A 56,233-nucleotide genomic window follows, 5' to 3' on the forward strand; every position below is an offset into this window, starting at 1 on the left:
ACAGCCGCGTGCCGTCCTTCACCCGGATGCCGTCCGCGCCCGGCGCCCAGCCCGCCTGATCGAGGATGCGCCGCGCGGCGTCGGCGTCGTATCCGAGCTGTGCGGAAAGGTCCACGTAGGCAGGGGTTTTCGAGGCCAGTGAGCTGGTCGCGGGCCGGAACTGCGGGCCGAGTACGGTATCGACGAGTTCCTTGCGGTCGATGGCCGGGAGCAGCGCCGCGCGCACCGCCGCGTCGCGCAGCGGGCCGCGCGTCAGATTCGGCTGAATGCCGAACGGCACACCGGGATTCGAGGTGACCTGGACCCGGCCCCCGGCCGCCTCGATCTGCGGGGCGTCCTGCGGCAGCGCGTCGCTCACCGCGTCCAGCTGACCCGACGCCAGACTGCCCGACCGCACGCCCGACTCGGGCACCACCCGGAACTCGATCCGATCCAGATACGCCTCACCCTGATGCGCGAAAACGGCCGAGCCCCAGGCGTATCCGGTCCGCTTGGTGACGGTGGCGGACGCGCCCTGGCGGTATTCGGTGTACACGAACGGGCCGCTGCCGATCACCTCGCCCTGGCAGCGCTGCTCGGGTGACTTCTCGGTGGTCGCGTCGGACACGATGCCCAGTTGCGGGGTGGAGACCGCTTGCAGGAACTGGGCATTCGGCCGGTCGAAGTCCACGCGGGCGGTGGTGGGATCCACGACCGTGGTGCCGGTGTATCCGGCGAGGTAGCTGGCGGGCAGGGGCGCCTTCGCGCCGGTGATGGTCCGCAGGACGGCGTCGAAGTTCTTCTGCACCGAGGTCGCGGTCAGCGGCGTGCCGTCGCTGAACGTCACGCCCGGGCGCAGGTGGAAGGTGAAACTCTTCGCGTCCGGCGTCACCTCCCAGCTCTGCGCGAGCCACGGCCGGATCTCACCGGTCGCCGGATCCTGATCGGTCAGCGAATCCACGATCTGCCGGGTGACGTACAGGGTCTGATTGGTCTGCGACTGAGCGGGATCGGCGCAGGTCGGGGCGAGCGACAAGCCGTAGCGCAGCACCCCGCCGGGGCGTGGCGGGCCCGCCGTGTCACCGCCGGGGGTTTCGCCGCCGCAGGCCGCGGCGAGCAGCGCGAGGGTGGCGACGAGGCCGCCCGATACACCCCGCCGAACTCGGCGGGCGCGGGACGGTGCGAATTGTCTCTGATTTCTCCAGGGCCGGAACACCTTCGGTGACGGTAGGCGACCGGCACGGCACTGTCTGCCGTCCCGCTCGGCCTGAGTTCAATCCTTGAACACGCAGAACTCGTTGCCCTCCGGATCGGCCAGCACATCCCAGCGGATATCACCGCCGCGAGCGCGCAGCAGGGTCGCGCCCGCCGCGAGGAGTTCGTTCGTATCGCCCCACACGTCGAAATGCATCCGGTTCTTCACCGTCTTGGGCTCGGGCACCGGATTGATCCAGATGAGCGGACCCGTGCCGGTCGGATCGGCGATGGCGATCGGGTCGGCGGGGTCGCGCTCCGGCTCGCGGCGCACATACCCCAGCGCCGCGCACCACCAGTCGGCCAGGCGTTGATGGTCGGTGGCGTCGAGACACAGATCCTTGAACACGGCGGGCATGTCCCCATCTTGGCCGATCGGCGGAGGCGACTTTTCGTCGTGTCGGGCAACCTGGTGGTTAATCTCGGTCTAGGGTGCGGTTTGTGGACTTAGCGCTCGAATGGGACAGGCACCCGGGCACCGGGTTGCGACTGGCCTGCGAGCTCGCCGGCATGGCCGGGGAGCCCGAGCTCGAGGACATCGCACCGGCCGACGGGGACTCCGAACTGGTGGGGATCGTCGCCGCCCGGCGGGGCGGCGAGCTGGCCGGATGGGCCGAGATCCGGCACGACCGGGCGGGCCGGGCGCGCGCCGAGGTGGTGTACGCCGCCCGCTACGTGCGCCGAATTCGCTTGGGCCACCACGACTTCGAGGCCGCCACCGGCGAGGAGGAGGCGGTCGTGCGCACGCTGATCGCCGGGGCCGCCCAGCAGTCCCGGGTCGCGGGCCTGTGCCAACTCAGCTGGGAGGGCCCCGACGTCGGCCCCGAGGGCCTGGCCGCCGTCGCCCTCGGCGCCCGCATGACCGGCGAATACGCCCGCCTGTGGACCGCCGAACCCCGCAGCTGGACCGTCCCGCCCGCCCTGCACTCCGCCTGCCCCCTCGACTGCGTCCTCCAGGCTCTCGCCGAATCCGCCGACCCCCTCGGCCAGGTCATGGTCGTCGCCCTCCCCAGCACCGACACCCTCAACCCCGTCGCCACCCTCGCCACCACCATCGTCGGCAGTGAGGCCTACGTCGACGTCCGCCAAGGACTCTCCTACCGCATCGGCGACATCCGCATGCTCGCCTCCCTCATCGGCGCCCTGATCGGCGAACTCCACGACGAACTCCCGCACGTCCTGGTCCTGCGCGTCTTCGAACCCGACGACACCCTCGCCCGCTCCGCGCTCACCCTCGCGGGCCTCGACATAGCCGCCCGCTTCCACCGCTACGTCCTGCCCCTCGGTTGAATCCGGCCGAGTTCCGGCACCCGGCGCTCAGGGTCGCAGCGGATTTCGGCCATCGAGGTGGGTTGCCGAGGCTTCGGCGGGACGGCTACCGCTCGGTGCGTTGCGAAAGGTATTGGCGCAGTTGGGCGGAGCCGTCGAGCATGGCCAGGGAGCGGGCGGTGAGTTCGGTGCGGCGGCGGGTGAGGGCGGTGTGGAGGGCGGCGCTGCTGCCGGTGCGGCGGAGGCCGTCGAGGACCGCGCGGATGCGGTCGAAGGGGTGGGCGCCGCGGCGGAGGACCGCGACCACATGGGCGTCGCGGATGTCGGCGGCGTCGAAAGTCCGGTAGCCCGTGCCCGATTCGCGCGCCGGGGTGAGCAGGCCCTCGGCCTCCCAGACGCGCAGGGCGGAGGTGCGGACCCCGACGCGGGCGGCGACCTCGCCGATGCGCAGACCGGATCGAGGCGGGGCGGTGTGGGCTTCGGAGTGGTGTGGCCCCTGGGCGGCGACTTCCTCGAGGGCCTCGGCGGTGGCGGTCAGGGCTCGGCGTTGTTCGTGGAGGGCGGCGTGGGCGGCGTCGATGAGGTCCAGGGCCGCGGCCACGTCGTCGCGGTGCACCTCCTGCATGATCCGGCGCGCGATCACCGGACCGAAGCCGGCGGCCAGCGCGCGGTAGGTGCGCAGCGCGGCGGCGTGTGGGGGCCCGAAACGCCGGTAGCCGTTGGCCGTTCGGGCCACCGGTGGCAGGATCTCGGCGTCGACGTAGTTGCGGATCTGCTGGGTCGAGACGCCCGCGAGGCGCGCGAGGTCGATCGGGCGCCACTCCTCGGCGTGGCGACTCACCGAGGGCCCCGGGGAGCGGCCTGGCGAACCCCTGTGATGTCTGTCACAATTCGGTAGCTTCCGCGAACATCTTACTGCAAACGCTTTCCATGATCTTTGCTCATTCTTTACGATTGTGAACGGCCCCCGCTCGGCGGGCCTTTCGGAAGCTTCACCGCAGTACCCGCCCTGTTCGATGCCAGTACATGTTCCACCGATGAACCGAACCGCGTCCCGGTTCGGCGAAGGAGAAATATGTCCACCGACACCGACCCGGCCCGACGGACCTCGCTTCCCGGTCTCGCCGTCGTGCTTCGTCACGATCTTCCCGCCTCCGTGGTGGTCTTCCTCGTCGCCCTACCGCTATCCATCGGCGTCGCCGTGGCGGCGGGCGCGCCCGTGCCCGCGGGCCTGATAGCGGCGGTGGTGGGCGGCCTCGTGGCCGGACTGCTCGGCGGCTCGTCGCTCCAGGTCAGCGGCCCCACCGCGAGCCTGACCGTGGTGGTCGCCGAGAGCATCCACCAATTCGGCTGGCAGGCAACCTGTTTCATCACCCTCGGCGCGGGGGTGTTGCAGATCCTGTTCGGCCTCGGACGGCTGGGTCGCGGCGCGCTGGCCATCGCCCCCGTGGTCGTGCACGGCATGCTCGCCGGAATCGGCGTGGTCATCGCGCTGCAACAACTGCACGTCCTGCTGGGCGGCCAGTCGCTGAGCTCCTCGTGGCAGAGCATCGTGCAACTGCCGCATCAGCTGATGTCGGTCAAGAGCGGCGACGCCGCGATCGGCGTGCTGGTCATCGCCCTCATGCTCGGCTGGCGCTACGCGCCCACGAAACTCCGGCAGGTGCCCGCGCCCCTCGTCGCCGTGGTGGCCGCGACCGGGCTCGCGATGGTCGTCCCCGTCAGCGTGCAGCGAATCACCTTGCACGGCAGCCTGTTCAGCGACTTCGCCCTGCCGAGCCTCCCGCACGGCGGCTGGGGCGCGATCGGCCTGACCATGATCACCATCGCTTTGATCGCCAGCGTCGAGACCCTCCTGTCGGCCGTCGCGGTCGACCGCATGCGCCCCGACCGCCGCACCAACCTCGACCGCGAACTCATGGGCCAGGGCGTCGCCAACATGACCTGCGGCCTGCTCGGCGGTATGCCGATCGCGGCGGTCATCGTCCGCAGCGTCACCAACGCCAAGGCCGGGGCCCGCACCAAGGCGTCGACCATGCTGCACGGCGTGTGGATGCTGCTGTTCGCGGTGATCCTGGTCGGCATCGTGCAGCAGATCCCCAAGGCCGCGCTGGCCGGACTGCTCATCGTCATCGGCATGGGCCTGGTCAAACTCGCCCACATCCGCCTCGCGCGGCGCACGGGCGACCTGTTCGTCTACGCCGCAACGGTTCTCGTCGTGATCTTCGGAAACCTGTTGCTGGGCATGCTCGTCGGCCTGGTGCTGGCCTTCGCCCTGCTGCTGTGGCGGGTCGTGCGCGTGGTGATCGCGGCCGAACCGGTCGACGAGAACCGCTGGCTGGTCACCATCGACGGCACCTGCACCTTCCTCGCCGTCCCGCGCCTGAGCGCCGCACTGGCCGAGGTGCCCGCCACCGCCTCGGTGGTGGTCGAGATGACGGTGGACTTCATCGACCACGCCGCCTCCGACATCCTCCACGAATGGGCCGACCAACACCGAAACGGCGGCGGCACAGTCGAATTCGTGGAAATGGGCGCGGTCCGCATCGCCGACCTCGCCGCCGGACCGCCCGCCCGCGGCCACGCCCGCCGCATGCTCAACGACACGCTCGCCCCCTGGCGGCGCACCCACGGCGATTCGGTCGCCGCCGGAGTCGCCCTGTACCACCGCGGCCACGCGCACGTAGTACGCCCGCACCTCGGTGAGCTACGGGACGGGCAGAACCCGGATGCGTTCTTCCTGACCTGCTCGGATTCCCGCATCGTGCCGAATGTGATCACGAGTAGTGGGCCGGGTGACCTGTTCACGGTGCGCAATATCGGGAATCTCATCCCGGCCGACGGACGGGACACGTCGGTGGAGGCGGCGTTGGTGTACGCGCTGGACAAGTTGGATGTGCGGACGGTGGTGGTGTGCGGGCACTCCGGGTGTGGGGCGATGGGAGCGCTGTACCACGGTGACGAGACCGGCTCCGGTTTGGCCGAGTGGCTCGCCCACGGCACGCCCGCGCTGGATCGGTTCCGGCAAGGGCATCCGGTGGCCAGGGCGGCGGCGGAGGCGGGGTTCGGGGAGGTGGATCAGCTGGGGATGGTGAATGTGGCGGTCCAATTGGAAACGCTCGCAGGGCATCCGGTGGCTGGTCCGGCGATCGTGGAACGGGGGGTGGTGTTGTCGGGGTTGTTCTTCGATATCGCCACCGCGCGGGTGATCGAGATTCGAGTGGATGGGATCGGTGAAATCGACGGTCGGGGAACGGGTTCGGGGGAGGTGGGGAGGGTGGTCCCGGCGTTGCCGGTTTAGGGGAGGGGATGGGGAGAGCGGGCGCGCTTCGGGAAGATCCGGAGCGCGCCCGCTTTCGTGGCACCGAGCCTGCGTACTCGAGAATCGCCCACGTGAACAGGCCATGTGACGGACACTCATCGAAGCGGGTCGAATACGGTCGGACTCGAGGCGTATCCGTAACCTCGTGGTCGAGCACAGCGACCCTGACCGCGATGAGGAGTGATCGACTTGGGAGACCTTCGACGCTACACAGAGACGGAACTCGAACAGTTCGAACGCGACCAGCGCGACTCGAAATGGCTGGAATGGGTTGCGCCCGAACAGATGCAGTCCCAGCTCCGGAAGTTCTTCGCTGAGACCGTTCCGAACATGCCGGAAGATCCGTGGTCGCCTGAGGGATTGGACCGGGCGGAACACGCCGCACTGTCCATATTTCCCACCGTCCAAGCGGTAACGGCCCCGGAGAGCCGCGATGTCGCCGACCGGTTCCACCGGTTCATCGGCGAAGTATTTCGACGGAATTTCGAAGGCATCTGGTGCAACGTCCCGTCCTACGATGACCCGGAGCGACGCCGAGGGTTCGGGCCGGTGATCGCCAGGCCGTTTGCGGAGTTCTATCTCGCTGTGATTCCGGCGTTGACGACTGCGATCGACCGCCAGCAGGGCACGATTTGGTCCCAGAGCTTCCGATACAGCAAAGAAGATCACGAGGCGTGGATCAATGGTGGCCGCCTTCCACTGGCGGAGTGGATTGAAGTACAAAACCGTTAGCGATCCATCAGCTCAATAAGCCCAAACGGGGGGCGACGTGGTCGAATGGAACGACCGGCTGGAGGAGCAATACCGGCGGTACGGTGGCGAGAAGTGGATGCGAGGGCTACCGGCGCGCGGGCGACAGAACTGGTATCGAGCGCGGACTCAGTGGCAGCGCGTACAGCAGAAGGGAAACCGCTTCCGGGACGGCATGGCGCTCCTACGAGGGCAGACGCCTGCGCGTGGGTACCAAAAGGAAGTACGACTGGAGACCTCCCTCGGTCTTCGAATCGCCGACGTCGCGAACGTTACTACTTCCCGATCTTCGGAATATAAGGCGGGAGGAGCGCAGAAGGATACGACGCTTCAGCAACTCGCGAAAGACGAACGCTATATACGCGAGACGCCGGGTGCCTCGGTGGACTGGACGATCGTGCAGGGTGCGCGTATCGACAAAGAAGTCCATGCCAAGCTCAGAGAACTCGAGGCAAAGTACCCCGGTCAGTTCAAGGTTCAGGAGATTTCGCGCGAGCAACTGCGGCTAGCGCTCACCGTGGGGAAAAACCTCGAAAAGAGGCGGCTGGCGAAAGAGAAGGAAGTCAGGGAATTAGAAAAGGCGAAGGAAGAGAAGCGTCGACAGGACGAGAAAACGAAAGCGTTGGAAAAGCGAAAAGAAGCTCTTGCCCGGACGGTCAAGGAGAAAACCCGGCAACTTGCCATCGCGGAGGAAAAGTCCCTGGCGATCGACGCTGGTGATGTGACCCGAACACATAAGTCGGTGACCAAGGAAATTCGGTCCATTCGCAAGGCTGAGCGCTCTCACGCGAAAGCCGTGCTGCGAGACATGGGCTTGAACGGCGAACAAGCGAAGGCGATGGAGGAGGTCCTTGCGCGCGGACGCGAGAATCAGCGCCGGGAACTCACTCGAGGTATCGAGGCGATGAGGAAGACCGCCGAGCGTGAAGCGCGAGCCCAAGCGGCGCGGGAGGCCGCGTCGCGGTGGCAGCGGCAGCAATTGGAGCTTGCGAAGCAACGTGGCTACGCGCCCGAACTGCGCACCATCATGGAGTTGATGAACCAGGGCAGGCCCGCGCCCGGGATACCGTTGCCCGGCGCGCCGGTTCAGGCTCCGGAGGTTGTACGCGACGGCCGCGCGAAGCAGCATGCCTTGGAACTCGAGCGGAGACGTGGGCTCGAGCCGCGAGCGTTGTAAGGGATCAGCGAAATGAGCTATGCCGCAGAAAGTTTCGCGTCAGACTCGAAGGCCCGAGAGATTCCGGCCTTGCCGCTGTAACCATCGCGCTCTCCCAACCGATGCGTTCAGCAGAACATTCGGCGGGGAGGGCAATTGCAGACGCTCGGGGAAGACGTAACCGAGGTGGCGTCGGCGGTATTCGATCAGCCGGAGTTCCGGCATTACGCGAGTCATCGGGACCTGCTCACGAAGCGGCTGCTGGAGTCGCAGACGGACATCTCCCGCGGAGTCTGGGTGCCTCGGTCCCAACTGGGGATCGCGGAAGAACAGGCTGAGGAGCTATCCCTTGTCGTGCGGCGCAGGGACCGGGCGCGCGATCTTCGTCATTCTCGGTGTCGGCACCGGGTTCCTGGCAGTCCTGATGTTGCTCCCGAGAGCGACTCTCGCGCAGTGGATTCACCTCGACGCGGGCAGTTGGTTTCTCCGGAACCTCGCCGCTTTGGGGACAGTGTCGGGAGCGACGGCCACGATCGTGAATGCCGTGCTGTTATGGCTGATGAGTCGGTGGATCCCGAGAATCAGACAGCTGACGGAGGACCTGCCGCTCGCCCGAAGTACTTACCATCGCGCATTGGAAACGGCTGTCCAAGAACATATTTCGAGAGCGATCAACACCGAACTCGGCCCGAGCGGAATCGTCCTGTTCCCCACCCACGCCCCCCGGCTGGTCGAACTCGACAGCTCCCAGATCACCCCCTCGCGCACCACCGACTACGTCCGCGAGTTCATCACCGAACACGAGTCCTCCGCGATCGGGCTGGCGGGCACACGTGGTTCCGGCAAATCGACCGTCATGCGAGCGCTGCGCGCCGACCGCAAACTCGGCCTGGTCCCCATCATTCCGAGTCCGGTGCGCTACGACACGGGCGAGTTCGTGCGTCTGCTGCTCACCGAGATCGCCGCCGAAATCGGTGGCATACAATCGTTTTCCGCGCTGCGTCGCTGGACCAGGGGAGCGGTCGCCGCACCGTCGTCCGCGCTGCTGGTTCTGTTCGTCACGGGACTGATACTGGTCGTGTTCAGCCCCTTGCGCAGCGACTGGGCGCGGGACTTCGGGTTCCTTCCCGACCCGCTCACCTTGTTCGGCATCGCCATGTGGGCGGTGGTGGCCCTCATCGGTCTGCTCAAACTCGCCGACGCCTCCGACCGTCGCACGATCGACCCCGATGTACGTCTCGCCCGCGAACTCCTGCAAGACCTCCAATGGGAGACCGAGCGCGGAACAACCGCCAAGGGAACGGTCAAACTCCGCGCCGCGCTGGAGGCCGGGGCCGAACGCACCCTCAAACTCAAACGCCGCGCCCTCACCCGCGCCGACCTGGTCACGAACCTGCGCAAACTCCTGACCCTGTTCGGCGACAACGACCGCAGCCAACGCCTGATCGTCTGCATCGACGAACTCGACAAGATCGACAGCGTCGAGCACCTCGTCGAGATCGTCAACGAACTCAAAGACCTGTTCCACATGCGCCGAGTGCATTTCGTCGTCGCGGTCTCGACCGACGCCCTCGCCTCGTTCGAGAAACGTGGCCTCGACCGTCGCGACGCCTTCGATTCGGCGCTCGACACCATCGTGCACACCGAACCGCTCACCCTGCCGGAGTCCGTCGCCGTGATCGCCTCTCGCGCACCGGGTTTCGCGCCCGTGATCGCGATGTTCTGTCATGCCTGGTCGGGCGGCCTGGCACGCGACCTGCTGCGCGCTGCCCGGGCGGTGGTCGAACGGCAGCGCCGCAGTTCCGACGGGCCGCTGAGCCTGGTCCAGTTCGTGACCGACCTGGTGTGCTCGGACCTGGACGCGGCGATCCGCGCTTCCATGCGTTCCTTGGAACCCACTGACCCCCAATTGGTTTCGCTGTGGTTGCTGCACGAGTGTGTCGAACGAGAACGCGTCGGCGGAGATGCCGCCCGGATCGCGTTCGACCCGGGCGGAACACCGACCTTCGGCACCCCGATTCTCCAAGCGCTGCACGCGAAGACATTGCTGGGCCTGTCGCTGCTGGGACTCGCGCGGTCGGCCCAGACCCTGCCGTTCTGGGACGATACGAGCGCGGAGATCGCCGTCCTGAAGCAGCGTCTGACGGACCACGCCACGGCGATGGGTGCCATCGACGCGCCCCGGCCCGCCCGTGCGGCGGCCCTCGCCACCGCTTTGACGGATCCGTTACCGATCGTGGTCCCGTGACGGTCCTGATCAGATCGCCGAAATCAGTGCGCTGGAATCACTTTCGCTCAACGCCGTGCGCCGCAGCTCGGTGAGGACAGCCTTGTAGCGATCGACCTCCGCGGAGCGTTCCAGGTAGAGGGTGCCGGTGAATTCCTCGATACAGACGATCGGGGGTTCGTTCATCCGGCAGTGGGGGAGGATCGGGAATTCCAGCAGGGAGAAGGACCCGACGAGCGCACCGATGCGGCTACGGGCATCGAAGGGGACGACTCGCAGGGAGACGTTCGGGCGCTGCCCGATCTCGGCGAGATGCTGGCGCTGCTCGTCCATCACCGCCGGGCCGCCCCACACCTCGCGCAGCGCGGCCTCGGAAAGGATGATTTCCGCGGTGAAGGACGGATCATCCAGCGACCGTTGCTGTTTCGCGGCACGTTCGAGGCGCTCCTCGATCAATTCCTTGGGCGAATTGGGGTTTTCGGTCCAGGCGACGGCACGGCGGTAGTCGGCCGTCCGGACGATCGGGGGCAGCACCATGGCCTGCCAGGTGGTGAGGCGTTGCGCGGCATCGAGAAGCATGGTGTCCGGGGTGAATTCGTCGACGGTGTGGTCCATATCGGCCCGCCACCAGCCGCCGCCCTGCTTGGCGGTGATGCGAACCTCCCGTGCCATGGCGAGAATCGTCCGGCGATCGTCATCGGACACGCCGTAGTGGTCGCACAGGGCGTTCATGTACAGGTCGCTCGCGGACCGGACCGAGAGCCCGTCCTCGAGCCGCCCCATGGTCTGCGGCGAGATGCCGAGTATCCGGGCCGCCTGAAATTGGCTGAGCTCGGCGGCTTTCCGCAATTTCTGCAATTCTCGGCCGAGGGCGCGGCGCGCCAATGTCGAACCTTCTGCGGGCATTTCGTTGCTCCTCACTTTTCGATGGGGGATCCGACGCAGGTCCAGAAGTCGTGCCGTACCGCGTCCCACAGGCGGGTCAGGTGGGGGTAGCGGTCGCGGGCTTTGGAGAGGTCAGGGCGGGTTTCTGTGAAACGGATGGGGGATTCGTCGGGCGATGGGCGCACGGAGAGGATTCCTATTGTGCGGTGGGCGAATTGCCATTCGGCCTCCGCCCCTGCGCATTTCGTGCGATGAATTCCTCCGATGCCGTCCACTGATTCACCCCTGCCGTCCGGAATTGGTCTGGTTAGTAATCGGCTGTGCTGGAACCCCTTGGCCTCCAGCAGGATTGGTGTGTCGCCTTGAGCTGCTGGTGCTCCAAGTAGACATCAAATCAGGCCGTAAGGGCCATCCGAATCAGCCTTTTCGACGAAGATACTTCGGAGGCAGTTATCCACCGGTCCAGAACAAGTAGGTCCACTAAAAGCGGTCCGTAGTGGACCGCTCCAAAAAGAGAGGCAGTGTAATGACGAGTGGCTCAGCACTTCCGCGACGTGCGCTCGGCCGGAAACTCCGTGCCCTGAGACAGAAGGCGGACAAGAGTCGGTTGGCCGCGGCTCTTGCCATCGAGGTTTCGAAGCAGACCATCGGGCGTTTGGAGGATGGGGACCCCGTCCGCGTCAGCACCTCGCAGTACCGAGATCTGCTCACCTTCTACGAAGCCGACGATGAGGCCCGCAGCGAGGCCATGGTGTTGGTCGAGGAGGTGAAGGCCGAGAAGGGCAACTCCGGGGTGTACTGGCGGCACTACGCCCACGGCGAATACCCTCGCTTCCTGCACTTTTGGAGCCTCGAGCAGGCGGCCGAGCAAGTGACCGCTTTCAAGTTGACATTGTTGCCGGGCGTGCTCCAAGCGCCCGACTACCGCCGATGGATCATGCGGACCGCCGCCCCTGACTTGCCCGAATCCCATGCCGAACAGCAACTCGAACTCATCGCCACGCGACGGCGACGACTGATCGAAAACCCCGACTCCCACTTGAGAGTGATTCTGTCAGAGGCTGTCTTGCAGCATCAGATCGGAAACCGAGCTGTCATGGCGGATCAGGCGCGCCTACTCCTGGCACTCGGCGAACTTCCCAACGTGAGCATCCAAGTCTTGCCGTTCGGCGCAGGACCGCATTCAGGATTGTTGGTTCAGTCGTTCACGCTCTACGAGTTCCCCACACTGCGTGAGAACCATCCTCCTGAGCCAGCGGTTCTCTACATCGAAGGCTTCAAATACGAACTCTTCTTGGAGGACGAACCAACCACTCGCGGCCTGATCGATTACCACCGATCGGCCCTCGAGGACATGGGTCGGGCAGCTCTGGACGAAGCCGCCACCAGGCGACTCGTGGAGGAGATCGCACAGAAATACTCTGCGTGACCAGCGAATTCGGCTACGTGTCGAGGTCTCCCATCTACGCGCGGGCTCGGTGGCCGTCCGGGACTCCAAGAACCCGGACGGCCCCGCGCTGATCTTCGCGCCCGCCGAGTGGGACGCCTTCACGTCACAAGTCCGCGCGGGCGAGTTCGACCGCGCGTAGTTCACTCTCTTCATCGTCCCGACCCGCCCCGGCGGCAAAAGGCCTGGCGGCCAAGTTGATCCGCTCAACCAGGCGTGAGCAATCGACCGTGCCGGAGGTATCGACGGCCACGACGGGTGTGAGTTCGAGTGGTGCGGCCCGCGCGGCCCAAGTGTTCCAATCGTCGGCGAGCCTCTGCTCGTCCTCATAGAAGAATGGACGGCTCCTGCTCGCATAACGCGCCCTGGCGATTCCGGCCGGGACGTCACACCAGACCTCGACCGCGCGCGAGGCTCCGCTGTTCCGGATTCCGGCGCGAGCGAACCGCGGATCCCGCGGCTTGAACCACCACGAGTCGATGACAACGTTGCCCGAGATCGCCTGCGCCAGAGCCCATACCGCGTCCATTGCGATCCCACCGATCGCGCGAGGATCACGGTTCGGGGGTGCAATTCCTTACCGCAGTAGCGGATGCACCCGGGTTCCGAGGTCGCGTACTCGGCGCTTGCTGCTGGGCTCACCTGAACGCGACGGATCCGATGAGCATCGGACGGTCGAGGAGTTCCGGGGTGAACCGCACTCGGGTGAGCTTCGCGGCCAGGGCGAAGGCTTTCGGCACGACAATGGTGTAGTCGGTTGCCTCCTCGCTCTCCCAGTAGTCCTCGTCGAAGTAATCGGGCTCGTCGTCCTGCACGTCCACCGTCATGCCGACTTCTCGCATGAACTCGTTGAGCCGGTCGGGCTCGGAGCCGTGTCGAAGGTGGGTGCACGCCAGGTTGTAGCCCGTGACGAGCGTGCCGTCGATCGCGTATGCGAGGCTGTCATCGGCGTATTCGTGGTGCGTGATGCCCAGTACCTCACAACCAGGGGACAATTCGGTCAGGACATGGGTGAGTGTGGCCATCCACCCGAGGAGCTCGATGGCCACGCTCCACTCACCGACCTGCACGACGCCCACGGTGACTCCTCCGGATCCTCGGCCGGTTTTCTCGTAGGACTCCATGGTCTGCTTCCAGAGCTCGTCGAAGTCCCCTTCCCGGCCGCGGTCCTCGCCGCGGCTGAAGCGGCGCACCACCTCCGACGGGTCGAGCCCGCGGAAGAAGGACACGGTGAAGATATCGCCCAGCCAGCGGCCGCCGCTGTTGTGATCGTTGTGGACCCACTGGAATGGGGCCCACGGGTCGGAAGTCGTCATAGCGCGCATGATGGCAGGTGCCACCGACAACCGGGGTCGGCGCGAAAGACGCTGCGGCGCAGTCTATGTGACCGTTCACAACATAAGCCGACGGTGCTTTAGCAGACTCGGCGACGGTAATCAAGTGAGGAGCGTCACGCCACACCTGAGAGTGCCTAACAAAGAATTTACTTTCCTCAGCCTTTGCTAGGTCTTTACCATTACAGTGACCCTCACCTTCCGGGTGCTCGGCGGGACGGCGCTGTCCCGCCAGCTGATCTCGATGCCTGGAGAACATGTTCGAAACACCGAAGTGCTTGTGCCGCTTCGGCGAAGGAGAAATATGTCCACCGACACCGATACGCCGCCGGGTTCCGGCGCGTCCCTCTCCGACCGGCTGTCCTCGATCATGCGCCATGACTTCCCGGCGTCGATCGTGGTTTTCCTTGTCGCCCTGCCCCTTTCGCTGGGTATCGCCATCGCCTCCGACGCGCCGATCGCGGCGGGCCTCATCGCGGCCGCCGTCGGCGGCATCGTGGTGGGGATCTTCGGCGGCGCTCCGTTGCAGGTCAGCGGGCCCGCGGCGGGGCTGACCGTGGTCGTCGCCGAGACCATCCATCAATTCGGTTGGAAGACAACCTGTTTCATCACCGTCGCGGCCGGGCTGTTGCAATTGGTCTTCGGCCTGAGTCGAATCGCGCGGGCCGCCTTGGCGATCGCGCCGGTGGTGGTGCACGCCATGCTCGCCGGTATCGGCATCACCATCGCGCTGCAGCAGGTCCACGTGCTGCTCGGCGGGTCGTCGCGCAGCTCGGCGTGGGCGAATCTCACCGGGCTGCCCGATCAGCTGCTGCATCTGAGCGGGAGCGACGTCCTCATCGGGGTGGTGGTCATCGGCATCATTCTCGCGTGGCGCTATGTGCCCCAACGGATTCGGCTGATTCCCGGGCCACTGGTCGCGGTTCTGGTGGGTACCGTGCTGTCACTGGTGTGGCCGGGTGACGTCGAGCGCATCGCGCTGTCCGGCTCGCTGTTCGACGCCATCGGTCTGCCCGAGATCCCCAGCGGCGGTTGGGGTCCCGTGGCGCTCGCCGTGCTGACCATCGCGCTGATCGCGAGCGTGGAGAGTTTGCTGTCGGCGGTCGCGGTCGACAAACTGCACACCGGGGCGCGCACCAACTTCGATCGCGAGCTCATGGCGCAGGGCGCGGCCAACATGACCTCCGGCCTGCTCGGCGGCCTGCCGGTCACCGGCGTCATCGTGCGCAGCTCCACCAATGTGGCGGCGGGCGCGAAGTCCAAGGCGTCGGCGTTCCTGCACGGCGTGTGGCTGCTGGTGTTCTCCATCGCGCTTGTCGGTGTGGTGCAACAGATTCCGAAGTCCGCGCTCGCCGGTCTGCTGATCGTGGTCGGTGTGCAGCTGGTGAAGCTCGCGCACATCCGGCTCGCGCATCGGACGGGTGATCTGGCCGTGTACGCGGTGACCATCACGGCCGTGGTGTTCCTGAACCTGCTCGAGGGTGTGCTCATCGGTCTCGCGCTGGCGTTCGTGCTGCTGCTGTGGCGCGTGGTGCGGGTGTCGGTCGTCGCGAGCCCGGTCGCCGGGACCGATCGGTGGTTCGTGAGCATCGACGGGACCTGCACGTTCCTGGCGCTGCCCAAGCTGTCGACCCAGTTCGCCAAGGTACCCGCGGGGACCGAGGTGCTGGTCGAACTGACCGTCGACTTCCTCGACCACGCCGCCTACGAGGCCATCCACGATTGGGCCCGCCAGCACGAGAACACCGGCGGCCGTGTGGAATTCGTGGAGATCGGCACCGCCCGCATGGAACACGCCACGGCCGGACCGCCCCAGCGCGGCGCCGCCCGCGGCCTCCTCGACGACGTACTGGGCCCGTGGCGGGAACGTACGGAGAACGCCCTCGCCGCCGGTGTGACCGCCTACCATCGCCGTCACGCTCACGTGGTCCGCCCGCACCTGGACGAACTACGGGACCGCCAGGACCCGCACTCGCTGTTCCTGACCTGCGCCGACTCCCGCATCGTGCCCAACGTGATCACCAACAGCGGCCCCGGCGACCTGTTCACCATCCGCAATGTCGGCAACCTCGTCCCCGCGAACGGCGCCGACGCCTCGGTGGAGGCCGCGCTCTCCTTCTCCCTGGAGAAGCTGAACGTCCGCGATGTGGTCGTCTGCGGCCACTCCGGCTGCGGCGCGATGCAAGCCCTCCTGGCGGGTAAGCCCCTCGGCCCCGGCCTGGACAACTGGCTCGCCCACGCCCACCCGAGCGTCGACCGCTACCACGCGGGCCACCCCGTAGCCCGAGCCGCCGCCGCGGCAGGCTACGACGAGGTCGCCCAACTCGCCATGGTCAACGTCGCCGTCCAACTCGAAGCCCTCCACGCCCACCCCGTAGTCCGCCGAGCCATCCGCGACCGCGGCGTCACGGTCTCGGGCCTGTACTTCGACATCGGCACCGCCCGAGTCCTGGAGGTCACCACCGACGGCATCGCCGAAATCGATGAGGCCGCTGAACCCGCGGTGGCAGTCCACGCCTGACCACTGTGCGGGGCGCGAGTTCGGCTGTCAGAGAGCCGAACTCGCGCCTTTCGGCGTCATCGGTCGTCCGACGGAGTGTCTGCGCTGGCACGGCGCCCGCTTGATGTACATAATGTACATAGTGTTCAAGCCGAGGCGGGGGGAGACTCGAGGTAGTGATGACTATTGCGGACCGCATCACGTCGGTCACCCGGTACGACTCGATGGCGAGTGCTCGGGAGCACTTCAGTCAGATGCTCACCGCCGCGGAACAGGGCAATCTCGTCGTCGTTTCCCGTCGAGGGCAGGACTCGGCTCTGGTGCAGGTCGGTCGGCTGCGCTGGCTGCTCGCCCAAAGCCTGCGCCCCCATGAACCCCAGGTGGTACGGGAGAACGGCAACTGGGTGGCCTACCTCCCGGGTCTGCCGCTCGCGGTGGAGGAACCCGACTTCGACACCGCGATCGCCGCTTTGATCGAGGCGATGCGCGAATACGCCGCTGATTGGCAGGACCATCTGCACGCGGCGCTGAACCATCGCGACAACGTCGATTTCGTGCAATTCGTGGAACTATCGACCGACGAGCAGTTGAAGGAGTGGTTGACGGCGGCAGAGCAATGATCCGCTACCCGCCGGGCAACAAGAAGGCCCACGAAGCCTTCTGTCAGAACGACAAATGGACTCTCGTGCGGAACGCCACGGGCGGCGTGGTCGGCCATCACCGCACGTGGGAACTGCACCTCGCGGACGGTCGAATCCTGCGGACCCGCATTTCCCGCCCGGTGGACAACGCCGATTACGGCGCCCGAATGTGGTGCCAGATCCTCAAAGAGCAACTCGAGGTCACCGCGGAACAGTTCTGGGCTTGTGTCAATGACAGAACACGCCCGGCTCGAGTGTCGGGCAACGTCACGATCCCCGACAAGGAACCGATTCCGCTGGGCGTGGTCGAGAAGCTCATTCGATTGGTAGGTCTCACGCCCGACGAGATCGAGCGCATGACCAAGGCCCAGGCTGTCGCTCGGCTCGACGAGTTCTGGGCCGAGCAAGACTGAATCAGCCTCTGCCGGTTGCGTTTCCAGGAGCCTGAGCCACAGGTAGCATGTTGGTCATACGGTTCTGGAAGGGGACATCATGGCGTCGGACCGAGAGCAGGTTGCCGATCCGCGCGCCCGCTGGCGTCACCTGCCTCCTGAACCGGCCTATTACGTCGAGGGGGCCGACGTCGAGGGGAAGTCGTCGAGCTATACGGTGCCCGCGGTAGATCCGGTCCAGGACTTCATTCGGCTCTACGGGGGTTAGGCGCCGGGGGAATCGGGGCGCCCGATGTGTACATCTGCACGTCCCGATCCACCGCCAACGGCATCACCCGCCCCAACCCGATCTCCCGGAAATGCGCCGACTCCCGATGCGCCGTGAAAGCCGCTGAGTCGGCGTACTTTTCGATGCTCACAAACCGCTCCGGACGGTCGGTCGAGCGGAACACGTTGTAGGACAGGCACCCCGGCTCGTCCCGGCAGGCCCCGGCGAGCGCTTCCAGCGCCTGTCCGAATTCCTCGGCGTCCTCCGGGCGGGAGGAGACGTCGGCGATGACGAGGACATAGGAGGACCCCACCTCGGTGAGTCTAGCGGCGGGGCGCATTTTGCTCGCGGCCGACAACTGTGACCGAGGAAGATCGAGGTGGAGGGGAGTTTGCTGATAGTCGGTCTGCTTCGGGTGACGGCGAGAAGCGCACGTCTGTAGCGGCAAAGCGCGCACGGTAGAGGCGGCAAAACGCGCACTGGGTGCCCGGCAGATCGCGCACATGATGTGCGATACTACTGCCGTGACATCGTCTTTCTCGTCCTCGCCGATTGGTCGTATCCTTCCTCGACATGCTCATTCGGCAGTGCATGAAGCACTGGCGGACACCCGTGTCGTTCTGGTCAATGGGGCGCGCCAATGCGGTAAGAGCACGCTGGTCGCCCGGATCGGCAGGGAGATCGGTGCCACTTGGCGCAGCCTCGACAAGCCGGAGACTCGGCAGGCGGCTGTCTACGACCCCACGCAGTTCGTGCTCGACGATTCCCTTCTGATCATCGACGAGGTGCAGCGAGTGCCGGAGTTGCTGCTGGCCATCAAGGAGACCGTCGATGCCGATGGGCGGCCCGGACGGTTCCTGCTGACCGGTTCGGCTCACGTCATGGCGCTCCGAAGCGTTCCCGACGCTCTCCCCGGACGCATGGAGACGATCGAACTCTGGCCGCTGTCCCAAGGTGAAATCGACGGCGCGCCGGACAAATTCATCGATTGCGCCTTCGAACACGGCCCACAGCTGCGGCACGTCGGGACCGAGAACCGCGACGACTACATCGAACGGATCGCGCGCGGTGGCTTTCCCGAAGCCGTTGCGCGAGTGGGCAAACGGCGTTCCCGATTCTTCTCCTCTTACATCGCCGATCTGATCAACCGCGACGTGATGCAGCTGTCCGAGATCGAGCGCACCGCCGAGATGTTCACCCTGGTCAACCTCGTCGCGGCCAGGTCGGGTCAACTCCTGGTGCCCGGCGCCCTCGGCAATGAACTCGGCCTGCCCAAGGACACCGTCGCTCGTTACCTCCGCCTCCTGGAAGAAGTCTTTCTGATCAAGCGCATCCCCGCTTGGTCGCGAAACCTGACGACGCGCGCCGTCGCAACCTCCAAGGTGTTCATGGTCGATTCCGGCATCGCGACATATTTGTCCGGTGCCGACCCACGATCATTGCGCACGGTGAACGGACCCTTCGGGCTTCTGTTGGAGGGCTTCGTAGCCGCCGAACTCGCGCGCCAGCTCACCTGGTCCGACCAGGAGGCCCGCATGTTCCATTACCGCACCCGCGACAACGTCGAAGTCGACATCGTTCTCGAGAACAACCGACGAGAGGTGATCGCCATCGAGGTGAAGGCCGCTGCCACGGTCAGAGGCGAGGACTTTCGCGGTCTCCGTCATCTCGCGGACCGGTTGGGCGACGACCTCCTCGCCGGTTACGTGCTTTACACCGGCACGGAAACTCTCCCATTCGGGCCGAGGTTTCGCGCTGTGCCGATCAGCGCGCTGTGGAACGCACGACCATGAACCCGGACTCCACGCGGCGAGTCCAAGCCTGGGCGGTGACGGTCACCGCCTAGGCTCACTCCCGGGGAGCATCAATAATGCCTGGCCGGACGCCCCTCTCCGTGCCAGGCTGGTAATCGGGACCATTCGAGATCGGAGTCGGATGAATGTGGTTGCGGCGGTGACGGGCACCCTCGTGCCGGGCGTCATGTTGACCCGGCCGCGGTGGCTGGCCGAGCGGATCTCCGATATGGGGATCTCCTGGGGAACCGGGGACCCGCGGGTGTCGGGGACGTTGTGGTGGTGCATGGCCGCGTCGTCGTTGGTCGACCCGATCGTGACCGCGCTGGCGGCGGGGGAGGCCGCGCCGGAGGTGGAGCTCGAGCGCATCGAATGCGAGATCCGGCCGGACGGCGGTGTCGAGCGCATTCTGCCCGCGGATCCGAGAAGTGCTGTGTCGCAGGGTGATTCGCGATTGGGCGCAGCCCTCCACGAGACCCTCGACCGGATCATCCCCCATGTGGCCGAGGTCAGCACCGCCGGAACCCCCTCCCTCTGGGCCGTCGTCGCCGACGCGATCGGCAACCGGGCCATCGATGCGGGCAATCCGGACGCGGGGACGGCTCTCGCCAGGGAAGTGGCCGGACGGTTGCCCATCCCGCGCTTCACCGACGTCGCCACCCGAACGTTCGTGCGCCGCATCTCCTGCTGTCTGGTCTTCGAGGTCCCCGGCTGCCAGATGTGCACGAGCTGTCCCAAACGGCCCCCGGCCGAACGGGAGGCCCTGCTGGCGGAGTTCGCGGCCCGCGGTTGAGCCGGTCTGTCGGCGCACGCGCGGTACGGTCCCGATAGCATGGTCGCGCCGGGCCGGAAGGGTGACCCGGCCTGGACTCACGTCCGGATAGCGGGAGCATCCCGCACCCGAGAATCGCGGGCGCACGCCCGCCCCAGCAAGCCAAGGAGAGCGCAGCCGTGACCACCTCAGCCCGCAGCAACCCCGCCGCCCTCGTTCGGGTGCCGGCCGGGACGACGGCGGGCGCCGCGCTGCGCGAGGCGGGCCTGCCGAACAAGGGACCCGACGCGGTGATCGTCGTGCGCGACCCGCAGGGCGACCTCAAGGATCTGTCCTGGGCGCCGGAGCGCGACGTCGAGGTCGAACCGGTCCCGGCCGATTCGCCGGACGGCCGCAACGTGATCCGGCACTCGGCCGCGCACGTGCTGGCCCAGGCCGTGCAGCAGGAGTTCCCCGAGGCCAGACTGGGCATCGGCCCGTACATCAAGGACGGCTTCTACTACGACTTCCAGGTCGACCGCCCCTTCACCCCGGAGGATCTGGCCAAGCTGGAATCGCGGATGAAGAAGATCATCAAAGGGGCGCAGCGGTTCTCGCGCCGGGTGGTCGACGTCGAGGAGGCCCGGGTCGAACTGGCCAAGGAGCCGTTCAAACTCGAGCTCATCTCCGACAAGTCGGGCATCGACGATCCGGAGGTCATGGAGGTCGGCGGCAACGAGCTGACCATCTACGACAACCTGGACCCGCGCTCGGGCGAGAAGGTCTGGGGCGATCTGTGCCGCGGCCCGCACTGCCCGACCACCAAATACATCCCGGCCTTCAAGCTGACCCGCAGCTCGGCCGCGTACTGGCGGGGCGATCAGAACCGCGAGGACCTGCAACGCATCTACGGCACCGCGTGGGAGTCGCAGGAGGCGCTCGACACCTACCTGCACCTGTTGGCCGAGGCCGAGAAGCGCGACCACCGCAAGCTCGGCCTGGAACTGGACCTGTTCTCCTTCCCCGACGAGCTCGGCTCGGGGCTGCCGGTGTTCCACCCCAAGGGCGGCATCATCCGCAAGGAACTCGAGGAGTACTCGCGCCGCCGCCACATCGACGCGGGCTACGAATTCGTCAACACCCCGCACATCACCAAGGGACACCTGTTCGAGGTCTCCGGTCACCTGGACTGGTACCGCGACGGCATGTTTCCCGCGATGCATCTGGACGCGGAGTACAACGAGGACGGCAGCGTCCGCAAGCCCGGCCAGGACTACTACGTCAAGCCGATGAACTGCCCGATGCACAACCTGATCTTCCGCGCCCGCGGCCGGTCGTATCGGGAACTGCCGCTGCGGCTGTTCGAATTCGGTTCGGTGTACCGCTACGAGAAGTCCGGCGTCATCCACGGGCTCACCCGGGTGCGCGGCATGACCCAGGACGACGCGCACATCTACTGCACCAAAGAACAGATGCACGCGGAGCTGACCAACACGCTCAACTTCGTGCTGTCGCTGTTGCAGGACTACGGTCTCGAGGACTTCTACCTCGAACTGTCGACCAAGGACGAGAAGAAGTTCGTCGGGTCCGACGAGATCTGGGAGGAGGCCACTGCCACCCTCGAAAAGGTCGCGCACGCTTCGGGTTTGGAGCTGGTGCCCGATCCCGGCGGCGCCGCCTTCTACGGGCCGAAGATCTCGGTGCAGGCCAAGGACGCGCTCGGGCGCACCTGGCAGATGTCGACCATCCAGCTCGACTTCAACCTGCCCGAGCGCTTCGAACTCGAGTACACCGCGTCCGACGGCACCAAACAGCGTCCGGTCATGATCCACCGCGCCCTGTTCGGTTCGATCGAGCGGTTCTTCGGGGTGCTCACCGAGCATTACGCGGGCGCGTTCCCGGTGTGGTTGTCGCCGGTGCAGGTGGTGGGCATTCCGGTGGCCGACGCCTTCGCCCCGCATCTGGACGAGGTGATCGAGCGGTTGCGCGAGCACGGCGTGCGCGCCGAGGTCGACCGCAGCGACGACCGCATGCAGAAGAAGATCTTCAATCACACCGCGCAGAAGGTGCCGTTCATGCTGCTGGCCGGGGAGCGCGACGCGAGCGCGGGCGCGGTGAGCTTCCGGTTCCGCGACGGCACCCAGCTCAACACAGTCCCGGTCGCCGACGCGGTGGCCACCATCGTGGACTGGATCCGTCGCCGCGAGAACGCCTCGCCCAGCGCGGACGGAGTCCGCATCCGGACCGGTGGAGCATGAGCATCATGGATGAGGCCGTGTCCCAAGACAATTCGAACGAGCAGATCGTCGACACCGGTGCGGGCGACCCCGATCGCCTGCAACGGCTGTGGACGCCGTACCGGATGTCCTACATCACCGGCGCGGCCGCCGACCGCGACGCGCGCAAACCGGGCAGCACCGAGCAGCCCAAGAGCGGGCACCCGTTCACCGACATCCCCACCATGTCCGACGAGGACGGCCTGGTCATCGCGCGCGGGCAGTGGGTGTACGCGGTGCTCAACCTCTACCCGTACAACCCGGGGCACATGATGGTGGTGCCGTACCGGCGGGTGGCCAACCTCGAGGATCTCACCGTCGAGGAGAGCACCGAGCTGATGGCCTTCACCCAGCAGGCGATCCGGGTGATGAAGCGGGTGTCGCGGCCGGAGGGGTTCAACGTCGGCCTGAATCTCGGTGGCGTGGCGGGCGGTTCGCTCGCCGACCACCTGCATCAGCACATCGTTCCGCGCTGGGCGGGGGACGCGAACTTCATCACCGTCGTCGGCGGGGTGAAGGTGATGCCCCAGTTGTTGAGGGATACGCGGGCGCTGCTCGCGGGGGCTTGGAAGGAGGCGTAGATGGGCTACCCTTGCGCAGCGCTGCTCGTCGGAGCCGACCGGGTGCGGGTGTCCCGCACGGCACAGAAGGACACCGAGTAGCGTGCTCAGCTTCTTCGGTCGTGAGACGTTCGCCAAAGCGACCGCCCCCCTGGGCAGGGCGCTGGTGAGTACCGGGCTCACGCCCGACGCTATGACGCTGATCGGCACCACGGCCTCGATCGTGGCCGCGGTGACGCTGTTCCCGACCGATCACCTGTTCTGGGGAACGATGGTGATCTGGCTGTTCGTCATGTTCGACATGCTCGACGGCGCGATGGCCCGCGCGCGCGGCGGCGGCACGAAATACGGTGCGGTGCTGGACGCCACCTGCGACCGGGTCGCCGACGGGGCGATCTTCGGGGCGCTGGCGTGGTGGTCGGTGTACCACGAGCACAGCAAGCACCTGTTCGTGGCGAGCCTGATCGTGCTGGTCACCTCGCAGGTCATCTCGTACGCCAAGGCACGCGCGGAGGCCAGCGGACTGTCGGCCGACGGCGGCCTGATCGAACGCCCGGACCGCCTGGTCATCGTGCTCGTCGGCGCGGGCTTCACCGGCATCGGCCAGTACTGGGGCATCGAATGGCTGTCCTACGCGGTCTATCTCGCCATGTACGTCCTCGCCGTCCTCAGCGTCGTCACCGTCTTCCAACGCGTCCTGGCCGTCCGCAACTCCCCCGGCGCGCGCGACCTGATCGCCCCGGCGACCAAGGCCGACCCCGGCCCCGCGAGTTGAGGGGCCGGGGATGAGTGAGTCGAGGGGCCTGCGGTCGGCGCGAATTACGAGGGCGGGCTTGAACGAGCCGAGGGGCCGCGCATGAGCGATCTGCGATCCGTGTTGTCGGACAAGGCGTATGCGGCCGGGTGGCGGCTGGTTCGGGGGTTGCCGGATCGGACCGCGCGGCGGTTGTTCGATGCGGGCGGGGATTGGGCCGGGCGGCGGGCGAATGCCGCGAGTCATCGGAGTGGGCAGCCGAATCAGTTGCGGCGCAATCTGTCTCGCGTGCTCGGGGTGGAGCCGATGGCGGTGCCCGACGAGCTGGTGCGGGCGAGTATGCGCTCCTACGCGCGGTACTGGCGGGAGGCGTTCCGGCTGCCGAGCATGGATCACACGGCGCTGGCGTCGTCGTCGCTGATGCCGCCCCCGTTCGGCATCGAGCATGTGGACGCGGCGCTGGCGCGCGGCCGCGGGGTGGTGCTCGTGCTGCCGCACTCGGGCAACTGGGATATGGCCGGGGTGTGGCTCGTCCAGCACTACGGCACGTTCGCGACGGTGGCTGAACGGCTGCGGCCGGAATCGCTGTTCGAACGGTTCGTCGCCTACCGGGAGAGCCTCGGCTTCGAGGTGTTCCCGCTGACCGGCGGGGAGCAGCCGCCGTTCCCGCGACTCGCGGAACGCTTGCGCCGCAACGGAATCGTGTGCCTGATGGGGGAGCGCGACCTGACCGGGCGCGGCGTGCCGGTGACGTTCTTCGGCGAACGCACCTGGATGCCCGCCGGGGCCGCCAAACTCGCGATCGACACCGGCGCTGCGCTCATGCCCGTCCACGCCTGGTACACCACCGACGAGCAGGGCCGCGAGGGCTGGGGCCTGAGAACGGATGCGCCGCTGGATGTTTCCGGCGGGGTGGCCGCGGCAACCCAATCGTTGGCGGACTGGTTCGCCGCGCACATCGCCCGGCACCCGGCCGACTGGCACATGCTGCAACCGCTGTGGGAGTCCGATCTCTCCGAGGCGCGCCGTGACCGGATCGCCGCGGCTCAGGCGGCTCTGGCGAAGGACGAGGCGCTGTGAAGATCGGCATGGTGTGCCCCTACTCGTTCGACGTACCGGGCGGGGTGCAATCGCATGTCGTGGAACTCGCGCAGGTGCTGATCGAACGCGGGCACCGGGTGAGCGTGCTCGCCCCCGCCGCCGACGACACCGCGCTGCCCGACTTCGTGGTGTCGGCGGGCAAGGCGGTGCCGATTCCCTACAACGGGTCGGTGGCGCGGCTGTCGTTCGGGCCCACCGCCTACACCCGCATCCGGCGCTGGATCACCGACAACGACTTCGACGTCCTGCACATCCACGAGCCGAACGCCCCGAGCCTGTCGATGCTGGCGCTGAAGATCGCCGACGGGCCGATCGTGGCGACCTTCCACACCTCGACCACGAAATCGTTGGTGCTCAGCACCTTTCAGGGCGTGCTGCGGCCGTATCACGAGAAGATCCTGGGCCGCATCGCGGTCTCGGAGCTGGCGCGCCGCTGGCAGGTGGAGGCCCTGGGCAGCGACGCGGTCGAGATCCCCAACGGCGTCGACGTGCCCGCCTTCGCGCACGCCCCGCTGCTCGACGGCTATCCGCGCGACGGCGGCACCGTGCTGTTCCTGGGCCGCTACGACGAGCCGCGCAAGGGAATGGCGGTGCTGCTGGGCGCGCTGCCGGAGGTGGTGCGACGCAACCCGGACGTGCGGATCCTCATCGTCGGGCGCGGCGACGAGGAGCGGCTGCGCCGCGAGGCGGGGCCGCACGCACGGAATCTGCGCTTCCTGGGCCAGGTCTCGGACGCGGAGAAGGCGTCGGCCATGCGCAGCGCCGACCTGTACTGCGCGCCCAATCTCGGCGGGGAGAGTTTCGGCATCGTGCTGGTGGAGGCGATGGCCGCCGGAACCGCCGTGGTCGCCAGCGAACTCGACGCCTTCCGCCGCGTGCTGCGCGACGGGACCGCGGGAATGCTGGTGCCCGTGGGTGATTCGCACGCCCTGGCCCGCGCGCTCAACGACCTGCTCGCCCACCCGGACAAGCGCGCGGAGCTGGTGCGCGCCGCGAATCAGGTGGTCGGCGAATACGATTGGCCCGTGGTGGCCGAACAGATCCTGCGGGTCTACGAGACCGTGACCCTCGGCGACGCCCGCGTGCGGGTCGCCGGATGATCACCTTCTCCGCGACGACGATCCTCGTCCTCGCGCTGATCGCGGCGCTGATCGTCGCGGCCGGTGTGTGGGCCTACTCCACCGCCAACCGCCTGGACCGGCTGCACGTGCGCGGCGACCAGGCCCGGCACGCCCTCGAGGCGGCGCTCGGGCGGCGCGCGGTGGTGGCCCGGACGGTGGCGATCACGCTCGCCGGGCTCGATCCCGACGCGGCCGATCGCGCCAAAAACCTTCAGGCCCTGGCGGATCGGGCCGGACGCGCCGACTGGGCCGACCGCGAGACCGCCGAGAACCAGCTCGCCGCCGCGCTCGCGGGCCTCGACATCGCCCTGCTCCCACCGCAATTGGTGGCCGAACTCGCCGACGCCGAGGCGCGGGTGCTGATCGCCCGCCGCTTCCACAACGACGCCGTGCGCGACACCCTCGCCCTGCGCACCCGCCGCCCGGTGCGCTGGCTGCACCTCGGCGGTACCGCGCCGCTGCCCATGTATTTCGAGATCGCCGAGCGCGTCACCCCCGCCGCCGGAACCGGGCTCGAGGTCGACACCGTGCGCACCTCGGCGCGGGTCGTGCTGCTCGACGACCAGGACCGGATCCTGCTCATGCGCGGCCACGATCCGCAGACCCCGCACCTGCCGTTCTGGTTCACCGTCGGCGGCGGCGTCGAACCGGGGGAGACGCTGCGGGCGGCCGCGGTGCGCGAGCTGTGGGAGGAGACCGGGTACGCGCTGGACTCGACGTTCCTGCGCGGGCCGATCTGGCGGCGGGTCGCGGTGTTCCCGTTCGACGGGGAGCTGATCCGTTCGGAGGAGCTGTTCTTCGTGGCGCGGGCGCGGTCGTCGTTCGAACCGAAGGCGGCCGATCCGACGGTCTGGGAGCGGCGGTGCGTGAACGCCTACAAATGGTGTGCGCCGGAGGACATCGAGAAGCTGGATCGGTCGGGGGAGACGGTGTATCCGTACCACCTCGACCGGCTGCTGTCCGAGGCGGTCGCGGTGGCGGGCAGCGACGACGAACCCGAGGTGCGGTCGATCCGGTAGGGGGAGTGCGTCAAAAGGTTTGCGCGCCAAGATCTCTCGGGGACGGCCGGTGGGGACGCGCCCGAATCGGGTGTGACATCTCTCATGATCCGATATGGTCGAATTCGGTTTGTCGTGGACACGGTGTGGTGAAACCCACTCCTTGGAGGTGAGTTACCAGTGAAGATGTCCTATCTGCTGTACGACTTTCTGCTGCCCTACCTGGGCCAGGAGGCGGCGACCTACTGGGCGCAGCTGTTCGTCGTCGATCCGCTGTAGGCACGCTGTCGGATAGCTCCCGCCCGGGGTGAGCAGTCCAGTGCTGTCCGACTGGCTATGAAGTGGCCTGATTCCGCGGCCTAGAATCGTGGCGTTCGACTCCGAACGACAACGATTCCGCCGAAGACTCAGGAGTTTGCCGTGACTACGCCCGAAACCACCCCGACGACCGGCACCGCCCGCGTCAAGCGCGGCATGGCCGAGATGCTCAAGGGTGGGGTGATCATGGACGTCGTCACCGCCGAGCAGGCCAAGATCGCCGAGGACGCGGGCGCGGTGGCGGTCATGGCCCTCGAGCGGGTGCCCGCCGACATCCGGGCGCAGGGCGGCGTGGCGCGGATGAGCGATCCGGACCTCATCGACGGCATCATCGAGGCCGTCTCCATCCCGGTCATGGCCAAGGCCCGCATCGGGCACTTCGTGGAGGCGCAGGTGTTGCAGAGCCTCGGCGTCGACTACATCGACGAGTCCGAGGTGCTGACCCCCGCCGACTACGAGCACCACATCGACAAGTGGCAGTTCACCGTCCCCTTCGTATGCGGCGCGACCAACCTCGGCGAGGCCCTGCGCCGAATCACCGAGGGCGCGGCCATGATTCGCTCCAAGGGCGAGGCCGGCACCGGCGACGTCTCCAACGCCACCACCCACATGCGCAAGATCCGCGACGAGATCCGCAAACTCCAGTCCCTGCCCGAGGACGAGCTCTACGTCGCCGCCAAGGAACTCCAGGCCCCCTACGACCTGGTCCGCGAGATCGCCGAGACCGGCAAACTCCCCGTCGTCCTGTTCACCGCGGGCGGCATCGCCACCCCGGCCGACGCGGCCATGATGATGCAGCTCGGAGCAGAGGGCGTCTTCGTCGGCTCGGGCATCTTCAAGTCCGGCAACCCGGCCCAGCGTGCGGCGGCGATCGTCAAGGCCACCACCTTCTACGACGACCCGGATGTGTTGGCGAAGGTGTCGCGCGGGTTGGGCGAGGCCATGGTCGGAATCAACGTGGAGGAGATTCCCGAGCCGCACCGGCTCGCCGAGCGCGGGTGGTAGGTGATCGATCTCGATCTCGCAGCCGTGCGGGCCTTCGTCGCCGTGGTCGACGAGGGCCAGTTCGGGTATGCCGCGGAGGTGCTCGGCATCAGTCAGCAGGCGGTGTCGAAGCGGATCGCCAAGTTGGAGAGTCAGCTTGGGGTCGTGGTGGTGGAGCGTGGGGTGCGGGGGGCCGTCGCCACCGCGGCCGGGCGGCGGTTTCTGCCGTATGCGCGGTCGCTGCTGACCGTTGCCGATGAGGCGGTGGGGGCGGTGCGGGGGCGGCCGTTGCGGGTGGCGTTGTTGGGGGAGCGGGATGCGGCTGCGGATTTGATGCGGTATTACCTCGATCGGCATCCGGGGGTCGAGGTGGAGATCGTGTTGTCGAGCGTGCGGGATACCTCGCGGGATGCTTTGGTGGCGGGGCGGGCGGATGCGGCGTTTGCTCGGCGGTTCGGGGGGCCTCGAACGCTGCCGGATGAGATTTGTTGTGCGCCAGCGTATTTGGAGCCGCTACAACTGCTGGTCGGGAAGGGGCATCCGCTCGCCGGACGGGCGGAGGTGTCGTTGGCGGAGGCCGGTGCGTATCCGGCGTGGGTGCCGGGGGCGGCGGTGCCGTCGGAGTGGGCCGACTTCTATCGGGAGTTGAGTGAATTCGCGGGGGTCACCGTCGAGACCGGGGGGCGGCCCGAGTCGATCGACGTGGTGCTCGAGCGGGTGGCGGCGTCGCGGGTGTTGACCACGTTCACGGGTACGGGGTTTCGTACGCCGCTGCATCCGGGGATTCGTGGGGTGCGGGTCGTGGATCCGACGCCCGCGTATCCGCACGCGCTGTTGTGGTGGGGGGTCGATGCGCATCCGGGGCTCGCGGGGCTCGTCGCGCATGTGCGGGCGGGTTACAACGCCGATGTCGCGGCCGGGTGTTGGGTGCCCGAGGCCGACCGCGACCTGTTCGGGGCGGAGGGTTATCCGGTCGCGACGGTGTGAGGGCCGGAGGCGTCGACCGGACGCTGGATCGGGCGGATCAGGATGGCCGTGCCGTAGGCCGCGACCTCGCTCATGGTGTTGGCGATCTCGTTGCAGTCGAAGCGCATGGCGATGACCGCGTTCGCGCCGAAACCCATGGCGTGGTGGCACATTCGCATGATCGCCTCGTGCCGGGACTGGTAGAGCAGGTTGGTGTACTCGGTGATCTCGCCGCCGCCGAGGGCGCGGAAACCGGCCGAGAGATTGGCGCCCAGCCCACGGCTGCGCACGGTCAGCCCCGCGACCTCGCCGAAGACGCGGACCACCTCGTGGCCGGGCACGTCGTTCATGGTGGAGACCAGGATCGGGAAGCCGGGGCCGGGATGCGGCTGCGGCGGCATGCCCTGGGGTTGCGGTGGCGGGCCCTGCGGGGGCATACCGGGCGGCGGTGGGCCCTGCGGCGGCATCGGCTGCTGCGGAAACGGCGGGTACGGCTGGTTCACGGCCGTAGCCTACTGCCGGATCGCCGGTCGGTCGCGATGGTCCCACGCCACCAGCAGATCCGGGTCCCCGGCCGCGCGGCGATGCGCCAAAAGCGCTTCCACCGTGAAGGATTCGGCCGGATCGGTCGCCCGCCGCAACGCCCCCTCCGACAGCCGCAGCTCGACGGTCAGATCGAAATCCAGCCCCCGCCCCAGCAGCATCGGCCCCGCCACGAGAACCACCAGATCCGGTTCGGCGGAAACCGTTGCGGCGCGCGCGGATCGGTCGGTCCGCTCGTCCCACAGCGCGGGCAACCACCGCCCGCGCTCCCGCAACCCCCGCAACACCTCCCGATCCAACGCCGCATAGTCGAACCACGCCTCCCGATACGACTCCGCGTCCCGCCCGAACTCCAACCGCAACGACGCCGGACGCACGAAATCGTGCACCGCCACCACCGCACACGGCCGCCCCCGCGCCCGCACCCGCTCGGCCACCATCCGCGCCATCTCGACCGGATCGGCGGCATCGGCCCCGTCGATGGCCACCACGGCGCGCCCCGGGCCGTGCTCGGCCGAGTCGACCCCGTCCCCCGCGCCCACGGCCCGCACGGACAGCGCGGCGACCCGCTCGACGAGGGTGTCGAGCAACGCCGCGGCGGTGATCGGGGTGAAGGCGGGCACCCGACCATCATGCCGATCCGGGCAGGTCGGGGCGGGCGGGGGGTTCGCCATCCTTTAGCCTGGGCAGGTTGATTCCCGGAAGGACGGTTCATGGCGACGATCGAAGAGGCGCTGGAGATCGAGCGGCTCGAGCGGGACATCTTCCGCGGCGCGTCCACCAAGACGCAGCTGCCGCGCACGTTCGGCGGGCAGGTTGCCGGACAGGCGCTGGTGGCGGCCGTGCGCACGGTCGAACCGCGGTATCAGGTGCACTCGCTGCACGGCTACTTCCTGCGGCCCGGCAATCCGACGGAGCCGACCGTCTATCTGGTCGAGCGCATCCGCGACGGCCGATCCTTCACGACCCGGCGGGTGACGGGTGTGCAGGAGGGCGAGGCGATATTCACCATGTCGGCGTCCTTCCACGTCGGCGACGCCGGACCCACTCATCAGGACGAGATGCCGAAAGTGCCGCTGCCGGAAGAACTTCCGGACGCCAAGACCGAGCTGAGCCCGGAGCGGCTGTGGCGGATGCGGGAATGGGAGCACTGGGACATCCGCACGATCCCGCAGGACCGGGTCTCCCGTCGCGACGGCCTCGCCTCCCAGCAGCAGGTGTGGTTCCGCTACCGGCACGCGCTGCCCGACGACCCGCTGTTCCACGTCTGCACCCTCGCCTACATGAGCGATATGACCCTGCTCGGCTCGTCGAAGGTCACCCACCCCGGCGAACCCACCCAGGACGCCTCCCTCGACCACGCCATGTGGTTCCTGCGCCCGTTCCGCGCCGACGAATGGCTCCTCTACGACCAGAACTCCCCCTCGGCGGGCTTCGGCCGCGCCCTCACCGGCGGCCGCATCTTCGACCAGCGCGGCCAGCTCGTCGCCGCCGTCGTGCAGGAGGGGCTGACGCGCACGTTGCGGGAGGGCTGACGGGCCCGTCCGGCGTGACTCGTATGCTCGATTCGTGAGACCGACCATTGGTGTGCTGGCGTTGCAGGGCGATGTCCGCGAGCATTTCCGCGCTTTGTCCGAATGCGGGGCCGAGCCGGTGAGCGTGCGGCGAGAGTCCGAGCTGGCCGCCGTCGACGGGCTGGTGCTGCCCGGGGGTGAGTCCACCGCGATCAGCAAACTGCTCGAGGTGTTCGGGTTGCTCGAGCCGCTGCGCGCCCGGCTGCGCGACGGGATGCCCGCGTTCGGATCGTGCGCGGGGATGATCCTGCTGGCGAGCGAGGTGCTCGACACCCGGCCGGACGCCCGCTCGCTGTCGGGCATCGATATGACCGTGCGGCGCAACGCCTTCGGCCGTCAGGTCGACTCGTTCGAGACCGATCTGGACTTCACCGGCATCGACGACGGGCAGGTGCGCGCGGTGTTCATCCGGGCGCCGTGGGTGGAGCGTGTCGGCGACGACGTGGAGGTGCTGGCTCGGGTACCGTCCGGTCCGGCCCAGGGCCGGATCGTCGCGGTGCGGCAGGGCCGGGTGCTGGCCACGTCGTTCCATCCCGAGGTGACCGGCGACCTGCGAGTGCACCGGATGTTCGTGGACTCCGTACGAGCGGCCGTTCCGGCCGACAAGTGACAGCTGGTCGGGCAGTAGACTGGCGAAGTTGTCTGCCCGCACCTCGAGAACCGACTGAAGGAAGTAGGGAATGAGCGGCCACTCCAAATGGGCCACCACCAAGCACAAGAAGGCTGCCCTCGACGCCAAGCGTGGCAAGTTGTTCGCCAAGCTGATCAAGAACATCGAGGTGGCGGCCCGCACGGGTGGCGGTGACCCGGATGGCAACCCGACGCTGTACGACGCCATTCAGAAGGCTCGCAAGAACTCCGTCCCGCTGGACAACATCGAGCGCGCGCGCAAGCGCGGCGGCGGTGAGGAGGCGGGCGGCGCCGACTGGCAGACCATCATGTACGAGGGCTACGGCCCCAACGGCGTCGCCGTGCTCGTCGAATGCCTCACCGACAACCGCAACCGCGCCGCCGGTGAGGTCCGCGTCGCCATGACCCGCAACGGCGGCAATATGGCCGACCCGGGTTCGGTGGCCTACCTGTTCAGCCGCAAGGGCGTGGTGACGCTCGAGAAGAACGGCCAGACCGAGGACGATGTGCTCGTCGCCGTGCTCGACGCGGGCGCGGAGGAGGTCAACGACCTCGGCGATGCGTTCGAGGTCATCAGCGAACCGGGCGATCTGGTCGCGGTCCGCACGGCGTTGCAGCAGGCCGGAATCGATTACGACTCGGCCGAATCCGGCTTCCAGCCGTCCACCACGGTCGCGGTCGACGCCGAGGGCGCGCGCAAGGTGTTCAAACTCGTCGACGCCCTCGAGGACTGCGACGACGTGCAGAACGTCTACACCAACGTCGACGTCTCCGACGAGATCCTCGCGGAACTCGACGCGTGATCCGGGGCGGCCGGTCCCTCGGCTCGAATGACGAACGGGGGACCGGGCAAGCCGGTCCCCCGTGACCGGCCGCGAAACCGGTTGTCGGTCAACAAGATTCAGGCCGTGAGCCGGTCGTCCTCGGCGATGAACAGGGTGGCGATCACGCTCACCACGGCCGTCGCGACCAGGTACCCGCACGCCAGCCACGGCGTGCCGCCCGCCGCGGCGATGAGCGCGGTGACGACCATCGGCGTGATGCCCGAGGCGTACACGCCCGAGACCTGATACACGAACGACAGCCCGGTGTAGCGCACCTCGGGCGGGAACAGGCCGGCGTACAACGTGCCCTGCGCGCCGTAGAACGTAGCGTGCGCGACGCCGAACACCGCGATCATCGCGACGGTGAACACCACGATGTGCCGCGTCTCGAACAGCGCGAACACCGGATACACCAGCAGCCCGTAGGCGGCGATCCCCGCGATGTACACCCGCCGCGGCCCGAACCGGTCGGTCAGCGCCCCCGACACCGGGATCAGCGCGGCCATGGTGAGCGCCGCGATTGTCACCGCGACCAGCACCGGCACCTGCCGCAGCCCCAGATGTCCGGTCGCGAAGCTGATCGCGAACACGCCCCAGGTGTTGAACGCCGCGCCCTCACCCCAGCGCGACAACAGTCCCAGAATGGTGTTGCGCCGCGTCCTCGCGCTCCGGAACAGGTGCAGCACCGGCACTTTCGAGATCCGCTCCAGCCGGTCGAGTTCGCGGAAGGCCGGGGTCTCGTCGATGCGCAGCCGCACCAGCAGCCCGATCGCGACCAGAATCACGCTGGCGCCGAACGCGATTCGCCATCCGTAGCCGAGGAACGCGGCATCGCTGAGCGTCGAGCGCAGCAGCGCGAACACGCCGGTGCCCAGCGCGAGCCCGAGCGCCAGCCCGATCTGCGGGCAGCTGCCGAACAGTCCGACCCGCCGGCGCGGGCTGTGCTCGACGGCCAGCAGCACCGCGCCCGCCCATTCGCCGCCGAGCGCGAAGCCTTGCAGCATCCGCAGACCCAGCAGCAGGATCGGCGCGGCGACGCCGATGGCGGCGGTCGTGGGCAGCACGCCCATCAGGGCGGTCGAGCCGCCCATGATCGCCATGGTGAGCGCGAGCGTGCGCTTGCGGCCGATGCGGTCGCCGATGTGGCCGAACACCAGCCCGCCCACGGGCCGCATGACGAAGCCGACCGCGAACGTCGCGAACGACAGCATGGTGCCGACGAACGCGCTGGTGTCCGGGTAGAACAGCTTGCCGAACACGAGGCCCGCGGCGGTGGCGTAGAGGAAGAAGTCGTACCACTCGACGGTGGTGCCGATCAGGCTCGCCACGACGGCCGATCGGGTGGCGACGGGTGCGCGGCGTTCATCCGAATCCTTCGTGGTGGCCGCCGGATTCGGCGCGGTCTCCAGTAGCGACATGGCGCCCTTCCCTTCGGCGTCGATTCGCCGAGCGACCCTAGAACGCCGAGCCGAAGGTCAGAAGGGTTGTATTCAGCGCGATTCCAGGACGGGTAGCCCCACCCGGGCGGTGATCCACGGGAACGAGGACTCGAACGCGGCCGAGGCGAACTGCCAGGTGTGGCCGCCCTGCGTCGTGTGGATCGTGCAGTCGATGCCGAGGTCGCGGCCCTTCGCGCAGAGTTTCTCGGCGGCCCCGATCTCGCCGGTGTCGCCGCCCGCGTCCTGTCCGCCGAGGCCGATCTGATCCTCGTCCACCTTCGGACGCGCGAATTGCCCTGCGCCGCCGCGGTTTCCCTGGCGTGGGGGCGGGGTGAGGTCGTCGAACAGGCCCGCGACGCCGGTGTAGGGGCCGTGGTGGTCCATGACGGTCAGGGGGTCGAAGCGGTCCCAGGCGGCGGCGTCACCGCCGTAGAGGCGGCGAATGGTCTGCTCCTTGGTGCCCGAGGCGGGGCTCAGGTCACCGGCGATGTCGACGAAGGTGTGGAACAGCTCCGGGTGTGTGACGGTCAGATCGATCGCGCAGGTGCCGCCCATGGACCAGCCGATGACCGCCCAGTTCGCGGGGTCGGCCGACGCGCCGAACGTCGATTCCACATACGGCGGAACGTCTTTCGTGAGGTGGTCGGCGGCGTCGCCGCGCGGACCGTTCACGCATTCGGTGTCGTTGTTGAAGCTGCCGCTGGAGTCGACGAACACCAGGATCGGGGCGCGGCCGTCGTTCGCGGCGGTGAACTTGTCGATGCTCGGCATGATCTGCCCGCTGCGCAACCAGTCGGCCGGGGTGTTGAACTCGCCCGCGATCATCGTCACCACCGGCAGGGCCGGGGGCTTGTCCCCGGCGAACCACGCGGGCGGCAGGTACACGTATTCGGTGCGATGCTTGAATCCGCTGGCGGTGTCCGGAATGTGCACGGGCACAACGACTCCCGTGGTCCTCGGCTTGCCGCGCAGGCCGGGCAGGTCGGCGAGGTCGGTCTGGTGGGGCAGCGGCCCGGCGGTGAGCGCGCTCCACGCCGACTGCACGGTCGGGTAGTAGCCGACCCACTGGTTGAGCACCACGCCGGTGCTGAGCAGGGCCATCGGCACGGCCAGAATCGCCGCCGCGCGCTGCCACCAGCGGCCGCCCGGCCAGCCGAGCACCGCGACCGCGAGCGCCCCGGCCAGCGCCGCGACCGCCACCCACAGCAGCAGCGGCGCGGGATCGGAGGCCAGGCCCTCATCGGTCAGGTACAGCCAGCCGCCGACCGCGGCGGCCGCCGCCGAGGCCAGGCAGATCGGCACCCGGACGAGCCACCAGCGCCGGGTGAACCGGGCCACGGCCACGATCAGCAACGCGACCGCGATCAGTTCGATGGTGAGCGGAAGCCAGCCGTGCAGCAACGACAGCCCACGATGGAAGCCGCCGTACGGATTCAGATTCGCCGAGGGCAGATGCGGCGGCGGAGGCGGGGCCACGCTCGGTGTCGGTGGTGTCGTCGGCACATCCGTCAGCGCAGGGAACACGGCGGCAATCATCGATGGTGTTCCTCGAGATCAGCTGTGAGGGGGCTCCGAGTTCGGTGAGGCCGCTCTCGGCCCGCCCCGTTCGCTCTTGACCCTGCCCCAAGGGCAGGGTTGCACGATAGCTGTGGGCCGGAGAAACCCACCGGACCGGAATCACCTCCGAGAGGAAAACCCATGTCCCACAGCACGATTGGCGACCAGCTCCGTGGCCAGATCGCCGAATTCTGCGCCACCACCGGCGTCCCCGGCTACGTCGCGGGCGTCCACCACGGCGAGGACCGGGTCGTCGTGGCCCACGGAATCGCCAATGTCGCCACCGCCGCACCCATGCGCGCCGACACCGGCTTCCTCATCGGCTCGATCACCAAGATGCTCACCACCACCTTGGTCCTGCGGCAGGTCGAGCGCGGCACAATCGACCTCGACGCGCCCGTGCGCACGTACCTGCCGGAGTTCGACCTCGCGACTCCCGGTGTGGCCGAACGCATTACGATCCGCCACCTGCTCACCCACACCAACGGCATCGACGCCGACCTGTACTTCCCGTCCGGCGAGGGCCCGGGCGCGGTGCGGACCTTCGTCGACGGACTGCCCGGTGCGGTGGGCGCGCTGTTCGAGCCGGGGGAGCACACCAGTTACTCCAATGGCGGCATGATCGTCGCGGGCCGCGTGCTCGAGGCCGTCACCGGGACGTCCTATCACGACCTGCTGCACCGGGAGTTGTTCGATCCGATCGGCATGACGGGCGCCTGCACCAGCGCCGAGCAGGCGATTCTGCGCGACACCGCGGTCGGGCACTTCCCGGATACGGAGACGGGACGGGCCCGGCGCACCGCGTTGTTCAAACTTCCCGACACCTGGGCCCCGGCGGGCGCGTCGGTGACCGCGACGATCGACGATCTTCTGGCCTTCGGGCGGACCCACCTCGCCGGGGGCGTCGCGCCGACCGGCACGCGGGTGCTGAGCGCGGAATCGGTCGCCCGCATGGCCGAGCGGGCGACCACGACCCCGCACATCACCCCGGTCGGGCTGGGCTGGCTGCTCATGTCCTTCGGGGATCTCACCCTGCTGTCGCATTCGGGGTCCTCGGCGGGCGGGGTCGCCGTGCTGATCGTCGCGCCCGAGCACGATCTGGTGTTCGCCGCGTTCGGAAACGACCCGCGCGCACTGGAATTGCACGATCGGATCCTGCTGTGGCTCGTGCGCGAACGGCTCGGGGCCGAGGTTCCGGTGCCGATCGCCGACCCGGGCGCGGTGACCGATCTGTCCCGCTACGTGGGCGTCTACCGGTCGAATCAGCTGCGCGTCGAGGTGCGGGAGGTGGACGGTCAGCTGGAGGAGACGATCACCTACGAGCCGTCGGACCCGGATCAGGAACGGATCTTCACCGCCTTCGCGGGCGGCTTCCTCGACGCCCCGCCGCGGCGGTACGTGCCCGTCGGGCCCGACGTCTTCGCCCCCGCCGGAATGCCCTCGGCGGCCCTCGCGGGATACTCACGCCAGCTGCTGATCTCCTATCACGGCGGCGACGCCTCGGCCGCGGCGCTGCGCTGCGCGGGCGGCCGCATGAGCCGCCGCGTCCCGGCCTGACCGCGCGAACGAGAGGAATGCGACGTGATCACCATCGGGCAGCTCGCCGCCTACGCCGGGGTGACCATCAAGACCATCCGGCACTACCACGAGCGCGGCCTGCTCCCCGAACCCGAACGCGACGCGTCCGGCTACCGCCGCTACGGCGCGGCGGAGGCCGTCACCCTGGTCAAGATCCGCACCCTCGCCGAGGCCGGGGTGCCGCTGGCCCGGGTGGGTGAGTTGCTCGACGCCGGACCGGACGAATTCGCCGCGGCGATCGACCAAATCGACGACGATCTGCGCCGCCGCATCCGAGAACTGCGGCGCAGCCGCGAACGGGTGGCCCAATTACGCGGTGGCACAAGGCTGTTCGTGTCCGCGGAGGTCGCCGACTATCTGGATCGGTTGCGGGAGTTGGGCATCAGCGAGCGCACCATCGCCGCCGAGCGGGACGGCTGGATCCTGATGCAGGCCACCGCGCCCGCCGAGGCGCGAAAGTGGTTGTCCGACAAGCTGATCGCGCTGGAAGATCCGGAATTCCGTGCCCTCTATCGCGACCACGACGCGGCCTTCGACTGGTCGCCCGACGACCCCCGGCTGCCCGAACTCGCCGATCGCACCCTCGCGTGGTCCACCCGGCACGGCACCGAATCCGGCCCACCCGGCGATCCGCGCCTGGCTCGGCTGGCGGCCGAGGCGCCCACCGCCTCGTCCCCGGCCTGGGATCGCATCGGCGCTCTGGTCGCGGCGCGGCTGCGGTCGAAGACGGGGTGACGGGCTCGCGCCCCTCGCCTTTCTCCCGCTCGGGTCCGCATCCGCCTGCTCCCACCGGAATTCGAAACCCCGAGCGGCACACTACGATTCAGCCCCGGGCGAAATCCTCGTGGAAGGCGCGGCAGCGGCGCAGGACGTCCTCGCGGTCGGCGGGTTCGGGGATCTCGGGGACGGCGCGCTCGATCATCGCGGCCTGTTCGAGGACGACGCGGCGGCGGTCCGGGTCGGTGGTGCGGTCGGCGATCTGAGTGAGGGCGTCGAGCTGGCGGATCATGATCGCCGGTGCGCCGCGGCCGGATTGGCGGATCTTCTCGAACGCGCGCTGCACCAGCCGCTCGTAGGTGACCTGGGTCGCGATCACCCGGACATAGCCGTCGCGGTCGCGGCGCACCGGATCCGGCCGCCACGACGCCGCGATGCGAGACAGGCAGTCGCCCAACCAGTCCACGCAGGTCAACACCGTGAACGTGTCGTTGGTGGTGGTCGCCATCGCGCGCAACCCGATCTCCACGATCTGATCGATGCCGAACGACACGTCCTGCACCAGGGTCCGCATCGCGCCCGTGACGTGACCGTGGGCGAAGCGATCACCGATCCGTTCGGCCGCGTCCGCGGGCCACACCGTCGCCACCACCTGACCCTCGGTCAGGAAATGACCGGGCCGGTACGGCAGATGGATGACCGCGTTCTCCTCGGCCGCTAGCCGGACCAACTGCTCGTAGCGGATGTATTGCAGATAGCCGCTGCTGGTGGTGCGCACCTCGCCGCCGGATTCGGCGAGCCGCGCGCGGATCTGCTTCACCGACGGGCCGCGCTCGGTCACCGGGGGTGTGGTGTCCTGATTCGCCGCGACCGCCGAATTCACCTCGCGGGCGATATCGGCGATCACATTGGGCAGCTGGATCTGCCCGGCGATGTGATTGATGAAGTAGATCAGCATCGCCAGATCGACCACCAGCGAGGCGATCGACACCGTCGCGCAGATGTGCGGCACGAACTCCGGCCCGATGGCCACCAGCGCCGCCACCGCGTAGACGAAGGTCGCCACAAAGGTACCGAGGGTGAGCTGGGTGCCCCGATCGCGAATGAAGTTGCGCAACATGCGCGGACCGAACTGGGTTGAGGCGAGGGTCAACGCCACGATCGTGATCGAGAAGACCACCCCGACCACGGTGATGTCGGCGGCCGCGATGGCGGTGAGCACCTGCCGTGCGGCGTCGGGCGTCCCGCCGAGCACCCAGCCGGGCATGTCGTAGTGATGGTTGAAGGCGTAGCGGTCCAGCCCGAGGGTGACCGCGAACAACGCCACCGCCACCAGCACTTCCAGCGTGGGCACGAACCACAGATTGGTCCGCAACCGCTCACGCCAGCGATCCACTTCCAGGGAGATACCGCGCACGAGCGCGAACCTACACCGGATGATCACCGAAAGATCTTCAGTCCGATCACGCCCGCGATGATCAGCAGCAGGCAGCCGATCCGCGGCACGCTGGTCGACTCGCCCAGCCAGATCATGCCGATCAGGGCCGTGCCCACCGCGCCGATGCCGACCCACACCGCGTAGCCGGTGCCCACGGGGATCTCGCGCAACGCCAGGCCGAGGCCGACCATGCTCAGGGTCAGCGCGATCGCGAACACCACGCTGGGGACCGGTTTGGTGAACGCGTGCGACTTCTCGAGCGCGACGGCCCACACCGTCTCCATGAATCCCGACACGATCAGCAGAATCCAGGCCATGGACTCACCGTAGGGGACCGGTCCGCGACTTCCCGGCATCGGCACAATGGGGGCATGGCCGAACTCGTACTGGTCCGCGGGGACATCACCGAACAGGAGGTGGACGCGGTGGTCAACGCGGCGAATTCGACATTGCTCGGCGGGGGCGGGGTGGACGGGGCGATTCATCGCAAGGGTGGGCCGGAGATTCTCGCCGCCTGCCGGGAACTGCGGGCAACCGAATATCCCGACGGGCTGCCCACCGGGAAGGCCGTGGCCACCTCGGCGGGAAAGTTGCCCGCCCGCTGGGTGATTCACACCGTCGGGCCGGTGTACTCCGCGCGCGAGGACCGGTCCGCGCTGCTCGCCTCGTGTTATCGCGAATCCTTGCGGGTTGCCGACGAATTGGGGGCGCGGACCGTCGCGTTCCCGGCCGTGTCGACCGGCGTGTACGGGTGGCCGATGGACGACGGGGCGCGGCTGGCGATCGAGACCGCGCGCGCCGCCGACACCGCGGTCGAGCAGATCCGGTTCGTGCTGTTCTCCGCCGACGCCTACGACACCTTCGCCGCCCACCTGCGCTGAGGCGAACTTGTCGGTGCCGTCTGCCAGAGTGTGGCGGTGGCGCTTACGCAAGAACCCTTTTCGCTCCGGATCGATGTGCGGATCTCCGACGTCGATCCCCAACTGCACGTCACCGGATCCGCCTACCAGCAGTACGCCGACCACGCCCGGTTCGAATGCGTTCAGGCCGCGGGCATTTCGGTGGACGAACTGCTCGCCGACGGCTTCGGCCCGGTCAACCTGGAGACGACCATCCGCTACCACCGCGAACTCCGCGCGGGCGACAGCGTCGACGTCACCTGCTCGTGGATCTGGTCCCCCGGCAAGACCTTTCGCGTAGAGCACGTCCTCACCCGCGCCGCCGGCGAACTGTCCGCCACCGTGGACCACCTCAGCGGCCTGATGGACCTCCGCACCCGCCGCCTGGTGAGCGACCCCGGCGCCGAATGGGCGCGCCGCGCCGCCGACCCCACCCTCCTCGGCCTCCCCGCCAACCACCCGGCCACCCAGCGCGGGTAGCGCGAATCGGCCCGCCAACCCATCGGATTCGGGCGGCGGCCAGGCGGATCGGCCCGCCGACCATCGGATTCGGGCGGCGGCCAGGCGATTCGGCCCGCCGACCATGGATTCGGGCGAGATACGCCCGCCCTGCCGTGTCCACGGTCAACCCCTCGAACGCGGCCCCCGGCACAATGGCGACCACCGCGGTGGGCATGTTCCGCTGGCCGCGGCGAATCTGCCGGGCGGACAGCCGATGCCGTGTCGGTGGCCGAGGTGGGCGGCTCGGGCCGTTAGACTTCGAACAACTGTTCGCGACTCGGAGGGGTGCTTTCGTGCGGGTGATGGGTGTCGACCCGGGGCTCACCCGGTGCGGGATCAGCATCGTCGACGGTGGGGTCGGGCGGCAGGTGACCGCCGTGGCCGTCGACGTGGTCCGCACCCCGGCGGAGATGGATCTGGCGCAGCGGTTGCTGGGGGTGGCCGACGCGGCCGAGGAATGGATGGACACCCATCGGCCCGAGGCCGTCGCCGTCGAACGGGTCTTCGCCCAGCACAATGTGCGGACCGCGATGGGCACCGCGCAGGCCGGGGGAGTGGTGGCGCTGGCCGCCGCGCGGCGCGGAATCCCGGTTCACTTCCACACGCCCAGTCAGGTCAAGGCGGCGGTCACCGGGAACGGGTCCGCGGACAAGGCTCAGGTGACCGCGATGGTCACCCGTATCCTGGGCCTGGCCACGGCGCCCAAACCGGCCGACGCCGCCGACGCGCTCGCGCTGGCGATCTGTCACTGCTGGCGGGCGCCGATGCTCGACCGCATGGCCCGCGCGGAGGAGCTCGCCGCCGAACAGCGGCGACGCTACGCGGAACGGCTTGCCCAGCAACGGAAGGCGGTGACGAAATGATCGCGTCGGTACGCGGTGAGGTGCTCGAGATCGGGCTCGACCACGCGGTGCTCGAGGCCGCGGGCGTCGGCTACCGGCTCAACGCCACCCCCTCCACGCTGGCCGCCCTCACCCGCGGCGAGGAGGCGCGGCTGTACACGGCGATGATCGTGCGCGAGGACTCGATGACCCTCTACGGCTTCGCCGACACCGAGGCGCGCGAGCTGTTCGGCCTGTTGCAGACCGTGTCGGGAGTCGGCCCGCGGCTGGCCATGGCCGTGCTCGCGGTGCTCGAACCCGAGGCCCTGCGCAAGGCGCTCGCCGAGAGCAATGTCGCCGCGCTCACCCGCGTCCCCGGCATCGGCAAACGCGGGGCCGAGCGCATGGTGGTCGAACTGCGCGACAAGGTCAATCTCGTTCCGGTGCAATCGGGTCCGCCCGGCGCGGGGCCCGCCCCGATCGTCACCCCGGTGCGCGATCAGGTCATCGAGGCGCTCATCGGACTGGGCTTCCCCGCCAAACAGGCCGAACCCGCCGTCGACGGCGTGCTCGCCGAGCAACCCGACCTCGACACGTCCAAGGCGCTGCGCGCGGCGCTGGGCCTGCTGGGCAAGAACCGGTAACGGCGGATGAGCGACGAGTTCCCCGACGAGCCCGAATCCACCGTCAGCCCAACCTATCTGCGCTCCGACGGCGAGATCGAGGCGAGCCTGCGGCCGAAATCGCTGGACGACTTCATCGGTCAGCCCCGCGTGCGCGAACAGCTCGCGCTCGTGCTGCGCGGCGCGAAACAGCGCGGCGGCACCCCCGACCACGTGCTGCTGTCCGGGCCGCCCGGCCTGGGCAAGACGAGTATGGCCATGATCATCGCCGCCGAACTCGGTTCCGCGCTGCGGATCACCTCCGGCCCCGCGCTGGAACGGGCGGGCGATCTCGCGGCCATGCTCAGCAATCTCGTCGAGGGCGATGTGCTGTTCATCGACGAGATCCACCGCATGGCCCGGCCCGCCGAGGAGATGCTCTACCTGGCGATGGAGGACTTCCGGGTCGACGTGGTGGTCGGCAAGGGCCCCGGGGCGACCTCCATTCCGCTGGACATCGCGCCGTTCACCCTGGTCGGGGCGACCACCCGGTCGGGTGCGCTCACCGGCCCGCTGCGCGACCGCTTCGGCTTCACCGGGCACATGGACTTCTACGAACCCGATGAGCTGCAACGCATTCTGCACCGCTCGGCCCGCATCCTCGGCGTCACCCTCGAGGACGACGCCGCCGCCGAGATCGCCGGACGCTCGCGCGGCACCCCGCGCATCGCCAACCGCCTGCTGCGCCGCGTGCGGGACTACGCCGAGGTCCGCGCGGACGGCATCGTCACCCGCGAGGTCGCCGGGGCCGCCCTCGCCGTCTACGACGTCGACGGCCTCGGCCTGGACCGCCTCGACCGCGCGGTGCTCGCCGCACTGGTCCGCAGCTTCGGCGGCGGCCCGGTCGGCGTATCGACGCTCGCGGTCGCGGTCGGCGAGGAGGCCACCACGGTCGAGGAGGTGTGCGAACCGTTCCTCGTCCGCGCGGGCATGATCGCCCGCACCCCCCGCGGCCGAGTCGCGACGGCCGCGGCCTGGGAACATCTGGGCCTGGTCCCGCCGCCGGATCTGGTGTTCGGATCGATCGAGGTGCGGGGGCGCGAATCACACCCCACCCTGGACCTTTTCGAGTGAGTTCCCCGAGCCGACCGCCGACGTCGCGACGATCGTGCGCGCGGGCGGGGTGCTGGTGCCCGACTCTCAGCGGGCCGTGGTCACTTCGAGCGCGCAGCGAACCACGCCGGTCCATCACTGCCTCGTAACCTTATGCGGCGACGGGCTTCCGACCGGCTGTCGCCTCGTCAGTGGGCGGCGACACGACTCACCCTCAGCGGGCCGTTGCCTCCTCGGCGCGCAGTGTGCGGGCTACGACATCTACGAACGAATCGACTTCCTCGATGCCGTAGGCGGCCGAACCCGGATGGGCCAGGCCGAACCGGACGCTGTCCAGTTCGCGGCTGGTCAGGCTGGCGGGGCCGGTGTGGGTCAGCGTGGTGGTGACGTGATCGAGGAAGACGTCCACCTCGTCCGCGGCGTACCCGGGTCGGTTCGGGTGTGGTGGGGAGAAGCGCAGGGCGCGAACGTCTTCCGGGGCCAGGAGTGCGCCGGGGGAGCGCGGGGTCAGGCCGCGGCGGGCGAATTCCAGTGCCACACAGGCGCGGTCGAGGAAGTCGTCCACCTCGTCGCGATCGTAACCGCGGTGACCCCGTGCCGCCGTGGGGAATTCGTGGTCGCGGATCTGGGCGGCGGTCAGCGTCGTGCGGCCGAGGAACGCCTGGGCGACGCGCTCGCGGAACGCGTCCACCGCCGCGACATCGTAGCCGCGCTGACCGAACGGCGCCCGGCCGAACCGGGTCCGCCGCACCTCGTCGGGAGTCACGCCGGACATTCTCGCAACCTCCCCGCGACCGATCCAGCCGCACCCCTTGTTCGGATCCGCACCCGTTTCGTGGCCCTGCAAGGGGTGCGGATTCGAATAAGGGGTGCGGCTGGGTTCGTGGGGCTGGGGGTCAGTCTTTGCGGACGCCGTCTATGAGGAGGCGGCGGATGGCTTCTATCAGAGGGGGGCCGGGGGAGTCGGGGGTGCGGAGGCCGTGGAGGAGGGCGCCGATCATCATGCCGGTGACGGCCTTGGCGGTGTTGGTGGTGTCGAGGTCGGGGCGGAGGTAGCCCTGTTCGACGCCGTGTTCGAGGTAGCCCGCGGTGAGGGCGTCGGCGGTGTCGAGGAGGCCGTAGAGGCGCTCGGTGAGTTCGGCGTCGATGCCGGTGGCCTGGAACAGCAGCAGCTGCGCGATGCGGCGGTCCTCGAGGAAGATCGCGTGCAGGGCCTCGCCGATGCGCTCGACCTGACCGCGGTACTCGGCGAGGCTGGTCGCCGCGTCGGGGGCGTTGTCGGTGCCCAACGAGTCGATGATGCGGGCGGCGAGATCGTCGATGACGTGGTCGATGATGTCGCGCTTGTTGGTGAAGTAGCGGTAGAAGGTGCCGTGCCCGATGCCCAGCCGTCCGGCGATGTCCGCGATACCCGTTGCGTGATAACCCTTTTCGGCGAAGCAGGCGAAGGCCGTATCGATGATCTCGCGGCGGAGCTCGGCCTTGCGGCGTTCGAGGTGTGTGGATGGCTTCGGCACGCCGCCGATGATACGTTGTTCCGGAACGGAATGATGTGTCATTCTGTATCAGCTACTCGGATTCACAGGAGGTTCGGCGTGACACCTCGATACGACGCCGTGGTCGTAGGGGCGGGGTTCGGCGGGATGGGCGCGGGCATTCAGCTCGACCGGCTCGGCTTGCGGGATTTCGTGATCGTCGAGCGGGAGGACGATCTGGGCGGCACCTGGCATGTGAACCGCTATCCCGGGCTGGCCGTGGACATCGCCTCGGTCACGTATTCGTATTCGTTCGAACCGAATCCGCACTGGTCGCGGCTGTTCGCTCCGGGCGCCGAACTCAAGCGGTACGCCGAGCACGTGGCCGACAAGTACGACCTGCGCCGCCGGATGCGCTTCGGCACCGTCGTCGACGGCGCGCGCTGGGACGACGAGGGGCAGCAGTGGGTGGTGTCGATCCAGGGCGGGGAGACGCTGACCGCGCGCTACCTGCTCACCGCGACCGGCTTCCTGTCCCAGCCCTACACCCCGCCCTTCCCGGGCATCGAGAACTTCGCGGGCAAGATCATCCACACCACCGCCTGGGACGACGACTACGACCTGCGCGGGCGCCGCGCCGCCATCATCGGCACCGGCGCGACGGCGGTGCAGCTGGTCCCGGAGGTGGCCGCGCGGGCCGCCGAGCTGACGGTGTTCCAGCGCACGCCGATCTGGGTGGTGCCCAAGGTCGATACCCCGATCCCGCGGCCGGTGCAGGAGCTGTTCGCGCGAGTTCCGTTGGCGCAGAAGGCCGCCCGCCTGGTGAACACCAGCGCGCTGGAGCTGCTCATGGTGGCCGGGGTGCTGCACTACCGGGAGATCAAGGTGGGCAACAAGGGCGCGGCGCTGCTGGCCAAGGCGCATCTGCGCGCCCAGGTCCGCGATCCGGAGACCCGGCGCAAGCTCACCCCCGACTACGACTTCGGCTGTAAGCGGCCCACCTTCTCCAACACCTACTTCAAGACGTTCAACGAACCGCACGTGCGGCTGGAGACGAACTCGATCGACCACCTCGAGGCCGACGCCATCGTCACCGCCGACGGGCATCGCACCGAGATCGACACCCTCATCCTCGCCACCGGCTTCAACCTGTGGGACGTGAACTTCCCCGCCCTCGAGATCATCGGCCGCGAGGGCCGCGACCTCGGAAAGTGGTGGCGCGACAACCGTTTTCAGGCCTACGAGGGCATCACCGTGCCGAAGTTCCCCAACTTCCTGAGCCTCAACAGTCCCTACTCCTACAGCGGGCTGTCCTACTTCACCACCATCGAGGCCCAGATGAAGCACATGAACCGCCTGTTCGGCGAGATGTTCCGCCGCGGCGAACACGTCTTCGAGGTCACCGAGCAGGCCAACGCCCGGTTCCTGGACACCGTCACCGACAAGCTCGCCTCCTCGGTGTTCTACGACGGCGACTGCGCCACCGCCCGCAGCTACTACTTCAACCAGCACGGCGAGGCCGCCCTGCTGCGCCCCAACAGCACCCTCACCACCCACCGCGAGGCCGTGACGTTCCCGCTCGACGACTACGTCTACGGCGCGCACGCGGCCTGAGCGCGGGCGGTGGTGGCGGTGTCGCCGCGTCCTGGCAGACTGTTGGGGTAACCACCCACCCGCAACCCGAGACTAGGGACCGACAACGACGATGGAATACCTGTTTCCGCTGCTGCTGGTAGCTCTGCTCGTGCCGATGTTCCTCGGTGTCCGCCGCCAGAAGCGCGAGGCGGAGAAGGTTGCCGACCTGCAGCAGAGCCTGAAGGTCGGTGACCGGGTCACCACCACGTCGGGGCTGTACGGCACCGTCGTCGATGTGGACGACGTCTCGGTCGATCTGGAGATCGCCGAGGATGTCGTGACCACCTGGCTGCGCGCCGCGATCCGCGACGTCCGCACCGACGACACGGCCGAGACCACCGGGACCACCGAGACCGCAGAGGCCACCGAGGCCACCGCGGCCGACACCGAGACCCCCGCCGCCGGGAGCACGCTCGCCGAGCGGCCCGCGCCCCCCGCCGCGGAGGAATCGGTGGACGAGACCGACTCCCGCCTCACCAAGGAGTGACCCGGCCGGCCTCAGCGGCCTACGTGTGCCACGTGCGCAGGTGGTAGTACTCCACCAGGCAGCCGTACTTCTGCGTCTCGGGGTTCACCGGGCACCCCATCGTCCCCGCCGGGACGTTGTTGACCATGTCGCAGACGTACTGGAGCCTCGACGGCCCGCCCGCCGCGGCGACGGCCTGGCCGCCCGCCACCTGACAGTCGTGCAGATTCGTGAACAGGTTGGTGGGCGCGGCGCTCGCCGTGTGCGCGGCGCCCAGACCGAGCGCGCCCGCCGCCGACACGACGAACGCGACCCGCTTGGCCCGACGCCACACGGTGGCGGTCGAGACGGCATTCGACAACAACATCAACAACATCCCTTCTGGTGATCCCCCCGGTTCTCCGGGATTGTCTGGTTGGACGTCGTTGCGGCAGAACCGGTTCCAGCCCCCGAGATGTGATCTGGACCACGGCGTGAAACGCGGCGGAGGACGCGTCACACGCCGGAGGGTGTGCGGATGTGGCGCTCCCGGCCGGGACTGGCAGACTGTGGGGGTAATTCACCCACACGACAGACTAGGGACCGACGACAACGATGGGTCGATACCTGTTTCGGCTGCTGGCCGTCCTGCTCGTGCCGATCTTCCTCGGCGCGCTCCGGCGGCGCCGGGCGGTCCCGAAAGTCGGTGAGAGTGAGGCGCGCCCGCCGACGTCCCGCCGGTGTTGACGCGCGTCGACCCATTGTTGATCCCGAGACCCGTCTAGGAGTTAAGAGCCGTGCCACCTTCCAAGGGAACGGGGCATCCGTTGCGGCTGCTCGGCGTGTACGCCTTGCTGCTGATCGTGATTTTCGCGCTGGTGTTCTTCACCGGCTCCAAGTCCCCGACGCCCAAGCTCGGCATCGATCTGCAGGGCGGCACCCGGGTGACGCTCACCGCCCGCACAGCCGACGGTAAGAAGCCGAGCAAGGACAGCCTCGAGCAGGCCCAGCGGATCATCGAGTCCCGGGTCAACGGGCTCGGCGTGGCCGGTTCCGAGGTCGTCATCGACGGCGACAACCTGGTGATCACCGTGCCGGGCAAGGACGGCGATCAGGCCAAGTCCCTGGCCACCACCGCGAAGCTGTACGTCCGGCCGATGCTCAACGAGCTCCCGGTGCAGGGCTCCGGTGCGGCGAATCCGGCGCAACCCGGACAGACGCCGGGCACGGCCGTACCTCCGGGCCAGCCGACATCGCCGGAAACCCCGGCGCCGCAAGGCGAACCCGCCCCCGCGCCCCCGGCCGAACCCGCCCCGGCGGTCCCGGAGGGCGAATCCGCGCCCGCCCCGCAGAACCGGATCTTCCCCGCGCAGGCGCCGACCACTCCCGAACCGAGCCCGGCCCCCGCTCCGACGACGACTCCCGGTGCGCCGCAAGGCAATTCGAAGGATCTGACGCCGCAGCAGCAGGCCCAGCAGCAGATCGCGCAGGCCCGGCAGTTGCGCCAGAGCGACGACCAGCAGACCCAGCAGATCGCCGCCGCGGCCCTCGCCTCGGGCGGCTGCGGCGCGGCCGATCCGCTGGCCGGTAACGATGATCCGGCGAAACCGCTGGTGACCTGTTCCACCGACGGCAAATTCGTCTACCTGCTGGGTCCGAGCGTGCTCGACGGCCAGCAGATCTCCGACGCGAGTTCCAACTTCAACGCCCAGCAGTCGCAGTGGGAGGTGGACGTGAAGTTCACCTCCGCGGGGGGTAAGACCTGGGGTCAGCTGACCGACCAGTACTACCAGAAGCGGCTGGCGTTCACTCTGGACTCCAAGGTGATCAGCGCGCCGGTGGTCCAGGCCTCGGGCCAGTACAGCGGTGACACCCGCATCTCCGGCAACTTCAACTCCAGCACCGCCAAGGATCTGGCCAACCAGTTGAAGTACGGTTCGCTGCCGCTGTCGTTCGCGACCTCCGAGGCCGAAACCGTCTCGGCCACACTGGGTTTGTCCTCGCTGCACGCCGGTCTGATCGCGGGCGCGATCGGCCTGATCGCGGTGCTGCTGTACTGCCTGCTCTACTACCGCATGCTCGGCTTCCTGGCCGGATTCTCGCTCGTCGCCTCGGGTTTCGCGGTGTACGGCATCATCGTGCTGCTGGGCAGGTGGATCAACTTCACCCTGGATCTGGCCGGTATCGCGGGTCTGATCATCGGTATCGGCATGACCGCGGACTCGTTCGTGGTGTTCTTCGAACGCATCAAGGACGAGATGCGCGAGGGCCGCAGCTTCCGGTCGGCCGTGCCGCGCGGCTGGGCGCGCGCGCAGCGCACCAACCTCTCCGGCAAGACGGTCAGCCTGATCGCCTCCGCGGTGCTCTACATCCTGGCCGCCGGGCAGGTGAAGGGTTTCGCGTTCACCCTCGGCCTGACCACCGTGCTCGACGTGATCGTGCTGTACCTGGTCACCGCGCCGCTGATGATGATGGCCTCGCGCTCGCCGTTCTGGGCCAAGCCGTCGGTCAACGGGCTGGGCGCGGTCCAGGAGCTGGCCCGCGAACGCAAGGCCGCCGCGGGCATTCTCGCCGGTAAGGAGGCGTGAGCATGAACAAGAACTCCAGTCCGGTCCTCGACGCCGTCGACGAACCGATCCGCGAGGAGCCCGGCCAGCACGGTTTCTTCGAGCGGCTCTACACCGGCACCGGCGGTTTCCGGATCGTCAGCCGCCGCCGGCTGTACTACGGGATCAGCGCCGCGCTCGTGGTGATCGCGCTGCTGAGCATCGGGATCCGGGGCTTCACCCTGGGCATCGATTTCGCGGGCGGTACCCGCATCCAGGTCCCGGCCACCGGGCAGATGAGCACCGACCAGGTGTCCGACGTGTACTCGAAGGCGTTGGGGCACAGTCCCGTCACCGTGCAGAAGGTCGGCTCGGGCGCGGCCGCGTCCTACGAGATCCGCTCCGACACTTTGACCGCGCAACAGCAGGACACCGTGCAGGGCGCGCTGTTCGACGCCTTCCATCCGAAGGACTCCTCGGGCGCCGAGAGCCGCAACGCGATCAGCGTCGCCGAGATCAGCGAGACCTGGGGTGGGCAGATCACCCGCAAGGCGCTCATCGCGCTGGTCGTGTTCGTGCTGCTGACCATGGTCTACATCGCGATCCGCTTCGAACGCGACATGTCGATCGCGGCGATCGCCTCGCTGCTGTTCAACCTGATCGTGACCGCGGGCATCTACTCGATCGTCGGCTTCGAGGTCACCCCGGCCGCGGTCATCGGCCTGCTGACGATCCTCGGCTACGTGCTCTACGACAACGTGGTCGTCTTCGACAAGGTCGAGGAGAACACCCGCGGCGTCCTGCATCTGACCCGGCGCACCTACGGCGAGCAGGCCAACCTGGCGGCCAACCAGACGTTGATGCGGTCGATCAACACCACCGTCATCGGCATCCTGCCCATCATCGGCATGTTGGTGATCGCGGTGTGGCTGCTCGGCGTCGGCACCCTCAAGGACCTCGCGCTGGTGCAGCTGGTCGGCATGATCGTCGGCGCGTACTCGTCGATCTTCTTCGCGGTGCCGCTGCTGGTGACGATCAAGGAGCGGTACGGGCCCGTCGCCGCGCACACCCGGAAGGTGCTCGCCAAGCGGTCCAACGCCGCGCAGGCGCGCATCCGCGAGGCCGCCGCCGAGCGGGCCAGCGCGATCAGCGGACCGGTCCGGCCGCGCGAAAGCGACTCTCCCGCACCGAGACCCGGTGCCCGGCCCAGTGGGAAACGGCACAAGAGAAGGCACTGAGCATGCGCGACGGCAGGAGGGGTTACCGCTGGGCCGTCGCCGTCCTGGCCGCGGGCGCGCTCGTGGCCGGTTCGGTCACGGGCTGTTCGAGCAAGAACCAGGTGCCGTCGATCGGGTACGCCGTGGACGCGGTGCCGGTCAGCTACAACGGCGGCAGCACGCTCGGCGCGAACGGCGGTGCGGCCGCGGTGTTCTCGCGCGTGCTGACCGGGTTCTTCTACACCGGCCCGGACGGGCAGCCGGTGGCCGACACCGATTTCGGCACCGCGAAGGAGGTGCCGGGCGAGGCGCAGACCATCCAGTACCGCCTCAACCCGGACGGGGTGTACTCCGACGGCGTCCCCACCTCCTGTGACGACCTGGTGCTCGAATGGGCCGCGCGCAGTGGGCGTTTCAAGCAGTTCGACGCCGCGTCCACGAGCGGCTACGCCGATATCGAGCGGGTGGAGTGCCAGCCCGGGTCCAAGGACGCGACCGTCGTCTTCCGGCCCGATCGGCACTACGTGGCGTGGCGGACCCTGTTCAACGCGGGCGATCTCATGCCCGCGCACATCGCCGCGCAGGCCGCCGGAATCCCGAACGTGGTGTCGGCGGTGCAGTCCGGCGACCGGGCCGTGCTCGATCGGCTCGCCCAGTTCTGGAACACCGGCTGGAACCTCAAGCCCGGCAACATCGATACCAAGGTGCTGCCCGCCTCGGGCCCCTACCGCGTCGAATCCTTCAGCGACAGTGACGGTCTCGTGCTGGTGAAGAACGAGAAGTGGTGGGGCGAGGCCGCGCGCACCCCGCGCATCGTGGTGTGGACCAAGAGCGGGGATCTGGCGAAGAAGATCTCCGACAAGGCCGTGGGCGTCATCGATGTGGGCGCGGGGTCGGTGAAGAATCTGAACCTCAGCGGCTTCACCGTGAACCAGGTGCCCGGCCGCGGGGCCGAACAGCTGGTGTTGTCGACCGCGGGCCTGTTCGCGGGGGCCGACACGCGGCGGGCGTTCGCGACGTGCGTGCCGCGCCAGGCGCTGTTCGACAAGCTCGGCCACCCCGGCTTCGACGTCAAGGTCGGCCCCGGCGCCGGACCGTTGAATTCCCGCACGGTGCAACAGGATTCGCCGTACTACCCGGCGATCACCGGACCGGCGGACAAGTATCGCACCGGCGACGCGGCCGCCGCCCGACAGGCGCTGGGCGCGACGCAGAATCCCACCGTGCGCATCGGCTACCGCGCCCCCGACGACCGCCGCGCGCAGACGGTCGCCCTGATCGCGGACGCGTGCAAACCGGCCGGTATCAATGTGGTGGACGCGGGCGCGGCGGACTTCACGGCGACGCAGCTGAGCGAGGGCAAGGTGGACGCGGTGCTGGGCGGTACCGCCGCCGCGCCCGGGCCGTCCGGATCGTTGCCGGGGGTCGAGGCCGCCGCCGCGCTGCACGGCGGGCAGGGTTCGAATTTCGGCCGGTACGGCAACGGGCGTTACGATGCGATCGCAGATCAACTTGCAGCCGACGACAATTCGACGACCACGCTGAATCTCGACAGCGAGGCGGAGAACCTGCTGTGGAGCGAGATGCCGACGATTCCCCTGTTCGCCACGCCCCGCACCATCGCCTTCGGCGCGGGCCTGGAGAACGGGATCGCGAACCCCACCGAGGGCGGTGCGGGTTGGAACATGGACCGCTGGGTGCTACAGCGCTGACCATCCCCGGGCGGGAGATGAGGGAGTAGGGCCAGATGAGCAAGCATGGAATGGTCGAGACCGAGAATTCCGCGGGGGAGCGACTCAGCCGGGCTTCCGACGCCGTGCGGCGGCTCACCCGCTGGCACGACGACTTCCCCAGTCCCGGTGTGCGATTCGCGGATCTGACGCCGGTCTTCGCCGACGCCTCCGGTTTCCACGCCATCGTCGACTGTCTGGGCGGGGTCGCCGGGGAGGTGGATATCGTCGCGGGCGTGGACGCGCGGGGCTTCCTGCTGGGGGCGGGCGTCGCGACCGCGCTGGGCACGGGCGTGCTGGCCGTGCGCAAGGCCGGCAAGCTGCCGCCGCCGGTGATCTCGCGCGAGTACACCCTCGAATACGGTTCGGCCGCACTGGAAATCCCCGCCGACGGGGTCGAACTCGCGGGCCGCCGGGTGCTGCTGCTCGACGACGTGCTCGCCACCGGCGGCACGCTCGCCGCGGCGGCGGAACTGTTCCGCGACGCGGGCGCGGAGGTGGTCGCGGCCGGAGTCGTGCTCGAGCTGAGCTTCCTCGGCGGCCGGGAGCGCCAAGGCGACTATCCGGTCACGTCGATCGTGCGGCTGTAGGCCCGCGGTGCTTGAGACTCGCCGGGCCGCTCACTAAGCTCGGCCCTCGTGAACCGCCGTCGCAGCACCCGGGTGAGCATGTTGCTCGCCGGTGCGGTGGCCACCATCTTCGCGGTGGGCGCGGCGACCGCGTCCGCGTCTCCGTCGGCCGCGGTGCACGGCGGCACGACGATCTCCGCGCACGTGACCGGCGAGCGGGCCGGGCAGATATGCCGGATCGCGGCCCCGGGCATCGATATGCCGTGGCGGCCGGTGGGCCGGGACGGCACGGTCGATCTGGACACCGGGCCGCTGCCCGCCGGGCGGCACGAGGCCCGCGTGGTGTGCGAGGATCCGCGCGTCGGCGACGCGTCGGTCCGGACGGTGGGTCGGGTGGAGGACGTGTTCACCGGCCGCTGGGCGCCGGTCTTCGAATTCCTCCACCACCACCGCCTCGAGGTGCTCACTCCGCGGGGTCGTTGAGCACCTAGAAGCGGGCCACCAGTCGGGCGATGATGCCGGTCACGACGAGCCAGAACACCGCTGCCAGGCCGTAGTTGATGATCACGTCCAGCTGCCAGGTGCCGGTGTTGAACAGGCCCGGGAAGAACAGGGCCAGCGGCTCGGCCAGCCCCTTCATGAACGTGAAGAACCGGTTGTCGGGGTTCGCCTTCAGGACCAGCATGAGGATGTAGACGACCTCGATCAGCGCGAAGATGCCGCCGACGGCGCTGATGATGGCCGCCGCGGTACCCGTGCCGCCCTGAGTGCGATAAGTGCGATATCTGTACATGCCACGGACGTGCCCGCTCGACGCTCGATCGAAACGGACACGCCGCGAAGTTTTGGGGCCTTGACCTGGCGAATGTCTGGCAACCGGAAAATTGTGAGAGCACTGCTCTTGACGATTCGGCGCGCGTGGTGCAGACTTGGAGTCACAACAGAGAGCATCGCTCTCAAAAGTGAGGAGCAGTCGCCATGAACACCACCCGCTACATCGGCCCCAGCGGACTCGACCCGATCATGAACAAGATCTTCAACCAGCTGCCCCGGATGGGCATCAGCGTCATGGGTCGCGCCTGCTCGCCGTGCGCGGGCGCAAGTCGGGCGAGTGGCGCACGACCATGGTCAACCTGCTCGTCGGCGAGGACGGCAACCGCTACCTGGTCGCCCCGCGCGGCAACACCCAGTGGGTGCGGAATCTGCGCGCCGCCGGGGGCGGTGAGCTGCGGCTCGGGCGCAAGGTCGAGGCGTTCACCGCGACCGAGATCGCCGACGCGGACAAGGTCCCGGTGCTGCGGCTGTACCTGAGGAAGTGGGGCTGGGAGGTCGGCCGCTTCTTCGAGGGCGTCACCAAGGACGCCACCGACGCCGAATTGGCCGGTATCGCACCGGGTTTCCCGGTCTTCCGGATCGACTGATCCGGGGCCGGAATAACCCCTTGCGCGCGGTCGTTTAATCCGCTAACTTCTCAATCCGTTCTGTTCCCGTTGATCGGAGTCGTGCCGTTGCTCTTCTGAGGTAGCCCCGAGTGGCCCGCATTCGCGCGCCGCATCCCTCGCCACCTCCAGGAGCACGCATGTCAACCTCTACTGTCGTCCTCTCCGATCTCACCTTCGCCTGGCCCGACGGCACACCCGTCTTCGACGGGCTGGACGCGGTCCTCGGACCCGGGCACATCGGTCTGATCGGCGGCAACGGCGCGGGCAAATCCACGCTGCTGCGGCTGATCACCGGTGAACTGCGGCCCGCGCGCGGCTCGATCACCGTTCCCGGCCGGCTCGGTTACCTGCGCCAGGACCTCGGCCTGGCCGCCGGGCAGCGGGTGGACGCCGTGCTCGGCATCGCCGAGGTGCGAAAGGCATTGCACCGCATCGAATCCGGGGCGGGCACCGAGCGCGACTTCGATATCGTCGGCACCCGCTGGGACGTCGAGGAGAACGCGATCGCGCTGCTGGGCAGGCTCGGACTGCGCTACCTCGCCGACGACGTGGCGCAACTCGACCGCAGGCTGGACACCCTCTCCGGCGGCGAGACCGTGCTGTTCGGACTCGTGGCCGAACTGCTCGCCGAGCCCGACGTCCTGCTGCTGGACGAGCCGACCAACAACCTCGACGCGGCCGCGCGCGCCCGGCTCTACGAGGTGATCGGCCAGTTCCCGGGCACGGTGCTCACGGTCAGCCACGACCGCGAACTGCTGTCCCGGGTGGCCGCGATCGCGGAGCTGCGCGGCGGCGAGATCCGTTTGTACGGCGGCGATTTCGACGCCTACACGGCCGTGGTCGAGGCCGAGCAGGAGGCGGCGCGCGCGGCGATCCGCGACGCGCGCAGCGATGTTCGCAAGCAGTCCCGCGAATTGGTCGAGGCCCGAATCAAATTGGACCGCCGCAAGCGGTACGGGCAGAAGATGTGGGAGAACAAGCGCGAACCCAAGATCGTCATGGGTCAGCGCAAACGCGAGGCGCAGGTGTCGGCGGGCAAACTGCGCAACAACCACATCGCCAAGGTCGAGGAGGCCAAGGAGACGCTCACCCAGGCGCAGGAACTATTGCGCGACGACCGGGAGATCCGCGTCGAATTGCCCGGCACCCGAGTCTATCCCGGGCAGGAGGTCGTCGAACTCGACGAGGTCCGGCTCGCCAACGGCCCGGTGGTCTCGCTGACGGTGACCGGTCCCGAACGGATCGCGCTCACCGGCCGCAACGGCGCGGGTAAGACCACCCTGCTGCGGCGCGTCGTGGCCGAACCGCCGAAGGTGCCGTGGCGGCTGCTGCCGCAGCGGCTCGACCTGTTCGACGACGAGCGCTCGGTGTTCGAGAACGTCGCGGCCGCCGCGCCGCACGCCTCGGCCGAGCGGATCCGGGCGCAACTGGCGCGCTTCCTGTTCCGCGGGTCCGACGCCGATGTGGCCGCGGGCGCGCTGTCGGGCGGCGAGCGGTTGCGGGCCGCGCTCGCCCTGTTGTTGCTGGCCGGTCCCGCACCGCGGTTGCTGCTGCTCGACGAGCCCACCAACAATCTCGACCTGCCCAGCCTGCGGCATCTCACCGAGGCGCTGGCCGGATTCGAGGGCGCGCTCATCGTGGTCAGCCACGATCCGCGCTTCCTCGACGAGATCGGGGTGACCCGGCGGCTCGAACTGACCGCGGACGGGCTCGTCGACACCGACGCCCCGGAGCCGGACTGACCGGGGGAGCCGGGGGTCGCGCACATGCGCGGGGAACCCCCGGCTCACCTCGTTCGTTGTCAGTCGGTGTTCGTCCGGGCGGGCGTCGGCCAACGGGATTAAGGTTGTGGTCTGAGCCGTTGCTCGGTCCGCTAGTGTGATCCGATCGAG

Annotated in this window: 55 protein-coding genes and 1 pseudogene (1 of these 56 only partly in view); 39 read left to right on the forward strand and 17 right to left on the reverse strand. The window is 68.4% G+C overall.

The window, feature by feature from the left end; genetic code table 11:
* Positions 1 to 1,195, reverse strand: partial view of an ABC transporter substrate-binding protein gene (locus ACFYTQ_RS03480; protein WP_387356728.1) — the 5' portion only. 464 nt of this gene lie to the left of the window's left edge; only the first 1,195 of its 1,659 coding nucleotides appear in the window; the start codon lies at positions 1,193 to 1,195; its stop codon lies off the left edge, out of view.
* Positions 1,196 to 1,252: 57 nt separating this feature from the next.
* Positions 1,253 to 1,591 (reverse strand): VOC family protein, encoded by a 339-nt coding sequence (locus ACFYTQ_RS03485; RefSeq protein WP_387356729.1) that lies wholly within the window; start codon positions 1,589 to 1,591, stop codon positions 1,253 to 1,255.
* Positions 1,592 to 1,674: 83 nt separating this feature from the next.
* On the opposite strand from ACFYTQ_RS03485, the gene ACFYTQ_RS03490 reads away from it, so the two are divergent.
* Positions 1,675 to 2,523, forward strand: a complete 849-nt coding sequence (locus ACFYTQ_RS03490) for a hypothetical protein (protein ID WP_387356731.1) — start codon at positions 1,675 to 1,677, stop codon at positions 2,521 to 2,523.
* An 85-nt stretch (positions 2,524 to 2,608) separates the two neighbouring features.
* Here ACFYTQ_RS03490 and ACFYTQ_RS03495 read toward each other — a convergent pair whose 3' ends face one another.
* On the reverse strand, positions 2,609 to 3,343 hold the full coding sequence (locus tag ACFYTQ_RS03495; protein ID WP_387356733.1) for a MerR family transcriptional regulator: 735 nt from the start codon (positions 3,341 to 3,343) through the stop codon (positions 2,609 to 2,611).
* Positions 3,344 to 3,577: 234 nt separating this feature from the next.
* Between ACFYTQ_RS03495 and ACFYTQ_RS03500 the strand changes: the two genes are divergently transcribed.
* From ACFYTQ_RS03500 to ACFYTQ_RS03515, 4 genes are all read left to right on the forward strand, one after another.
* Positions 3,578 to 5,803 (forward strand): SulP family inorganic anion transporter, encoded by a 2,226-nt coding sequence (locus ACFYTQ_RS03500; protein WP_387356734.1) that lies wholly within the window; start codon positions 3,578 to 3,580, stop codon positions 5,801 to 5,803.
* Positions 5,804 to 6,004: 201 nt separating this feature from the next.
* Positions 6,005 to 6,556: a hypothetical protein gene (locus ACFYTQ_RS03505; RefSeq protein WP_387356736.1), complete on the forward strand. Its 552-nt coding sequence runs from the start codon at positions 6,005 to 6,007 to the stop codon at positions 6,554 to 6,556.
* 37 nt (positions 6,557 to 6,593) lie between these two features.
* Positions 6,594 to 7,751, forward strand: a complete 1,158-nt coding sequence (locus ACFYTQ_RS03510) for a hypothetical protein (protein WP_387356737.1) — start codon at positions 6,594 to 6,596, stop codon at positions 7,749 to 7,751.
* 328 nt (positions 7,752 to 8,079) lie between these two features.
* A complete protein-coding gene (locus ACFYTQ_RS03515; protein ID WP_387356739.1) occupies positions 8,080 to 9,978 on the forward strand; it encodes a P-loop NTPase fold protein in 1,899 nt (632 codons plus the stop codon).
* 9 nt (positions 9,979 to 9,987) lie between these two features.
* On the opposite strand, the gene ACFYTQ_RS03520 is transcribed toward ACFYTQ_RS03515, so the two are convergent.
* Positions 9,988 to 10,863, reverse strand: a complete 876-nt coding sequence (locus tag ACFYTQ_RS03520; protein ID WP_387356741.1) for a helix-turn-helix domain-containing protein — start codon at positions 10,861 to 10,863, stop codon at positions 9,988 to 9,990.
* 505 nt (positions 10,864 to 11,368) lie between these two features.
* Here ACFYTQ_RS03520 and ACFYTQ_RS03525 point away from each other — a divergent pair.
* Together ACFYTQ_RS03525 and ACFYTQ_RS03530 are read left to right on the forward strand one after the other, a co-directional pair.
* The gene (locus tag ACFYTQ_RS03525) at positions 11,369 to 12,271 is read left to right on the forward strand and encodes a helix-turn-helix domain-containing protein (RefSeq protein WP_387356743.1); all 903 of its coding nucleotides are present in this window, start codon (positions 11,369 to 11,371) and stop codon (positions 12,269 to 12,271) included.
* Positions 12,272 to 12,278: 7 nt separating this feature from the next.
* Positions 12,279 to 12,431, forward strand: a complete 153-nt coding sequence (locus ACFYTQ_RS03530) for a DUF397 domain-containing protein (protein WP_387357030.1) — start codon at positions 12,279 to 12,281, stop codon at positions 12,429 to 12,431.
* Here ACFYTQ_RS03530 and ACFYTQ_RS03535 read toward each other — a convergent pair.
* Both ACFYTQ_RS03535 and ACFYTQ_RS03540 read right to left on the reverse strand, forming a co-directional pair.
* Positions 12,396 to 12,818: a hypothetical protein gene (locus tag ACFYTQ_RS03535; RefSeq protein WP_387356744.1), complete on the reverse strand. Its 423-nt coding sequence runs from the start codon at positions 12,816 to 12,818 to the stop codon at positions 12,396 to 12,398. The genes ACFYTQ_RS03530 and ACFYTQ_RS03535 overlap by 36 nt on opposite strands.
* 109 nt (positions 12,819 to 12,927) lie before the next feature.
* A complete protein-coding gene (locus ACFYTQ_RS03540; RefSeq protein WP_387356746.1) occupies positions 12,928 to 13,605 on the reverse strand; it encodes a DUF6461 domain-containing protein in 678 nt (225 codons plus the stop codon).
* Positions 13,606 to 13,927: 322 nt separating this feature from the next.
* Here ACFYTQ_RS03540 and ACFYTQ_RS03545 point away from each other — a divergent pair, with 322 nt between their 5' ends.
* The 3 genes from ACFYTQ_RS03545 to ACFYTQ_RS03555 all read left to right on the forward strand — a co-directional run bounded on the left by ACFYTQ_RS03545 (position 13,928) and on the right by ACFYTQ_RS03555 (position 17,177).
* Positions 13,928 to 16,144: a SulP family inorganic anion transporter gene (locus ACFYTQ_RS03545; protein ID WP_387356748.1), complete on the forward strand. Its 2,217-nt coding sequence runs from the start codon at positions 13,928 to 13,930 to the stop codon at positions 16,142 to 16,144.
* 203 nt (positions 16,145 to 16,347) lie between these two features.
* Entirely contained in the window at positions 16,348 to 16,743 is a 396-nt protein-coding gene (locus ACFYTQ_RS03550) for a prevent-host-death protein (protein ID WP_387357032.1), read from the forward strand.
* Positions 16,740 to 17,177, forward strand: coding sequence for a cytotoxic translational repressor of toxin-antitoxin stability system (locus tag ACFYTQ_RS03555; RefSeq protein ID WP_387356750.1), 438 nt, complete (start codon positions 16,740 to 16,742; stop codon positions 17,175 to 17,177). The genes ACFYTQ_RS03550 and ACFYTQ_RS03555 overlap by 4 nt, the downstream gene beginning before the upstream one ends.
* A 224-nt stretch (positions 17,178 to 17,401) precedes the next feature.
* Here the strand turns inward: ACFYTQ_RS03555 and ACFYTQ_RS03560 are convergent, their stop codons facing one another.
* The gene (locus tag ACFYTQ_RS03560; RefSeq protein ID WP_387356753.1) at positions 17,402 to 17,737 is read right to left on the reverse strand and encodes a putative quinol monooxygenase; all 336 of its coding nucleotides are present in this window, start codon (positions 17,735 to 17,737) and stop codon (positions 17,402 to 17,404) included.
* Between the two features lie 274 nt (positions 17,738 to 18,011).
* Between ACFYTQ_RS03560 and ACFYTQ_RS03565 the strand changes: the two genes are divergently transcribed.
* The 10 genes from ACFYTQ_RS03565 to ACFYTQ_RS03610 all read left to right on the forward strand — a co-directional run bounded on the left by ACFYTQ_RS03565 (position 18,012) and on the right by ACFYTQ_RS03610 (position 29,067).
* Entirely contained in the window at positions 18,012 to 19,217 is a 1,206-nt protein-coding gene (locus tag ACFYTQ_RS03565; RefSeq protein WP_387356755.1) for an ATP-binding protein, read from the forward strand.
* A 142-nt stretch (positions 19,218 to 19,359) separates the two neighbouring features.
* On the forward strand, positions 19,360 to 20,010 hold the full coding sequence (locus ACFYTQ_RS03570) for a (2Fe-2S)-binding protein (protein WP_387356757.1): 651 nt from the start codon (positions 19,360 to 19,362) through the stop codon (positions 20,008 to 20,010).
* Between the two features lie 158 nt (positions 20,011 to 20,168).
* The gene (gene thrS / locus ACFYTQ_RS03575) at positions 20,169 to 22,226 is read left to right on the forward strand and encodes a threonine--tRNA ligase (protein WP_387356759.1); all 2,058 of its coding nucleotides are present in this window, start codon (positions 20,169 to 20,171) and stop codon (positions 22,224 to 22,226) included.
* On the forward strand, positions 22,223 to 22,825 hold the full coding sequence (locus ACFYTQ_RS03580) for an HIT family protein (RefSeq protein ID WP_387356761.1): 603 nt from the start codon (positions 22,223 to 22,225) through the stop codon (positions 22,823 to 22,825). Before thrS ends, ACFYTQ_RS03580 begins: the two co-directional genes overlap by 4 nt.
* Positions 22,826 to 22,907: 82 nt before the next feature.
* Positions 22,908 to 23,579, forward strand: a complete 672-nt coding sequence (gene pgsA / locus ACFYTQ_RS03585; RefSeq protein WP_387356763.1) for a phosphatidylinositol phosphate synthase — start codon at positions 22,908 to 22,910, stop codon at positions 23,577 to 23,579.
* Between the two features lie 81 nt (positions 23,580 to 23,660).
* On the forward strand, positions 23,661 to 24,638 hold the full coding sequence (locus tag ACFYTQ_RS03590) for a phosphatidylinositol mannoside acyltransferase (protein ID WP_387356765.1): 978 nt from the start codon (positions 23,661 to 23,663) through the stop codon (positions 24,636 to 24,638).
* Positions 24,635 to 25,759: a glycosyltransferase family 4 protein gene (locus tag ACFYTQ_RS03595; protein ID WP_387356767.1), complete on the forward strand. Its 1,125-nt coding sequence runs from the start codon at positions 24,635 to 24,637 to the stop codon at positions 25,757 to 25,759. The genes ACFYTQ_RS03590 and ACFYTQ_RS03595 overlap by 4 nt, the downstream gene beginning before the upstream one ends.
* The gene (locus tag ACFYTQ_RS03600; RefSeq protein ID WP_387357033.1) at positions 25,759 to 26,799 is read left to right on the forward strand and encodes an NUDIX domain-containing protein; all 1,041 of its coding nucleotides are present in this window, start codon (positions 25,759 to 25,761) and stop codon (positions 26,797 to 26,799) included. Before ACFYTQ_RS03595 ends, ACFYTQ_RS03600 begins: the two co-directional genes overlap by 1 nt.
* A gap of 399 nt (positions 26,800 to 27,198) precedes the next feature.
* Positions 27,199 to 28,101 carry a pyridoxal 5'-phosphate synthase lyase subunit PdxS gene (pdxS, locus tag ACFYTQ_RS03605; protein ID WP_387356769.1) on the forward strand — a complete coding sequence of 301 codons (903 nt, stop codon included), beginning with the start codon at positions 27,199 to 27,201 and terminating at the stop codon, positions 28,099 to 28,101.
* The gene (locus ACFYTQ_RS03610) at positions 28,102 to 29,067 is read left to right on the forward strand and encodes a LysR family transcriptional regulator (RefSeq protein ID WP_387356771.1); all 966 of its coding nucleotides are present in this window, start codon (positions 28,102 to 28,104) and stop codon (positions 29,065 to 29,067) included.
* Here ACFYTQ_RS03610 and ACFYTQ_RS03615 read toward each other — a convergent pair.
* Both ACFYTQ_RS03615 and ACFYTQ_RS03620 read right to left on the reverse strand, forming a co-directional pair.
* Positions 29,046 to 29,549, reverse strand: coding sequence for a heavy metal-binding domain-containing protein (locus ACFYTQ_RS03615; RefSeq protein WP_387356773.1), 504 nt, complete (start codon positions 29,547 to 29,549; stop codon positions 29,046 to 29,048). The genes ACFYTQ_RS03610 and ACFYTQ_RS03615 overlap by 22 nt on opposite strands.
* Positions 29,550 to 29,558: 9 nt before the next feature.
* On the reverse strand, positions 29,559 to 30,212 hold the full coding sequence (locus tag ACFYTQ_RS03620) for a hypothetical protein (protein ID WP_387356775.1): 654 nt from the start codon (positions 30,210 to 30,212) through the stop codon (positions 29,559 to 29,561).
* Between the two features lie 90 nt (positions 30,213 to 30,302).
* Here ACFYTQ_RS03620 and ACFYTQ_RS03625 point away from each other — a divergent pair, with 90 nt between their 5' ends.
* The 3 genes from ACFYTQ_RS03625 (at position 30,303) to ACFYTQ_RS03635 (ending at position 32,596) form a co-directional block, all read left to right on the forward strand.
* Entirely contained in the window at positions 30,303 to 31,124 is an 822-nt protein-coding gene (locus ACFYTQ_RS03625) for an acyl-CoA thioesterase (protein ID WP_387356777.1), read from the forward strand.
* A 34-nt stretch (positions 31,125 to 31,158) separates the two neighbouring features.
* Positions 31,159 to 31,773, forward strand: a complete 615-nt coding sequence (pdxT, locus tag ACFYTQ_RS03630; RefSeq protein ID WP_387356779.1) for a pyridoxal 5'-phosphate synthase glutaminase subunit PdxT — start codon at positions 31,159 to 31,161, stop codon at positions 31,771 to 31,773.
* A 70-nt stretch (positions 31,774 to 31,843) separates the two neighbouring features.
* Positions 31,844 to 32,596, forward strand: coding sequence for a YebC/PmpR family DNA-binding transcriptional regulator (locus ACFYTQ_RS03635; protein ID WP_387356781.1), 753 nt, complete (start codon positions 31,844 to 31,846; stop codon positions 32,594 to 32,596).
* 98 nt (positions 32,597 to 32,694) lie between these two features.
* Here the strand turns inward: ACFYTQ_RS03635 and ACFYTQ_RS03640 are convergent, their stop codons facing one another.
* Both ACFYTQ_RS03640 and ACFYTQ_RS03645 read right to left on the reverse strand, forming a co-directional pair.
* Positions 32,695 to 34,035, reverse strand: a complete 1,341-nt coding sequence (locus ACFYTQ_RS03640; RefSeq protein WP_387356783.1) for an MFS transporter — start codon at positions 34,033 to 34,035, stop codon at positions 32,695 to 32,697.
* Positions 34,036 to 34,107: 72 nt separating this feature from the next.
* A complete protein-coding gene (locus tag ACFYTQ_RS03645; protein ID WP_387357035.1) occupies positions 34,108 to 35,559 on the reverse strand; it encodes an alpha/beta hydrolase in 1,452 nt (483 codons plus the stop codon).
* A 195-nt stretch (positions 35,560 to 35,754) separates the two neighbouring features.
* On the opposite strand from ACFYTQ_RS03645, the gene ACFYTQ_RS03650 reads away from it, so the two are divergent.
* Both ACFYTQ_RS03650 and ACFYTQ_RS03655 read left to right on the forward strand, forming a co-directional pair.
* Positions 35,755 to 37,170, forward strand: a complete 1,416-nt coding sequence (locus ACFYTQ_RS03650) for a serine hydrolase domain-containing protein (RefSeq protein ID WP_387356785.1) — start codon at positions 35,755 to 35,757, stop codon at positions 37,168 to 37,170.
* A gap of 24 nt (positions 37,171 to 37,194) precedes the next feature.
* Positions 37,195 to 37,926, forward strand: a complete 732-nt coding sequence (locus ACFYTQ_RS03655; RefSeq protein ID WP_387356787.1) for a MerR family transcriptional regulator — start codon at positions 37,195 to 37,197, stop codon at positions 37,924 to 37,926.
* Between the two features lie 88 nt (positions 37,927 to 38,014).
* Here the strand turns inward: ACFYTQ_RS03655 and ACFYTQ_RS03660 are convergent, their stop codons facing one another.
* Both ACFYTQ_RS03660 and ACFYTQ_RS03665 read right to left on the reverse strand, forming a co-directional pair.
* Entirely contained in the window at positions 38,015 to 39,325 is a 1,311-nt protein-coding gene (locus ACFYTQ_RS03660; protein ID WP_387356789.1) for a DUF2254 domain-containing protein, read from the reverse strand.
* A 23-nt stretch (positions 39,326 to 39,348) separates the two neighbouring features.
* Positions 39,349 to 39,663: a DMT family transporter gene (locus ACFYTQ_RS03665; RefSeq protein ID WP_387356791.1), complete on the reverse strand. Its 315-nt coding sequence runs from the start codon at positions 39,661 to 39,663 to the stop codon at positions 39,349 to 39,351.
* A gap of 54 nt (positions 39,664 to 39,717) precedes the next feature.
* Here ACFYTQ_RS03665 and ACFYTQ_RS03670 point away from each other — a divergent pair, with 54 nt between their 5' ends.
* The 5 genes from ACFYTQ_RS03670 to ruvB all read left to right on the forward strand — a co-directional run bounded on the left by ACFYTQ_RS03670 (position 39,718) and on the right by ruvB (position 43,303).
* Complete coding sequence (locus ACFYTQ_RS03670) at positions 39,718 to 40,227, forward strand: O-acetyl-ADP-ribose deacetylase (protein WP_387356793.1); 510 nt, start codon at positions 39,718 to 39,720, stop codon at positions 40,225 to 40,227.
* 36 nt (positions 40,228 to 40,263) lie between these two features.
* On the forward strand, positions 40,264 to 40,725 hold the full coding sequence (locus tag ACFYTQ_RS03675; protein WP_387356795.1) for an acyl-CoA thioesterase: 462 nt from the start codon (positions 40,264 to 40,266) through the stop codon (positions 40,723 to 40,725).
* A gap of 314 nt (positions 40,726 to 41,039) precedes the next feature.
* Complete coding sequence (gene ruvC, locus ACFYTQ_RS03680; protein ID WP_387356797.1) at positions 41,040 to 41,609, forward strand: crossover junction endodeoxyribonuclease RuvC; 570 nt, start codon at positions 41,040 to 41,042, stop codon at positions 41,607 to 41,609.
* A complete protein-coding gene (gene ruvA, locus ACFYTQ_RS03685; protein ID WP_387356799.1) occupies positions 41,606 to 42,211 on the forward strand; it encodes a Holliday junction branch migration protein RuvA in 606 nt (201 codons plus the stop codon). The genes ruvC and ruvA overlap by 4 nt, the downstream gene beginning before the upstream one ends.
* A 6-nt stretch (positions 42,212 to 42,217) precedes the next feature.
* Complete coding sequence (ruvB, locus tag ACFYTQ_RS03690; protein ID WP_387356801.1) at positions 42,218 to 43,303, forward strand: Holliday junction branch migration DNA helicase RuvB; 1,086 nt, start codon at positions 42,218 to 42,220, stop codon at positions 43,301 to 43,303.
* 193 nt (positions 43,304 to 43,496) lie between these two features.
* Here the strand turns inward: ruvB and ACFYTQ_RS03695 are convergent, their stop codons facing one another.
* Together ACFYTQ_RS03695 and ACFYTQ_RS03700 are read right to left on the reverse strand one after the other, a co-directional pair.
* Entirely contained in the window at positions 43,497 to 44,057 is a 561-nt protein-coding gene (locus tag ACFYTQ_RS03695) for a DivIVA domain-containing protein (protein ID WP_387356803.1), read from the reverse strand.
* A 121-nt stretch (positions 44,058 to 44,178) separates the two neighbouring features.
* Positions 44,179 to 44,799, reverse strand: coding sequence for a TetR/AcrR family transcriptional regulator (locus ACFYTQ_RS03700; protein WP_387356805.1), 621 nt, complete (start codon positions 44,797 to 44,799; stop codon positions 44,179 to 44,181).
* A gap of 78 nt (positions 44,800 to 44,877) precedes the next feature.
* Here ACFYTQ_RS03700 and ACFYTQ_RS03705 point away from each other — a divergent pair, with 78 nt between their 5' ends.
* Together ACFYTQ_RS03705 and yajC are read left to right on the forward strand one after the other, a co-directional pair.
* Positions 44,878 to 46,371 (forward strand): flavin-containing monooxygenase, encoded by a 1,494-nt coding sequence (locus ACFYTQ_RS03705; protein ID WP_387356807.1) that lies wholly within the window; start codon positions 44,878 to 44,880, stop codon positions 46,369 to 46,371.
* 91 nt (positions 46,372 to 46,462) lie between these two features.
* Entirely contained in the window at positions 46,463 to 46,879 is a 417-nt protein-coding gene (gene yajC, locus ACFYTQ_RS03710) for a preprotein translocase subunit YajC (protein WP_387356809.1), read from the forward strand.
* A 19-nt stretch (positions 46,880 to 46,898) separates the two neighbouring features.
* On the opposite strand, the gene ACFYTQ_RS03715 is transcribed toward yajC, so the two are convergent.
* Positions 46,899 to 47,225 (reverse strand): hypothetical protein, encoded by a 327-nt coding sequence (locus tag ACFYTQ_RS03715; protein WP_387356811.1) that lies wholly within the window; start codon positions 47,223 to 47,225, stop codon positions 46,899 to 46,901.
* A 409-nt stretch (positions 47,226 to 47,634) separates the two neighbouring features.
* On the opposite strand from ACFYTQ_RS03715, the gene secD reads away from it, so the two are divergent.
* The 5 genes from secD to ACFYTQ_RS03740 are packed head-to-tail and all read left to right on the forward strand — an operon-like array spanning position 47,635 to position 53,382.
* Positions 47,635 to 49,425 carry a protein translocase subunit SecD gene (gene secD, locus ACFYTQ_RS03720; protein ID WP_387356813.1) on the forward strand — a complete coding sequence of 597 codons (1,791 nt, stop codon included), beginning with the start codon at positions 47,635 to 47,637 and terminating at the stop codon, positions 49,423 to 49,425.
* Positions 49,426 to 49,427: 2 nt separating this feature from the next.
* A complete protein-coding gene (secF, locus tag ACFYTQ_RS03725; RefSeq protein WP_387356815.1) occupies positions 49,428 to 50,621 on the forward strand; it encodes a protein translocase subunit SecF in 1,194 nt (397 codons plus the stop codon).
* A 2-nt stretch (positions 50,622 to 50,623) separates the two neighbouring features.
* Positions 50,624 to 52,312 (forward strand): ABC transporter substrate-binding protein, encoded by a 1,689-nt coding sequence (locus tag ACFYTQ_RS03730; RefSeq protein ID WP_387356817.1) that lies wholly within the window; start codon positions 50,624 to 50,626, stop codon positions 52,310 to 52,312.
* Positions 52,313 to 52,347: 35 nt separating this feature from the next.
* A complete protein-coding gene (locus tag ACFYTQ_RS03735) occupies positions 52,348 to 52,920 on the forward strand; it encodes an adenine phosphoribosyltransferase (RefSeq protein ID WP_387356819.1) in 573 nt (190 codons plus the stop codon).
* 48 nt (positions 52,921 to 52,968) lie between these two features.
* A complete protein-coding gene (locus ACFYTQ_RS03740) occupies positions 52,969 to 53,382 on the forward strand; it encodes a hypothetical protein (RefSeq protein ID WP_387356821.1) in 414 nt (137 codons plus the stop codon).
* Positions 53,383 to 53,386: 4 nt separating this feature from the next.
* Here the strand turns inward: ACFYTQ_RS03740 and ACFYTQ_RS03745 are convergent, their stop codons facing one another.
* Positions 53,387 to 53,692, reverse strand: coding sequence for a hypothetical protein (locus ACFYTQ_RS03745; RefSeq protein ID WP_387356823.1), 306 nt, complete (start codon positions 53,690 to 53,692; stop codon positions 53,387 to 53,389).
* Between the two features lie 185 nt (positions 53,693 to 53,877).
* Between ACFYTQ_RS03745 and ACFYTQ_RS03750 the strand changes: the two are divergent.
* Both ACFYTQ_RS03750 and ACFYTQ_RS03755 read left to right on the forward strand, forming a co-directional pair.
* Positions 53,878 to 54,320 (forward strand): annotated as a pseudogene (locus ACFYTQ_RS03750) (nitroreductase family deazaflavin-dependent oxidoreductase).
* A gap of 158 nt (positions 54,321 to 54,478) precedes the next feature.
* Positions 54,479 to 56,083 carry an ATP-binding cassette domain-containing protein gene (locus ACFYTQ_RS03755; RefSeq protein WP_387356824.1) on the forward strand — a complete coding sequence of 535 codons (1,605 nt, stop codon included), beginning with the start codon at positions 54,479 to 54,481 and terminating at the stop codon, positions 56,081 to 56,083.
* Positions 56,084 to 56,233: the final 150 nt, after the last annotated feature.

Origin of the sequence: Nocardia sp. NPDC004068, from assembly GCF_042874315.1 — a bacterium.
Lineage (GTDB): Bacteria > Actinomycetota > Actinomycetes > Mycobacteriales > Mycobacteriaceae > Nocardia.

What these genes read in the sequence shown, in the direction of transcription:
- ACFYTQ_RS03485 (WP_387356729.1), bottom strand. Translation starts at nt 1,591, where the DNA reads ATGCCCGCCGTGTTCAAGGATCTGTGTCTCGACGCCACCGACCATCAA.
- ACFYTQ_RS03695 (WP_387356803.1), bottom strand. Translation starts at nt 44,057, where the DNA reads ATGTCCGGCGTGACTCCCGACGAGGTGCGGCGGACCCGGTTCGGCCGG.
- ACFYTQ_RS03735 (WP_387356819.1), top strand. Translation starts at nt 52,348, where the DNA reads ATGAGCAAGCATGGAATGGTCGAGACCGAGAATTCCGCGGGGGAGCGA.
- ACFYTQ_RS03525 (WP_387356743.1), top strand. Translation starts at nt 11,369, where the DNA reads ATGACGAGTGGCTCAGCACTTCCGCGACGTGCGCTCGGCCGGAAACTC.
- ACFYTQ_RS03570 (WP_387356757.1), top strand. Translation starts at nt 19,360, where the DNA reads ATGAATGTGGTTGCGGCGGTGACGGGCACCCTCGTGCCGGGCGTCATG.
- ACFYTQ_RS03635 (WP_387356781.1), top strand. Translation starts at nt 31,844, where the DNA reads ATGAGCGGCCACTCCAAATGGGCCACCACCAAGCACAAGAAGGCTGCC.
- ACFYTQ_RS03545 (WP_387356748.1), top strand. Translation starts at nt 13,928, where the DNA reads ATGTCCACCGACACCGATACGCCGCCGGGTTCCGGCGCGTCCCTCTCC.
- ACFYTQ_RS03500 (WP_387356734.1), top strand. Translation starts at nt 3,578, where the DNA reads ATGTCCACCGACACCGACCCGGCCCGACGGACCTCGCTTCCCGGTCTC.
- ACFYTQ_RS03755 (WP_387356824.1), top strand. Translation starts at nt 54,479, where the DNA reads ATGTCAACCTCTACTGTCGTCCTCTCCGATCTCACCTTCGCCTGGCCC.
- ruvA (WP_387356799.1), top strand. Translation starts at nt 41,606, where the DNA reads ATGATCGCGTCGGTACGCGGTGAGGTGCTCGAGATCGGGCTCGACCAC.
- ACFYTQ_RS03625 (WP_387356777.1), top strand. Translation starts at nt 30,303, where the DNA reads ATGGCGACGATCGAAGAGGCGCTGGAGATCGAGCGGCTCGAGCGGGAC.
- ACFYTQ_RS03650 (WP_387356785.1), top strand. Translation starts at nt 35,755, where the DNA reads ATGTCCCACAGCACGATTGGCGACCAGCTCCGTGGCCAGATCGCCGAA.
- secF (WP_387356815.1), top strand. Translation starts at nt 49,428, where the DNA reads ATGAACAAGAACTCCAGTCCGGTCCTCGACGCCGTCGACGAACCGATC.
- ACFYTQ_RS03550 (WP_387357032.1), top strand. Translation starts at nt 16,348, where the DNA reads ATGGCGAGTGCTCGGGAGCACTTCAGTCAGATGCTCACCGCCGCGGAA.
- yajC (WP_387356809.1), top strand. Translation starts at nt 46,463, where the DNA reads ATGGAATACCTGTTTCCGCTGCTGCTGGTAGCTCTGCTCGTGCCGATG.
- ACFYTQ_RS03540 (WP_387356746.1), bottom strand. Translation starts at nt 13,605, where the DNA reads ATGACGACTTCCGACCCGTGGGCCCCATTCCAGTGGGTCCACAACGAT.
- ACFYTQ_RS03555 (WP_387356750.1), top strand. Translation starts at nt 16,740, where the DNA reads ATGATCCGCTACCCGCCGGGCAACAAGAAGGCCCACGAAGCCTTCTGT.
- ACFYTQ_RS03745 (WP_387356823.1), bottom strand. Translation starts at nt 53,692, where the DNA reads ATGTACAGATATCGCACTTATCGCACTCAGGGCGGCACGGGTACCGCG.
- ACFYTQ_RS03640 (WP_387356783.1), bottom strand. Translation starts at nt 34,035, where the DNA reads ATGTCGCTACTGGAGACCGCGCCGAATCCGGCGGCCACCACGAAGGAT.
- ACFYTQ_RS03670 (WP_387356793.1), top strand. Translation starts at nt 39,718, where the DNA reads ATGGCCGAACTCGTACTGGTCCGCGGGGACATCACCGAACAGGAGGTG.
- ACFYTQ_RS03580 (WP_387356761.1), top strand. Translation starts at nt 22,223, where the DNA reads ATGAGCATCATGGATGAGGCCGTGTCCCAAGACAATTCGAACGAGCAG.
- ACFYTQ_RS03535 (WP_387356744.1), bottom strand. Translation starts at nt 12,818, where the DNA reads ATGGACGCGGTATGGGCTCTGGCGCAGGCGATCTCGGGCAACGTTGTC.
- ACFYTQ_RS03715 (WP_387356811.1), bottom strand. Translation starts at nt 47,225, where the DNA reads ATGTTGTTGTCGAATGCCGTCTCGACCGCCACCGTGTGGCGTCGGGCC.
- ruvB (WP_387356801.1), top strand. Translation starts at nt 42,218, where the DNA reads ATGAGCGACGAGTTCCCCGACGAGCCCGAATCCACCGTCAGCCCAACC.
- ACFYTQ_RS03590 (WP_387356765.1), top strand. Translation starts at nt 23,661, where the DNA reads ATGAGCGATCTGCGATCCGTGTTGTCGGACAAGGCGTATGCGGCCGGG.
- ACFYTQ_RS03520 (WP_387356741.1), bottom strand. Translation starts at nt 10,863, where the DNA reads ATGCCCGCAGAAGGTTCGACATTGGCGCGCCGCGCCCTCGGCCGAGAA.
- ACFYTQ_RS03665 (WP_387356791.1), bottom strand. Translation starts at nt 39,663, where the DNA reads ATGGCCTGGATTCTGCTGATCGTGTCGGGATTCATGGAGACGGTGTGG.
- ACFYTQ_RS03730 (WP_387356817.1), top strand. Translation starts at nt 50,624, where the DNA reads ATGCGCGACGGCAGGAGGGGTTACCGCTGGGCCGTCGCCGTCCTGGCC.